Origin of the sequence: Aquitalea sp. USM4 (assembly GCF_004328945.1) — a bacterium.
Lineage (GTDB): Bacteria > Pseudomonadota > Gammaproteobacteria > Burkholderiales > Chromobacteriaceae > Aquitalea > Aquitalea pelogenes.
In genome coordinates, this window is the sequence record NZ_CP029539.1 from 3258875 (window position 1) to 3313748 (window position 54874).

The following is a 54874-nucleotide window of genomic DNA, read 5'->3' on the forward strand; positions in this document are numbered from 1 at the left end:
TTCAGCGTGATGCCGGCTTCGATCTTGTTTTCACATCCGCTGACAATATCGTCCAGAAAGCGGCTGGTCTGGCGGGCATTGCGCGCCACTTCCGACATGCCGCTCTTGTGGGCGTCCAGCTCCTCCAGTGTGATGATGGGGATGAAAACATCATGCTCTTCGAAGCGGTACAAACTGGTAGGGTCGTGCAGCAATACATTGGTGTCCAGAACGAACAGCTTGGTGGTTTTGCTTTTCTTACGGCTTACCATGATGGACCCCTTGGCGATGCAGAGCCCGGTCGGCAGACCGGGGCACTGCGTTAGAGAGTGTTTACAAAGGCAAGAACTTCAGCAGCATGACCGGGCACTTTCACTTTGCGCCATTCGCGCACGATCACGCCAGCGGCATCGATCACAAAGGTGCTGCGCTCGATGCCTCTTACCTGTTTGCCGTACATGTTTTTCATTTTGATGACGTCAAACAGGGTACAAACGGTTTCTTCCGCATCGGACAGCAATTCAAACGGCAATTCCAGCTTGGCCTTGAAGTTTTCATGCGATTTGATGCTGTCACGCGAGATGCCGACAATGCTGACGCCGGCAGCGGCAAACTGGGCGTGCAAGTCGCGGAAATCCATGGTTTCGTTGGTGCAGCCCGGGGTGTTGTCCTTGGGGTAGAAGTAGATCACCAGCGGCTTGGGCGCAGCGGAAAGAGAAAAGGTGGTGCCGGCGGTGCCGGGCAGGGTGAAGTCGGGGCAGGGTGTGCCTGACATGCAAGACTCCTGACGGTGGTGGTGGGTGGGAATACAACCGCCTTGCTTTGAGCTTAGCGGAAATTTCTGACTGTTGTCATCCTTATTCTGAACCGCTTTCCGGCTGATGACCACGTCGTATCAGCACCAGCAGCGCACCTTCCCCACCCATGGTTTCATTGGCCTGGCAGAAAGCCAGTACTTCCGGATGGTGACTCAGCCAGGTGCGCACCAGCTTTTTCAGTACCGGCTGGCCATTGGAGCCAAAGCCCTTGCCGTGGATGATGCGCAAGCAGGGCCCGCGGTGTCGCGCGCGGTGCAGGAACAGGGCCAGAGCATCCTGCGCCTGATAACGGTCCATGCCGTGCAGATCCAGCTGGCAGGCAACCGGCCAGTGGCCATTGCGCAAACGCTTGAGCGTCTGGCTGGGCATGCCGGGGCGGGAGAACTGCACCAGGCTGTCTTGCGGCTCGAACAGGCCTGTCATGTGGCGCAACATGTCCATTTCGGCCTGGTGTGACAGGGCGTGCTGACCGTGGCGATGACGCGGGTGAGGGCTGGGTTTCTTGTGCTGAGGGATATGACGCGGCTGGCATTTCAGCGGTTTGACATCGCCGAACAGCTGCTTGAAATCAGGTTCGGGTGGCGGAGCAGGGACAGACACCGGCGCGGCAGGGGTGTCACGCAGACGCCCCTGCCGGCGGAGTTCCTTCAATGTATCCTTGAAGGCCTTCAAGATATTACTTCAGGCTGTCCAGATAGCGTTCTGCATCCAGTGCTGCCTGGCAACCGGAGGCTGCGCTGGTCACGGCTTGACGGTAGATGTGGTCCTGCACGTCACCGGCGGCAAACACGCCATCCACGCTGGTCAGGGTGGCATTGCCTTCGCGGCCGCCACGGGTGATCAGGTAGCCGGTAGCATCCATTTCCAGCTGTCCCTTGAAAATGTCGGTATTGGGCTGGTGGCCGATGGCGATGAACACACCCATCAGCTTGATGTCTTCGGTGCTGCCGTCATTGAATTTCAGGCGGGCACCGGTAACGCCGCTGTCGTCGCCCAGTACTTCATCCAGGTTGGCATTCAGCTTCAGGGTGATCTTGCCTTCTGCCACGCGCGACATCAGCTTGTCGATCATGATCTTTTCGGCACGGAAGCTGTCGCGACGGTGAATCAGCGTGACATGCTTGGCGATATTGGCCAGGTACAGTGCCTCTTCCACGGCGGTATTGCCGCCACCAACCACGGCAACATCCTGATTGCGATAGAAGAAGCCATCGCAAGTGGCGCAGGCGGACACGCCCTTGCCGGCAAAAGCCTGCTCGGACGGCAGACCCAGGTATTTGGCAGACGCACCGGTGGCAATGATGAGCGCGTCGCAGGTGTATTCACCTGCGTCACCAACCAGGCGGATCGGCTTTTCATTCAGGTGAGTGGTGTGGATATGATCGAAGATCATTTCGGTGCCAAAGCGTTCGGCATGTTGCTGGAAACGCTGCATCAGTTCCGGGCCCATCACGCCGCTGGCATCGGCAGGCCAGTTGTCCACTTCGGTGGTGGTCATCAGTTGGCCACCTTGTGCCAGGCCGGTAATCAGCACCGGTTTGAGGTTGGCACGTGCTGCGTAAACGGCGGCGGTGTAGCCAGCAGGACCGGAACCAAGGATCAGGAGGGGGCTGTGACGGGTGTTGCTCATCGTGTTGTTCCTGTTTTAGGTCGTTGAACAGTCATTTTAGCAGCTTTGCCATGACAGAATGGCGCATGCGGTCTAAACTGGACTTGTTAAATCGTGTAATGAGTGCGGAGGTGGGGGCATGGACGGAATAAGTCAAGTAAGCGGACAGAATGTTTCATCGGCCACTCAGGTGTTCGCCCTGAAAAAATCACTGCAGGCCGAAGGCCAGTCGGTACTGTCGCTGGTGCAGGGTGCCAGCGATACCGGCACGCAAATCAGCCAGGCATCGAATCCGGCCCATCTGGGACAAAGCATTGATGTACGGGCCTGAGCAGGCCTGATTGGAAAAGCGGCGCATGCCGCTTTTTTTACGCCTGTAAGAAATGCACTGTCGTCACGACCAATCAGCAGGAGGTGGCATATGAATCCCGGAAAATATTATTCCCTGCTGCTGTGCGCGTTGCTCTTGCCGGTCATTGCGGTCGCTGGGTCGCCGCCGCCATTGCCCGGATGGTCCAGTTATCAGTCCGGAGACTATGCCGCTGCTTTTGCCATGTTCAAGGCGGGAGCCGAGCGAGGTGACAGGGTGGCGCAATATGATCTGGCCATGCTGTACTGGCGTGGTGAGGGCGTGCCGCGCAATCGCGAGCTGGCCTTGAAGTGGCTGCAAAAGGCCGTGGACGCGCAGCTGTCTTCAGCCCAGTTTGTGCTGGGCCAGGTATATGAAAGTGGCGATGGCTTGCCGCGTGACCTGAAACAGGCGACGCGCCTGTTTGAGGCGGCAGCCAGGCAGGGGCACCGGGATGCGCAGGTGAGCGTGGCCACGCAGTATTACCTTGGCCGAGGTGCGCCACAGGACTATGGCCGTGCAGCGCGCTGGTATCGGGCGGCGGCAGAGCAGGGCGATGTAGGGGCGCAGTATTTGCTGGCCAGCCAGTACGAGCATGGACTGGGGCTGAAGGAAGACTGGCGAGAGGCCGTGCGCTGGTATGCGCTTGCCGGACAACAGGGGGATCAGGCGGGTTTGCTGAAAGCCAGGGCACTGGCCGCAGAGCATGGTGTCAGATAGCCGAACCGAAATTAAAAAAGAGTACAAGGGAACGGTCCCTTGTACTCTTTTTTGAATCAATCGAATTGGCGGACAGTTCAGGCCTGTTCGCTGACCCGGCGGCTGCTTGCCTGAGTGGAGCTCTCCAGCAGGGACTGGTTGCTCTGATACTGAGCGACGGCAATCTGGCCGCTGTTCTTCTGGTTTTCCAGCGTCTGCTGTACCTGATTGCGAACCGGAGCGGACTGGCTGCTCGCAGTGGCATTGCCGTCGTTACTGCTGCGCTCGCCGTTGCGATTGCTGCTGGCCGTGGTTTGGCGGCTGCGGTTGCTGACGGCTGCTGCCGAGGTGCTGCTGGCGGTACTGTCCGACTCACTGCTGGCCCGGCTGGCATTCACGGTACGCGTGCTGTCAGTGCTGACGCTGGTGGCCTGGCTGGATGTCAGCTGGCTGGCCAGTGCCTGTTCGATCTGGAAGCGGTTCTGGCTTTGCCGGGAAGGTGTGCTGACGACCGCTTGCTGGCTGCTGCCGCTGGCTTGCAGCTGTTGCGTAGTGCTTTCGTTGCGGGTGGATGCCGAACTGCTGCTGTCTTCCGTGGCCTGGCTGGTGCTGGCTGCGCGACTGTTGCGGCTCTGCTGCAACAGGCTGGCCGTGGTGCTGGCACTGCTGCTTTGCAGGCGAGAGATGCTGTCCATGGCGCAACTCCTGATGAATAGGCTAACTCTGTGATTTTAGAACAAATTGTCCAGGGTTTGCTGATAAATCACCAGGCCGGGCCGGAAGTGTGTGATTACTTCAACAGTACCAATGCCAGCATGCGTTCCGCCAGTGCATCCACACTCAGTTCGCCCTCGGACTTGTACCACTGCACCGACCAGTGCAGGCTGCCCAGCAGGGTGCGGCGCAGCAGGCGGGTATCCTGCTTGACCAGCCCGGCTGCAGCAGCTTCGTCCAGTACTTCTTGCCACAGTGCCTCGTAGCGGTCGCGCAGCACGATCAGGCCGGGTTTTGCCGCGGCAGAGACACTGCGCCATTCGTACAGCATCACTTCCAGAGCAGCCTGGTTATCACCCAGCAGCGAATTCAGATGAACATGAAACAGGGCGGACAGCTTGTCGCGCGGGCTGCGGGCGCGGGCAATCGCTTCGCTCAATTGCTCGGTGGTGGCGGTGATGCCCAGCGCCATGACGGCCACCAGGATTTCTTCCTTGGTACGGAAGTGATAAAACAGGCTGCCCGATTGCAGGCCCACCGCATTGCCCAGGTCGCGCACGGTAGTGCGTTCGTAGCCCTGGTCGCGAAACAGTTTGGCAGCAGCCCGCACCAGTTCCATGCGGCGGCTGTTTTCCTCGGGCTGATTGTTCTTGTCTTGTGCGCTCATGGTTCAGCCTATGTACTACGGGTCAATTGAATGGTGGTCTTGCCCAGTTCGGGCAGAAAACGTTGTGCAGCCTGCCATGCCAGGTCCGGGCCCAGTTGTTCCAGACAGTTGGTGTGCTGGTAGGGACACTTGCGTTCGAAGCAGGGGCTGCAGTCCAGATTGAGGCTGACTACCGCTGCCTGATCCGACAGCGGGGGAGTGAAGTCCGGGCTGGAGGAGCCGTACAGCGCAACCAGCGGTTTGCCAAGGGCGGCCGCTACGTGCATCAGGCCGGAGTCGTTGCAGACGGCAAGCTGGGTCAGGCCCATCAGGTCGATGGCTTCCTCCAGCCCGGTGCTGCCGCACAGATTGGTGGCTGTGCCCTCGGCCAGGCGGGCAATGTCATCGCCGATTTCCTTGTCCTTGCCCGAGCCGAACAGCCAGACGGCAAAGCCGGCAGCGGCAAAACGCTTGGCCAGTTCGGCAAAATGGCGGGCCGGCCAGCGTTTGGCCGGGCCGTATTCTGCACCCGGGCAGAAGGCGACAATCGGGCGGCTGGTGTCCAGTTGAAGGCGACGGGCAGTTTCCAGCTGGCTTTGCGGATTGGTGACCAGTGCCGGATGGTCGATGGGGCGAGGCAAGGAGGTGTTGCGCTCCTCGGCCAGCGCGCAGAAGCGCTCCACCATCATGGGCAGTTCCTGCTCGTCCAGTTCGCGGGTGTCGTTGAGTATCCAGTAGCGTGATTCGCCAATAAAGCCGGTGCGTAGCGGTATGCCGGCAAAGAAGGGAATCAGGGCCGATTTGATCGAGTTGGGCAGCACGATGGCCTGATCGAAGCCTTCGGCCTTGAGCTTGCGGGCGGTTTCCCAGCGTTCGCGCAAGCGCAGTGCGCCGTGGCCGAAAGGGTTGAGGTGTGCTTTGGCTACTTCCGGCATGCGTGCTAGCAGGGGAAGAGTCCAGGCCGGGGCAAATACATGCAGTTCCAGGCCAGGGTGGCGCTGGTGCAGCCGCTGGTAAAGAGGCTGGGCCATGACGCTGTCGCCAACCCACGAGGGGCCGATGACCAGTATTTTTTTCTTCATGAAGGGTTCCGCTTCCAAATCAGCGCCAGCCTGGGGGCTGGGTGGCAGCAAGCTGGCGTTGATTTGGTGAGCGGGCAAGCGAAAAAGGTGCGGAAGCCCGCACCTTTCGCATGCCGTCGGCCAAGCCTGGGCTTAGTGGTGGTGTCCGACCGGGCCAACCAGCTTGTACTGGGTGCCACAGTAGGGGCACAGTGCTTCACCGGTTTTGTGTACCGGTAGGAAAACGCGTGGGTGGGAATTCCATGCCACCATGTCCGGCATCGGGCAGTGCAGGGGCAGGTCCTTCGCGGTGACTTCGATGACGCGACGGGTATTTTCTTTGAGTTCAGCCATTGTCTTTCCTTGTCAGGCCGGCAGCGCCGGCCCTTGCTGCTTGGGTGTGTTTACTTGACGTAGGTCAGCCAGTGTTCGTGTTCGGCATCCAGGCCCTTCACGATATTGAAGTACTTTTGCTGGATGGCTGCGGTGATCGGGCCGCGCGTGCCTTCGCCAATGGCACGGCGATCCAGTTCGCGGATCGGAGTGACTTCGGCGGCAGTACCGGTGAAGAAGGCTTCGTCGGCGCTGTAGACTTCGTCGCGGGTGATGCGTTTTTCAATGATTTCCAGGCCTTGCTCCTGGGCAATCTGCACCACGGTGTCGCGGGTGATGCCTTCCAGTGCGGAGGTCAGGTCCGGGGTATAGAGCTTGCCCTTGCGCACGATGAAGATGTTCTCGCCCGAGCCTTCTGCCACGAAACCGTCCACGTCCAGCAGCAGGGCTTCGTCATAGCCGTCTGCCGTGGCCTCGTTATTGGCGAGGATGGAGTTCATGTAGTTGCCGTTGGCCTTGGCCTTGCACATGGTGATGTTGACATGATGACGGGTGAAGGAGGATGTCTTCACGCGGATGCCTTTTTCCAGGCCTTCTTCACCCAGGTAGGCACCCCACGGCCATGCAGCCACGATGACTTGCACATCGTCCTTTTTCGGTGCCACGCCCAGTTTGCCCGAGCCGTAGAAGGCCATCGGGCGGAAGTAGCAGGAGGACAGCTTGTTGGCTTTCACCACGTCCAGATGGGCCTGGTTGATCTCGTCCTTGCTGAAGGGCAGGTTCATGCCCAGGATCTTGGCGGAGCGGAACAGGCGGTCGGTGTGATCCTGCAGGCGGAAAATGGCCGGGCCCTTGGGGGTTTCGTAAGCGCGCACGCCTTCAAACACGCCCATGCCGTAATGCAGGGTGTGGGTCAGTACGTGGGTGGTGGCATCGCGCCAGTCAACCAGTTTGCCGTCATACCAGATGAATCCGTCACGATCTGCCATCGACATCTTGGAGCTCTCCGTCATTGTGTTTTGTTAGCAGGCGATTATACCGCCAGTGTTGCCGTTGTGAACCGTCACCGGTGAAAAACCCGGTCAGGTCAGGCTGTCTGCGCCAAAAACCTGTAGCCACAGCGCCTGGGTTTGCTGGTAGTGCTGGCGCAGTGTGTCGTTGACTTCCACCTTGCTGCTCTCGTTCAGTCGTGCCGCATGCTGCAGTTTGCGGTAGTAGCGGTAGGCGCTGCGACCCTGTTCGGCCAGCGCGTGACTCACCAGCCCGGCCTCGGCCGCCACCGCCAGCAGGGCAATATTGCCGGTATTGCCGGTGAAGGCCGGTAGCTGGCGGGCATGGGCCAGAATCAGGTACTGCACGATGAATTCGATGTCGATGATGCCGCCGCGCGCATGTTTGACGTCGTGCTCGTGTGGCGGGTGGCTTTCCAGCATGCGCTGGCGCATGCCAAGCACTTCGCTGCGCAGGGTGTCCTGATCTCGCTGCAGGGTGAGTACATCGTGACGTATCGTTTCAAAACCCTTGCCGATGGTGCTGTCGCCGGCGACGTAACGGGCGCGGGTCAGTGCCTGGTGCTCCCATACCCAGGCTTGCTTTTCCTGATAGTTGCGGAAGGCCTGCAGCGAGCTGACCAGGAGGCCGCTGGCGCCATTGGGGCGCAGACGCAGGTCGATGTCGTACAGGATGCCGGCACTGGTGGCGCTGGTCAGCCAGGTGGACATCTTGCGTGCCAGCCGGGAGTAAAGCTCAGTGGCGTCCGGGTGTTCGTCATCGTAGAGGAAGATGATGTCCAGATCCGAGGCGTAGCCCAGCTCCTTGCCACCCAGCTTGCCGTAACCAATGATGGCAAAGCACGGTGTATCGGTATGGCGGCTGGGAATGTCGCGCCAGGCGTGGCGCAGCGTGGCATCCAGCACGGTGTCGGCCAACATGGACAGCTGGTCGGACAGGGCTTCCACGGTCCACATGCCGGCAATGTCCTGTGCCACCAGGCGGAAAGCCTGGGCGTGTTGGAAGTGGCGCAGGGTGTCCATCTTGGCTTCGATGTCGCCGTCGGATTGCTGCATTTGCTGCTCCAGCTGGGCCGCGAGCGTAGGCCAGTCGGGCGTCGCGTACAGCACGCGGGCATCCAGCAGTTCGTCCAGCAAGATGGGGTGGCGCGTCAGGTAGGTGGATACCCAGGCGCTGGCCGAGCACAAGGTGGCGAGCCGTTGCAGGGTTTGCGGGTATTCGGTGAGCAGGGCCAGGTAGGACGCGCGTCGACTGATGGCTTCCATCAGCCCGATGATGCGCGACAGGGTGGCTGCCGGATTGGGAAAGTGGGTGGATACCTCGATCAGGGGCGGCATCAGTGCATCGAATTTTTTGCGGCCCGCCAGTGGAATCTGTTGGTAGCGCTGGCTTTGTGCCAGTGCACGCAACTGCCCGGTGACGCCGGGCACATCGTCAAACCCCAGGGCGGTGAGCTGCGGGGAAGGGTCTTGTTCGCCAATGTCATTCCACAGGCAGGACAGCGGATGGTCCGGCGCGGTTTCGGTGGGCAGGATGAAAACCTGTTCGAAGTGACGCGTTACCTTGCGCCGTTCCGTGTTGAGTGCGTCCAGAAAGGCGGGCCAGTTTTGATAGCCCATGCTGTGGGCAATCTTGATCTGGTTTTCTTCGCTGGCGGGCAGGGTTTGGGTCTGCTGGTCGTCCAGGTATTGCAGACGGTGTTCCAGATTGCGCAGGAAGGCATAGGCTTCTTGCAGCTCGGCCACGGCGGCCGGTTCCAGCAGGCGCAATTCGGCCAGCCGGTCCAGCGTGGCGCGGGTGCTGCGCAGTTGCAGGGTTTTGTCGCGGCCGCCGCGAATCAGCTGGAACACCTGGGCGATGAATTCCACCTCGCGGATGCCGCCCGGCCCCAGCTTGATGTTGTCGGCCATGTCGCGCCGGGCTACTTCGCGGCGGATCTGGGCGTGCAGCTCGCGCATGGCACCGTAGGCGTTGTAATCCAGATACTTGCGATAGACAAAGGGACGCACCATGTCAGCGAGGCCGGCCACATCGCCGGTCAGTGCCTTGGCCTTGATCCAGGCGTAGCGCTCCCATTCCCGGCCCTGGGTGAGCAGGTAGTTTTCCAGCGCCGGAAAGCTCATCACCAGCGGGCCGGAATCGCCATACGGGCGCAGCCGCATGTCGACGCGGAATACCTGGCCGTCCAGAGTGACATCGTTGATCAGGCTGATGATGCGCTTGCCGACCTGACTGAAGTATTCGTGATTGCTGATCTTGCGCGGGCCACTGGTTTCGCCGCCTTCGGGGTAGATGAAGATCAGGTCGATGTCGGACGATACATTCAGCTCGCCACCACCCAGCTTGCCCATGCCGATGACGATGAGTTGCTGGACTTCCCCGCTGTCCTCGCCAGTGGGCTGGCCATATTGCGGCAAGGCGCGACAGGCTGAAGCCAGTGACTGCTGAACGGCAAATTCGGCCAGTTGGCTGATGGTGCTGACCACTTCGTCGAGGCTGGCCAGCCGGTTATGGTCCCGGGTGATCAGCCGGGCCATCACCGCCTGGCGCAGCCGTCGCAGGGCGGCGCTCATGTCTTCCGGGCTGTCCAGTGTGTCCCACGGTGCAAAGCCTGCCATTTCGGCAGTATCAAACGGATGCAGCAGGCGTGCTTGCAACAACGCCAGTTGCTCTGGCCGTGCCGTCAGCAGACGGTCCAGATAAAGTGAAAAGGCACGGCTCTGGGCAATGGCATGCTCCGGGTTTGCTGGCATAATGGCGCTGCACTCGCTGGTTGGTCCTGATAACACTTCATTGTATCGGTTTAGCTCATTTGGAAAAGCCCCTGTATCTGCTTGCCAGAATCCACGTCATCCGCTTGCTGCGCAGAGTCCTGCGCATCGCCGGCCTGTTGCTGGTGCTGGCAATCCTGATGATCGGCAGCGCATTTTCCGTGTTCAACTGGTGGTTTCTGCCCCGGCTGGAGCAGTTTCGCCCGCAGCTGGAACACCGCCTGTCCGAAGCCAGCGGGCGGCAGGTCAGCATTGCCGCCCTGTCCGGGCAGTGGCAGTGGCAGGACATGGCTCCGCAGCTGCAACTGGGCGGGCTGCGCATTGCCAACCCGGTGAGCGGCGATGCGCTGACCTTGCAACAGGTGACGGTGCTGCCTTCCTGGTTGTCGCTATTGTCCTGGCAACCACTGTTTTCCAGCATTGTGATCCAGGGGCCCAGTGTGGCGCTGGTGCGCAATGTCGATGGTCACATCCTGCTCAACGGTTTTGACTTGTCGGCCAGTCCGGCGCGGCCGGAAGCTGCCGGGAGCGAGCCCTCCGCCAACTGGCTGCTGCGCCAGCGCCGTATTGAAATCAGCCAGGCGCATATCAGCTGGGAAGACAAAATGTTCGGCCTGCCACGGCTGGACTTGCAAGGTGGCCAGCTGGTCCTGGGCAAGACTTTGCTGGGCCACCGCCTGACGCTGTCCGGCCGGCCGGTGGTGACGCTGGGCAAAGGCTTTGACATGGAATTGTCCTGGCGTGGCAATGATTTCAGCCAGTGGCGTGACTGGTCGGGTAATGCGCGGGTGCGGCTCAATGGCGCGCAGGCCGGCATGTTGTCGCGCTATATGGAAAAAGTCGGTCTGGTGAATCGTGGCGAGGGCAGTGGCACGCTGGAGGCTGATTTTTCCGACGGCCATATCAACAGCTTGCAGGCCGATGTCAGCATTCACAATGCCGCCTATACCCCGCGGGATGCCCACACCCTGGTTCTACCTGTGATCAGCGGCAAGTTGCAGCTGGAACGCTCGGCCAAGGGGGCGTATGTCATCAATGCGTCCAATCTGACCCTTGCCAGTTCCAGTGGGCTGGCTTTCGACAATTCCAGTATTCGTGGCGACTGGTTGCCGGGCGAGCAAGGGCATGGCCAGTTGACGCTGGATAATGTCAATGTGGCCCATCTGACGCCTTTTATCCGTGCGCTGGGTGGGGATGGCAATTCGCTGTTCTCCCGCTTTGCACCCAGCGGCCAGCTGAAAAACCTGTCGCTAGGCTGGACCGGGCCGCTGCAGTCGCCGCGTCAATATACGGTGGCCACCCGTTTTGATTCGCTGGCCTGGCAGGCCTTTGCCACGGTACCGGGTATCAGCGGTGTCAGTGGCTCACTGCGTTTTGGCGAGCAGGGCGGCAGCCTGCAACTGGATAGCCGTCATGCCACGCTGAATTATCCGGTGGTGTTTCCGCAGCTGCTGAATTTTGACCGGCTCAATGCCCGCGTGGACTGGAAAAACCAGGGCAAGCAAACCGATGTCGATTTTCAGGATGTCAGTTTTGCCAATGCCGACCTGACGGGGCGGTTTGGTGGCCATTATCACCACGGTGAAAGCGGCCCCGGCGTGGTGGACTTCACCGCCAGTGTGGATCAGGTGGCGGCTGAACGGGTGCCGGCCTATCTGCCGCATGCGGTGGGAGAGGATACCCTGCGCTGGCTAAAGCAGGCCTTGCTGGGTGGTACTGCGCGTGATGTGCGCATGATTCTGAAAGGCGATCTGGCCGACTTCCCCTTTTCCGGTGGCAAGGGCGGGCAGTTCAGCGTGGATGCCAAGGTGGAGCAGGGCAAGCTGCTGTATGAAAAAGGCTGGCCCACCATCGACAACATTCAGGCCGACCTGGGTTTCCATAACGAAAAAATGCTGATTGCCGCCCGTTCCGCCAGCACGCTGGGTGTGCCTTTGTCTGCCGTACAGGTTGGCATAGACAACCTGGGTGCCACCCAGCCTGTGCTGACGGTGCAAGGGCGGGCGCAAGGGCCGCTGGCCAGCATGTTGAAGTTCACTACTGCCAGTCCGGTGGACGGCTGGCTGGATGGCTTTACCGGCAATCTGCAAGCTGGTGGCAACGCTGCGCTCAATCTCAAGCTGGGTATTCCTCTCTCGGGCCATGAAACGCCCAAGGTGCGTGGCGACATCCTGCTGTCCGGCAATCAGCTGGGTTTCCGGACGCTGCCGATTCCGCCGCTGTCGCAGGCGCAAGGCACGCTGACCTTTACCGAACATGGAGTGGAATCCAGTGGCGTGGCATTCAAGGCGCTGGGTGGAGCCTTTGTATTGAAGGCAGCCAGTACAGCGGCCGGACGCATGAATTTTGATATCCGTGGCGAGGCCGACAGCAAGCAGGCGCTGGACCGCTATCTGCCGGTGCTGTCCCCTTACGTCAGTGGTCATGCGCCGTTCGGCATCCAGTTTGCCGTGCAAAAAGGGTTGGAGAACCTGACGGTGCAGTCCGGCTTGCAGGGCGTCAGCATTCTGGCCCCGGCTCCGGCAGGCAAACCGGCGGCGGACGTGCTGCCGTTGTCATTGCGGGTGACACCCGGCAAAACGGCACAACAGCCGGTACGGCTGGACCTGGATGTCGGCACCGTGGCCAGCGGCAGCCTGTTGCTGGATGAGCACGGCAATCTGAAAACCGGGGTAATTGCCTCCGGTCGCCCGGTGGGCAAGCAACCGGATGAAGGCTTGTTATTGCGTCTGGCTGCGCCGAAGGTGGATTTGCCCGCCTGGGTGGATGCCATTGCCGGGCCTTCCGGTTTGCATGGCAATGCGGCAACTGCGGGCAAGCCCTTGCAGATTGACCTGCCTTTGCAGATTGATCTGGAAACACCGCAGATGGACAGCTGGGCTGGCAGTCTGCACAAGGTGACGGCCAGCCTTGGCAACCGGCGGATTCGCCACGGCTGGTCGCTGGATGTGCGGGCGCATGAAATGAGTGGCAATATTGAATACTTGCCGGAAGGAAACGGCCTGCTGCGCGCCAATCTGGCATATGCGCTGCTCAATCCGCCGGAAAAAGGCAGTGCGGCGGAGGGCGACAACACGATGTCGGACAAGGGCGACTGGCCGGCACTGGATATCCATGTGGGCGATCTGGTGTACCAGAACCGCTCAGTGGGCAAGCTGGATGTGCGGGCGCGTCGCGAAGGGCGTGACTGGTTGCTCAATCCCTTGCGGCTGGATGCGGCCGAAGGCAGTTTGCAGGGCAGTGTCCGGGTGCGGCGCAGCGAGGATGGCAAGGAAGTGGATGCCCGTTACCGGGTAGACAGTACCGATGTAGGCAAACTGCTGGCCCGTGTGGGCTTGCAGGACACTTTCCGCAAGGGCGAGGGTACGCTTGCGGGCAATATGCGCTGGCCGGGCGGCTTGTTCGATCTCAGTGTCAAACAGCTGTCCGGGGACATGACCCTGTCTTTGAAGAACGGCCGCTTTGCCAAGGTGGACCCGGGTGCAGCCCGTCTGCTCGGGGTGTTGAGCCTGCAATCACTTACCCGCCGGGTGAAGCTGGATTTCACCGATGTGTTCAGTGACGGTTTTGCCTTTGACTCCATTACCGGCGATGCCCGTATCAGCAAGGGTGTATTCGTTTCTGATAATGTGCACCTGAAAGGGCCGGCAGCGGATGTCTTCCTCAGCGGGCAGGTGAACCTGGCCAGCGAAACCCAGGATGTCCACATCAAGGTACAGCCCCATCTGGCCGAGAGCGTGGCGCTGGCTGCGGGTGCAGCACTGCTCAACCCCGTGGTGGGTGTGGCAGCACTGGCGGCACAGAAAGTATTCCAAGATCCGGTCGGCAAGATTTTGTCGGTCGAGTACGACCTGACCGGTTCCTTTGCCAACCCCAAGGTGGAGAAACGGGCAGTGGAACCTTTGAGAAACAGCAAGCGGATCATCACGCCATGAAACAGAAATTTATAGCAGCTGCCGTGCAGATGGTGTCCGGTACCGATGTGGCAGCCAATCTGGCCCGTGCCGCAGCGCTGGTGGCCAAGGCCGCTGCCGCTGGAGCGGCTTTTGTGGTGCTGCCGGAATATTTTTGCCTGATGGGCAGAAAAGATGGCGACAAGGTAGCCATCTGCGAAGAAATGGGCAGTGGCCCCTTGCAGACTGCCCTGGCCGCGATGGCGCGTGACAACAAGGTGTGGCTGGCAGCCGGTACCATTCCGCTGCAGAGCCCCGAAGCAGGCAAGGTATTCAACACCACGCTGGTGTTCGACCCCGATGGCGTGGTGCAGGCCCGCTACGACAAGATCCATCTGTTTGGCTATACCGGTAATGGCGAGCGCTATTGCGAGTCGGACAGCATTGTTGCCGGACATGAGCCGGTAAAGGTGGATATCGGGCTGGCAGAAGTTGCCTGCGGCATTTGTTACGATTTGCGCTTTCCCGAGCTTTTCCGCAAGCTTGCGCCGTTTGACGTGATGATATTGCCCGCCGCCTTCACGGCCACCACCGGCGAAGCCCACTGGGAGGTGCTGATGCGAGCCCGTGCCATTGAAAACCAGTGCTTCGTGATTGCCTCCGGCCAGGGGGGGACCCACGAGAATGGCCGCAAGACCCATGGCCAATCCATGATTATCGATCCCTGGGGGCGCATTCTGGCGCAACAGGCCAGCGGCGAAGGTGTCGTGCTGGCCGAACTCGACCCCGCATTGCTGCAATCGGTGCGTAGCGGCTTGCCCGCGCTGGCGCACCGCGTGCTTTGACAGAAAGACCCACCATGCAAGACGCTTTCACCATTGCCGATCAACTGCTGCTCTCGCCTTTTGGCGTGGATGAGTCCGTGATCGAAAAAACCTTCTCCCGCATGCGCCAGCATGCCGTGGATTACGCCGACCTCTATTTCCAGTACACCCGCAGCGAGGGCTGGAGCCTGGAGGAGGGTATTGTCAAATCCGGCAGTTTCAGCATCGATCAGGGTGTGGGCGTGCGGGCGGTGGCAGGCGACAAGACAGCCTTTGCCTATTCCGATGATATCGGAGTGGATGCCATTACCCGCGCCGCTGATGCGGTCCGCGCCATCGGTCTGGCCGGTGGTGATGGCAGTGCAGGCCGCCAGTCGCCGCAGCGCGCGCGCGACCTTTATCCGGCCATCGACCCGTGTTACAGCCTGGAGGCCGCGGCCAAGGTGGCCTTGCTGGAAAAGGTTGAAAAACTGGCCCGCGCCATGGACCCGCGCGTGTTGCAGGTGATGGCCGGCGTCGCCTCGGAATACGATGTGGTGTACGTGGCCCGCCATGACGGCGTGCGTGCTGCTGATGTGCGTCCGCTGGTGCGGCTGTCGGTCCATGTGATCGTCGAGCACAACGGCCGGCGCGAGCAGGGTTCTGGCGGCGGCGGTGGCCGTTTCGACCTGACCCGCTTTGACGATGCACTGGTGGCGCAATATGTGCGTCAGGCGGTGGATCAGGCGCTGATCAATCTGGAGGCACGTCCGGCACCTGCCGGGCAAATGACCGTGGTGCTGGGCTCCGGCTGGCCTGGGGTGTTGCTGCATGAAGCCATTGGCCATGGCCTTGAGGGCGACTTCAACCGCAAGGGCACATCGGCATTCTCCGGCAAACTGGGCCAGCGCGTGGCTGCTCCGGGCGTGACGGTGGTGGATGACGGCACGCTGGATGGCCGTCGCGGTTCGCTGGCCATTGACGACGAAGGCAACCAGACCAACCGTACCGTGCTGATCGAGGACGGTATCCTCAAGGGCTATATGCAGGACGCCATGAATGCCCGGCTGATGCAGGTGGCGCCCACCGGTAATGGCCGGCGTGAGTCCTATGCGCATATCCCGATGCCGCGCATGACCAACACCTACATGCTGGGTGGCCAGCATGACCCGGCAGAGATCATCGCCTCGGTGAAGGACGGCCTGTATGCCGCCAATTTTGGTGGTGGTCAGGTGGACATCACCAGCGGCAAGTTCGTGTTTTCCGCTTCGGAAGCCTGGCGTATCGAAAACGGCAAGCTTACCTATCCGGTCAAGGGCGCTACGCTGATCGGTAACGGGCCGGATGTGCTGGGCCATGTTTCCATGATCGGTAACGACATGGCGCTGGATCAGGGTGTGGGCGTCTGCGGCAAGGAAGGTCAGAGCGTGCCGGTGGGCGTGGGGCAGCCCACCTTGCGCATTGATGGCGGCCTGACAGTGGGCGGAACGGCGGGCTGAGCGGAATTTTTCTGTCATGAGGCACAGTAAGGCCGTACAGGCCTGCGTTTGCCTGTTGCGGCTGCTGACTGGCTTGTGCGCCAGCGGCGTTGCCCTGGGCCAGGATTTTGTCGTCGCTGTCGAGGAGTCGGACAACCATCCCTTTGAGTATGTGCAGGGGGATGGCAAGGCCCATGGTGGCTTTCATCTGGAAGAAATCGACCAGGTGGCCACACGGCTGGGCTGGCATGTGATTTACAAGCCCATGCCCTGGCAACGCGCCTTGCGCAGCTTGCAGTTGGGGCAGGTGGATGCGCTGAGTTATCTGGCCCGCACGGCGGAGCGTGAACGCTACGCGGTGTTCCTGCCGGCAGCCATCCAGCACCGGCAATATGCGGGCCTGTTTGTCCGTCGCAACCAGCAGCAGCGCTTTCCCGACAGCCATGACCCCTGCCGTTATGCCGGGTTTCGCATGGCCGCGGCCAGCAATTATTTCTATGGGCAGACCGTGCAGGATGCCATGCAGAAGTGCTGGAAGATCGACATGGATGCCAGCTCCAAGGAAGAATTGTTTTCCAAGCTGCTGGCCGGGCGCATCGACATCGCCGTGGCTTATGGTACTTCACTGCAGTCGCTGGAAGTGGCCATACCGGGCTTGTCCTCCCAGGTGGTGGCCCTGCGTCAGCCGCACTGGCTGATCGGGGATTTCTATCTTGGTTTTTCCCGCAAGGCCATGCCGACCGGGCGGATAGACGCTTATGTGGATGCGCTGCGCCGTTACCGCCAGAGTGCTGCTTACCAGCAACTGGTGCAGAAATACAATATGAAATCCTTTCTGCCCTGAACCTGCTTCAGGCTTTCCGGGCAGTTGCCGGGCGGGCTGGCAGCCCGCTGCGTGCGGTGTTTGATTCTGAATTTTTCCGGGGGGTGCATGGTCAGGCTGGAGGATGTGCAGATTCTGCTGCAAACCGCGCAGCTGGGCAGCCTGTCTGCCGCTGCGCGCGCGCTGGATATCAGCCCGGCGGTGGCCAGTGCAGCACTCAAGCGTCTGGAGCAGGAACTGGGCTGTCGTCTGTTGGTGCGCTCCACCCGCAGCCTGCGGCTGACTGCTGACGGAGAGCGTTATCTGGCACATGCCACGGTGGCGCTGGAAGCCTTGCAGGCGGGTGCCCAGGCATTGGCTGCCGGCAGGGAGGCGCTGCAAGGGCTGCTCAGCCTGTCCATGCCATCCGATATTGGCCGGCAACGGCTGCGCCCGTGGCTGGATGAATTTCTGGCCGAGCACCCTGCCGTACGCTTGCAACTGCATATCAGTGACCGGCTGGCCGATTTGTACCGCATGCCGGTGGATCTGGCCTTGCGCTATGGCGTACCTGAAGATTCCAGTCTGGTGGCACTACCCTTGCTGCCGGATAACCGTCGCGTGCTGTGTGCTGCTCCGGACTACCTGGCCCGTCATGGCCATCCGCTCAAACCAGAAGACCTGTCCGCCCATGCCTGCCTGCGTTTCGTGCTGGGTGATGCCTTGCACGAGCGCTGGCGCTTTGGCCATCAGGGGGAGTGGGTCAGTGTGCCGGTGGATGGACGGTTCAAGAGCGACGACGGGGAAATCGTGCGTCGTTGGGCACTGGCCGGGCTTGGTATTGCCTACAAGTCCAGACTGGATGTGATGGACGATCTGCGGGCCGGCACCTTGCAGGCCTTGCTGCCGGAATACCAGACCGAGCGGGCTCCCCTCTATCTGGTATGCCCGCACCGGATGATGCTGTCGCCGCTGGTGGTGCGCCTGCGCGAATTCCTGCAGCAGCGCCTGCAACACCATGTCGCGGCGCTGCCGTAAGGCCGCTTAGCCCTGGGTGCTGATCAGGCTGCCTACCGAAGATGCATACTGGTTGGTCTGGCTGTTTTGCAGGTTTTGCAGCAGTGCACTCAGGAAAGACTGCAGATTGGCCGAGGTGCTGCTGCCGGAGGTGCTGGAGTCGCTGGCGCTGGTACTGCTGCTGCCTTGTACGCTGGAGAGCAGATTGTTGAAGTCGTTCTGCAGGGTGCTCAAGGTACCGGAATTGCTGGACGTGCCACTGGAAAGCTGCTGAATCAGGCTTTGCAGCTGGCTTTCGGCATTGCCATAGCTTGAGGTACTGCTGTCACTGCTGCTATCGCTATTGCTGCTGGACTTCAACGCGGCAAACAGGTCGTGCATGAAAGTGTGCATGGCCTGTCTGGGGTTTTGCGTGCTGCCCGTGCTGCTGACGCTGTCGTCGTCCCCATCGTCATCCGGCGGTGGCGGCGGAGGGGCTTGCAGGCTGGCAAGTGCGCTATTGCTGTTGCTATTCGTGTTGCTGCTGCTGGCACTGCTGCTGGTCGGCGCTTGCAGGGTGATGCCCAGTTGGCTTAATGCCTGCTCCACGCTTTGCATGAAGGCGTCGTTACCGCTGCCACGGTGTTTGCCATGGTGACGGGTTTCGCCGGTGCCGGAGGTACTGCCGGAGGACTGGCTGCTGGTGAGTCCGTAAATGGAAGTGCTGCTGCTGATGCCCGAGATGCTCATGATGATGGCTCCTGATCCGAGTGCGTGAGCGGTGCGCTGTCGCCAGTCATGCCCAATGGCTGCAGGCGGGCGCGATGCCGGGTAACAGGCAAGTTCCAGGCCAGTAAATAACGGTAAAGACGTAAATAAATGTTAGGAAATGTTAGCGAATGTGGGGGCGTGCGGAAAAGCGCCGGCATTCTGCTAAGGTTGCGCCTGATTGCGCTGTTTTCCTGGTGGTAGTGGCGGAAATAATTGCCGCCACCGCCTGGGCAGCGTGCTGCAGAGATGACCGGAATCCATGGCTTACAGTGACTTGCCGGCGTTTTTGTCCGGCAGGCAGGCAAATTCTGCCGCTGCAAAGGGTGGTAGCCGCCGCAGATGAGAGAGGGACCCGGGCAGGGCAAGCAAGCGGCTACCGTCATGCATGATGCGCGCTTGTTCTGTTAATAACGGTTAGCCCGGCGTAAAGCGCCATCAAGCGGTGTAAATGGCGGTAAAACTTCACCCGCGCCGTGTCGTGATGTGGATCATGTCTGCCGAAAGCCTCCGGGAGAGGGGGGCGACAGAATAATCAGGATGGAAAATGCGAATACTGCTGGTGGATGACGATATTGAGTTGGCCGACATGCTGGGTAGCTATCTGGAGCGTGAGGCGTGTGAGGTGCACAAGGTGAGCGATGGCACCAGTGCCGTGGTGCAGGCGCTGTCAGGGCAGTTTGACCTGATGGTGCTGGACGTGATGATGCCCGGCATCAGCGGCGTGGAGGTGCTGCGCCGGGTGCGCGAGCACAGCATGCTGCCCATCCTGATGCTCACCGCCCGTGGCGACGACACCGACCGGGTGCTGGGCCTGGAATTGGGCGCAGATGACTATGTCCCCAAGCCCTGCACACCGCGCGAACTGCTGGCCCGCATACGTGCCATCCTGCGCCGCATCGGCAATCAGGCACAGCCTGCGCACGAAATAGACATGCTGCGTGAAGGCCCCCTCACCATGTGGCCGGGCGAGCGCCGGGCGCAATGGGGTGACACCGTGCTGGAACTCACCAGCACCGAATACAGCTTGCTGGAGTTGCTGGTGCGCAATGCCGGCCAGCCGGTCGGCAAGGATATCCTGTCCAAGCAGGCCTTGGGACGGCCGCTGGCACGCTTCGACCGCAGTGTCGACGTGCACATGAGCAGCATTCGCCAGAAGCTGGCGCGGGTTGCGCCGGGCCGTATCTGCATCCAGACCGTGGTCCGCCGCGGTTACCAGTTCATCAAGGCCTGAGATGGGACGCTTGTTCTGGAAGTTGTTCCTCATACTATGGCTGGCGCAAATCTGCACCGTGGTCGGCGTGGGGGCGGTTTTCTGGTTCAAGCATCGCAGCGAAACGGCGGCGGCCATTGAACAGCATCACCCGATGGACGGGACGGTGCTGGACATGGCCGCCGCCTTGCTGCGTCATGAAGGCCCTGCCGGCTTGCGCCAGCAGCTGGAGGGCATGAAATCGCGTGGCCGTGATTATCTGTACATTCTGGATGATCAGGGGCATGAATTGCTGGGGCGCGCCGCGCCTGGGCCGGAACTGTTCAATCATCGTCCGGCAAGGGAAGTCAGCCTGGCCGATGGCACGCACTACCGGCTGGTGTTGTTGCCACCGGGGCCGCCGCCTGAAGGCCGTCCCGGCCAGCCACCTGGCATGCCGGGACGGCCACCGGAAGAGCCTGGTCCAGTGCCATTGGTACCGATTTTCGCAGCCTTGCTGGCCAGTTTGCTGTTTGGTGCCATTCTGGCGCGTTATCTGTCCAAGCCGATTCACCTGATGAGTGAAGCGTTCCAGTCGGTGGCCAAGGGCGAGATGGATGTCAATCTGGCAGGCAAGATGGGGGGGCGGCGTGACGAGCTGGCCGATCTGGGCCGTGATTTTGACAGTCTGGCCAAGCGGCTCAAGCAGCTGATCATCGGTCAGCGTCGCCTGTTTCATGATGTTTCGCACGAATTGCGCTCGCCGCTGGCCAGGCTGAATGCCGCCATTGATCTGGCGCGCCAGCAGCCGGATCAACTGGAAACATGGCTGGGGCGCATCGAGCGCGAATCCGGCCGCATGGATACCCTGGTGGGCGAGGTGCTGGCATTGGCCAGGCTGGATGCCGAGGGCGCGCAGCACCCGCCGGAACGGTTGCCGCTCGACTTTGTGCTGGAAGAATTGATTCCGGATGCCGAGTTCGAGGCGCAGGCCAACGATTGCAGCATCGTGCTGCTGCAAAGTGATATGGCCGAGGTGATGATGCAGCCGGAATTGCTGTCCCGTGCGCTGGAGAATGTCATCCGCAACGCCATTCACCATACGCGCAAGGGTAGTGCGGTGTCGCTGGCGGTGAGACGGACAGAAAACGAGGTCAGCATTGAGGTGAGTGACTGTGGCCCTGGTGTGCCGGAGCACGAACTGGAAACCATCTTCGAGCCTTTTTTCCGCAGCGAGCAAAACAGTCAGCCGGGAGGCTACGGCCTGGGCCTGGCCATGGCGCAACGTATCGTGCACACCCATCAGGGCAGGATTCTCGCCAGTAATCTGCCGCAGGGCGGGCTGTGTGTCAGCATCACCCTGCCGCTGGCAGTAGCGGACTGTTAGGTCCGCTACCTGTTGCGGATCAGCCTTTGGAGCGGAGTCCGCCGGAGTTGCCCAGTTCGCTCAGCAAACGGCTGGTGGTCTGGCCGCTGAGGCGGAAGGGGTCCAGCACCGGGCTGGATGAATGCCGCAGCAGCAAGGCGGCATTTTTCTTGTCCAGCGGTGCCTGAGCCATCGACCAGCAGGCAAATTCGCGCTGGTCGATTTCTTCGTAGGTCAGCAGCGTAACATCGTGATGCCGGTTGTCGCGGCAAATATGCTGGTACAGGGCGTTCACTTCGGCACGCCCGCCTTCCAGTGCCTGTACGAACACACCGTCCCCATAACACAGCACACCGGTAATGCCGCGTTCGGTATTGTGCTGGTGTGCAGCATCCAGAATCTGTCGTACCAGTTCACTGGTGATGGGGGTGGCACTGCGGCTGGCATAAATCAGGCGAACGAGCATGTCAGTTTCCTCTGTGCATCAGCGACAGGAATTCCCGGCGCAGATTGGCGTCGCGCAGGAAGGAGCCGCGCATCACGCTGTTGGTCATCTTGGAGTTGTTGTCCTTCACGCCACGCCAGTGCATGCAGAAGTGATCCGCTTCCATGACAATGGCCAGGCCATCCGGTTGCAGCTTGTCCATCAGCAGGTCGGCAATCTGCATCACTGCTTCTTCCTGGATTTGCGGGCGGGTCATCACCCAGTCAATCAGGCGGGCGTATTTGGACAGGCCGATCAGATTGGAGTGTTCGTTCGGCATCACCCCCACCCATACCCGGCCCATGATGGGGCACAGGTGATGCGAGCAGGCACTGCGCACGGTGATGGGGCCGACAATCATCAGCTCGTTGAGCTGTTCGATATTCGGGAATTCGGTATTGGGCGGGCTGGCCACATAGCGACCGCGAAACACTTCACGCACGAACATCTTGGCCACGCGACGGGCGGTGTCCTGCGTGTTGTGGTCGTTTACCGTGTCAATTACCAGGCTTTCCAGCACGCCCTGCATTTTCTCTGCCACTTCCTGTTGCAGCAGGTCCAGCTCATCGTCCTTGATGAAGTCGGCAATATTGTCGTTGGCGTGAAAGCGCACGCCGGCATTCTGCAAACGATAGCGTATGCGGGAAGAAACGCTGTCTGGGGTGTTGGCGTTGGAATCCGTTTTGCTCATGGTGGCTTTGGCCTTTATCTTAGATGGCTGGCACGGTCCCGGTACCGACTGTGGTAGTCGGATGGGCCCGGCACCAGCCGCTGTTAATCCGTGATGTATGTGGCAAACGGCGCAGGTTTGCTGCCGGTGATCTTCCTTGGTCATGCATGGTAATGCGCAGCAAGGGCAGGGAAAAGGAAAACCGGAATCAGCATAGTCAAATGGAGACGTAGACGTCACCTTTCAAGGCTTGCTGGCGGTTTTCTGTTGCCGGTACAGGCAGGGCTGGCCGGAAGCCTCCAGCACATCCTGGCAGGGCTGGCGCTTGCTCTTGATCTTCAGTGCGCGGCAGGCGTAAGGAAAGCGGACATCATGGCTGATATGGTAGTGCTGGCAATCCAGGCAATGGACGCGTTTGCTTGCTGAATCTGCTGTCAGGGGCATGGCATGGCCTGCACGTGGCATGTGTTGTACGGATTGTGCCCGCATGCCGTCTGAATGTGAATATTTGTTTTAAATGCTGCTGTCAGCTGTCATTTTTGGTATAAAGCTGGATTGTATCCTGCTTCGGCGGCGTCCCGTGCCACCAGGGCGGCAGATGTTGGCACACTAATCCATTTGATGACTATCGACCCCACACTGGTGCTGGCACCGATCTTCCTGACCACCGAATTGCTGAGCATGGCGCTGTGCATGGCGTTTGCTTCGCTGCGGCGTAGCGGCCTGCCCGGGGTCTGGCAGTGGCTGGTGGCCAATTGTGCGGTTGTCATCTATCTGCCTTTGCTTGGCTTGCGCGGCATGGTGCCAGACAGCATTTCCATTGTAGTGGCCAATGGCGTTCAGGCCTTGTCCCTGGCCATGTACTATGCCGGCTGCGCCTCTTTCCTGGGGCGGCCGCCGCGCTGGCGCCTGTTGCTTGGCGGGGCGATTCTGCAAGTGCTGGGTGTGACTTACTGGCGCTATGCCCAGGATAGCTTGCCGATGCGGGTAATGGCCATTTCCATTTATGCCGCGTTGGTGTGCCTGGCAACGGCATGGTTGATGGTGTCGCATTATCGCGGTCACCGCCGCAGTGTCCATTATCGTTTGCTCACTGGCCTGTCCTGCCTGCTGGCGGTGACGCAGGTCGTGCGTGCCATCTATTTTTACCAACTGCATCCGGTGCCTACCAGCATCATGCTGGCCAGTGGCTGGAACATCATCCTGCTGTGCCTGGGAGCCGCCATCATGCCGGCCCTGTCCATGGCGGCGGTGTTGATGCTGCATGAGTCGCTGCAAACGCAAGCCGAAGATGCGGCCAATCGTGATTTCATGACCGGTGCGCTGTCACGCAAGCATCTGTTTACCACCGGTCAGCAATTGATCCTGCAAGCAGCGGCTAGCCGCCGGCCACTGGTGTTGCTGCTGATCGACCTGGACCACTTCAAGAGCATCAATGACACCTTTGGCCATGCTGCAGGTGACGAAGTGCTGTGTGCTTTTGCCGAGATGGTGCGCGGACACTTGCGCAGCCATGATGCACTGGGACGGCTGGGGGGGGAGGAGTTTGCCGTCCTGCTGCCGGATACTCCAATTGAAGCTGCCTGGCTGGTTGCAGAGCGGCTGCGTCTGCATGCCCAGCAGCGGCCGGTGAGCAGCCGGTTTGGTGAGTGTCGCTACAGCATCAGTATCGGTGTGGCTGTCTGGCAGGGGGGCGAAAGCTTCGATCAGCTATGCCGCCGGGCCGACCAGGCGCTTTATCAAGCCAAAAACACCGGTCGCAACCGGGTGCAAATCAGCCAGAGCGCTGTTTCAAACACGGCGCTGGCCTGACTAGGCTCTCAATCGGCAGGCTTGAAGCTCAGGCAAACTGAGTTGATGCAGTAACGTTCACCGGTGGGTTCCGGTCCGTCCGGGAATACATGGCCCAGGTGGGCGTCGCAGTTGGCGCAGCGCACTTCCACCCGGATCATGCCGTGCGAGGTGTCGCGCAGGCGCTTGATGCGTTCGCCGGCAGCTTCCGCCCAGAAACTGGGCCAGCCGCAGCCTGCATCAAACTTGGTATCCGAGTGAAACAGCAGGCTGCCACAGCAAATGCAATGGTAATCGCCGCGCTCGGTGCGCAGGTAATGTTCGCCGCTGAACGGGCGTTCGGTGCCGCCCTGACGGGCAACGCGGTATTGTTCCGGGCTGAGCCGGGCGCGCCAGTCGGCGTCGCTGATGGAGCTTGGCTTGTCCATGATCATTCCTCGGGTGGTTTTTGTATTTGTCGCGGCTGGAGGGGCAATCTGTCAGTGCCGGGCTTACAGCTCGTCCAGACTGCTGTCCAGATGGGACTGGTCTGCCCATTTTTCAATTTCCCACTCGCCGTCCCGATAGCGAATCCAGTTGAGTGCGGCATTCGGAATGGGAAAGTCGCGGGCGCCGCTCAGGCCCTTGCCGCTGGCGGTACGGTGCACCATTTCCAGCACGCCGCCATGGCTTACTACCAGAATCTGCTTTCCCGCATAGTGTTCCGCCAGTTGCTGCATGTATTGCATGATGCGCTGCTGAAAGCCGTGCAGGCTTTCACCACCTTGCAGGTCGAAGTGGACATCCCGCTCCTGATGCAGCCGGTAGACGTGGGGGATGTGCTGTCGTGCTTCTTCGAAAGTATGTCCCTGAAAAGCACCGTAATGCCGTTCTTTCAGTGCGGCATGGGTTTGCAATGGCAGGCCGAGCCGACGGCTGATGGCGCTGGCGGTCTGGCGGGCGCGGGTGAGTTCGCTGACATGCAGCGCACTGAATTCCAGCTGTTGCTGCGCCAGTGCGTGGGCCAGCTGTTCGGCCTGCTGCAGGCCGCGGGAATTGAGCGGGATATCCAGATGGCCTTGCAGGCGGCGCTCGCGGTTCCAGTCGGTTTCACCGTGGCGGATCAGGCAAAAGCGGGTGGTGGGCATGTGGGTGTCCGGATGGTTGAGCGGTGGTGGAAATTACAGAATGCCGACACCGGAGATTTCGCGTGCCAGGTTGGCGGCGTAGTTGTCGGTCATGCCGCCAACAAAATCCAGTACTTTCATGTAGGCCTGATACAGGCTGTCTTCTGGCTTGATGTGTTGCTCCAGCAGCCCCATGGCCAGGTGCTGACGCGGTGTCAGCTGTTCTGCGCCACGGGTGATATAGGCATGTACCGCTGGCACCAGCACATCCAGAATGGTGGCGACACAGGGGTAGGACGCCAGTTCGGTCACCAGTTTGGTGCGGTGGCGGTACACCTTGTTGCTGGCCAGCTCCTTGGCCTGAATCAGCGCTTCCTGCACCTCGGCATCCGTCAGGTTGATCAGGTCCTTGGCCGGGAATTCCCCGGCCAGCAATGCGTTGTGGTGCAGCATGAATTTTTGCGCCACTTCGGCCACGCAGCGGCCAATGGCAATGCCGCGCAAGGTGGCGCATTTCTGCTTCACGTCGTGCAGGTTCCACACCTTTTCGTATTCGGTAAAGCGGGCGAACAGGCCTTCGAATTCCCGTACATCCAGAATGCCGATTTCGACTGCATCTTCCAGGTCAAGAATGGCATAGCAAATGTCATCGGCCGCTTCCATCAGGTAAGACAGCGGATGGCGGCTCCACTCCAGTTCTCCCTTGCGCGGTAATTGCAGCTCGGTGGCAATGCGCTCGAAGTAGGGCAGTTCGGTGCGATAGATGTTGAACTTGTCGCGCACAAGCGCCTTGGGTGCATCTGATGTCCACGGATACTTGATCAGCGCACCCAGTGCCGCGGCAGTCAGGCGCATGCCGCCTTCGTGGCTGTACATCTCCAGTGTGGCCAGCATGCGCAGGCCGTGGGCATTGCCTTCGTAGGTTTGTACGTCGCGCAGCTGGGCGGCATCCAGTGTGGTGAGGAAATGCGCGTTGCGCGCATCGCGGAACCAGTCGCGCAGCGCATCTTCGCCGGTATGACCAAACGGCGGGTTGCCGATGTCGTGCGCCAGGCAGGCCACCTGAACCACCGCGCCAATATCGAAGGGGCTGTAACCGGGCGGCATGACCCCGGCGTGCTGCATCATCACCCCCACCCGGTTACCCAGGCTGCGGCCCACGCTGGCCACTTCCACGCTGTGCGTCAGCCGGTTGTGGGTGTGGTCGTTCTGGGCCAGCGGGTGCACCTGGGTCTTGCGGCCCAGACGGCGGAAGGCGCTGGAAAACACCACCCGGTCGTGGTCGATATGAAAGTCGCTGCGCAAGCCTGCGCTGCCTTCATCGGTAGCCGGGGTACGGGTAGGTTTGATTTCCCCTTGTACCACCTTGAAGCGCTGGGTGGAGAGCAGGGCAGTCCATTGTTGTTGCTGGTGCTGGGTCATGGCAGGCCGTGGCAGGTTGGATGTAGCGATGATATGGGCTTTGCCGCCCGGGGAAAAGCAGCTTGCCGTTCAGGGCCGTGCATACAGGCGGATCAACTGGCCGTGGCGGTCTTCGGTCATGTAGAGTGCGCCGTCGGCCCCGGCGCGGATTTCAACCGGGCCGCCGGGGCCTTTGCTGTCTTTCCAGTTGCTGATCAGTTCCAGACCCTGGCTGGTGGGCAGGCCTTGGCGGTCGGTCGGGTAGGCCATCAGGCGGTGGCCATGCTGGCGATAGCCATGAAAGCCGACAATCAGCCAGCCGGCAAAACGTGGCGCGGCCTTGGGCCCCAGCCACCAGGTCAGTCCCAATGGAGCGGCATGTGCGGGTAACAGGCGGTAGGGGGGAGTGGTTTGACTGCAGTCGTAAGCGGGAAACTCCGGTGCCGCCACCTGTTTGTCGTAGCAAAAGGGCCAGCCATAGTGCTTGCCGGCTTGCAGCAGATTCAGCTCGTCGTGTGGCAGTTCATTGTCGTTGGGCAACTGCAGTTTCAGCTGGATGGCGTCGCGGCTGTTTTCTGCCTGCAGCAGGATGCCACTGCGCGGATGCACGCCCAGTGCCATGCTGTTGCGCAGGCCACGGGCGAATACGCCCAGATCGCTGACCTTGCCATTGTTATCGATGTGATAGCGCCACACCACGCCGGCCCGGTCGTGCTCACTCTCGGGGCAGCGTCCGCTTGCCTGCTCGGCTGGCGATGCGGTTTCGCAATTGTCGGATGAGCTGCCGATATTGACGTAGAGATCGCCGTTGGTAGCCAGGGCAAAGGTAGTGAGCGGATGACGCTGACGCAGTGGCAGGCTGATGACGGTTTCACGTTGTTGTGGCGTTGCCAGGTCAAAGCGGATGATGCGTCCCACTTCGCCCACGTAAATCTTGCCATCCGGTCCTTGCACCACGCCGTGCGGACGGTCCAGGCCTTTTAGCAGCACAGTCTGCTGCCAGCTGCCGTTCCTGGCTTCCAGTTGCAGCAGCCGGCCGTGCGGGGCATCCCAGCGTGTCATTTCGGTCAGCAGCAGCTTGCCATCCGGCAGGATGGCAAGTCCACGCGGCATTTTCAGGCCGCTGGCAATGATTTCGGCGCACAGGCCGGGCAGGACGTGCATGCCGGGTGGGGCAGCCTGAGGGCAGCGTTCGGCAGCTTGCGCCGACAGGGGCAGCATCAGGCAGGCAAGGATAAGCAGGTGACGGACATGCATGGGTTTTCTCCGGGACGCAAGGGCACAAGCCGGATGCTGCCAGCAACAATAGCAAGAGCCTGTCGCAAAGTCGCCCTTGCCGTGCGATCAGCCTGGGGGTGTGGGGACTTGATTCCATAAAATCTTCTTGCGATGATTGTGCATGTAAATGATAATGATTGTCATTAACAAGTGAGTGAGGTGATGTCATGTCGTGGGCAATCGTTCAGCTATGCGGAGTGGGGGTAATGGTGCTGACGCGGTTTGCATACCGGCCATTGCTGCGGCGTAGCAGTCACCTGCTGGTGGGGCAGTGCATCCTGCGCTGGCCTGTGCTGCTTGGCATGGTGATCCTGCCTTTGCTGGCCTCGCTCCCGGGCTGGCCGCACCGGTTTTCGCTGGCACTGTCACCACTGGCCGGACCGGTGGGCTGCCTGATGCTGGCGTATGCATGCTGGCTGTTCTGGCGTAGTCAGCTTGATGTGCTGTCGGGTAATGCACAGCGCAAGCCATGGCCGGGCGGGGTTTATCAGCGTATTCGCCATCCGCTGTATGCGGCTCTGTGGCTGGCGGCGCTGGCCCAGTTCCTGCTGGTGCAGGATGGCTTGGCGGGCAGTGGCGGTGTGCTTGCCCTGCTGTTCAGCTATGGGCGCAGTGTAAGGCGGGAGGAGGGCCTGTTGCTACAGTGGCTGGGTGATGCCTATCGCCAGTATATGCAGGACACCGGCCGACTGTGGCCCCGCGGGCTGGCGCGCTAGCACTGCCGGTCGTTGTCAGGGCTGACCATCGATATTGCTCAGCATGGTGGTGATTTCCGCCGGGCGATACAGGGCCGGGCCGCTTCGATACACCGTCAGTTTTCCTTGTTCGATGAGGCCGACTTCCAGCTGCCTGCTGGCTGGGTCCAGCAGCAGGTAGGCCATCTCGCGGCCGCCTTCGTGCGGCTTGTTGCCGCTGACATAGAGCAGTTGATCCCGGCTTAGCGGGCCGCTGACTTGCATATTCTGCTGGAACACGGCAAATTTGCTGCCCAGCAGTTGCCGCAACGCCTCCGCCACCACGCCGGTCTGGTACAGGCCGATGTCGGCCGGGTACTTTCCTGTCTTGTTTTCCAGCGCCTGCCATTGTTGCTTGGCATCCACCTTGTCTGACGCCTGTTTCAGGATGGCCACGGCATTGCCCAGTGCCGGGTTCTCCGTGAGCAGTGTTGCAGCGTGCTGCTTGGCTTCTGCCGTCACATTGCTTGCCTGCTGGCGCAGTGCGGCAAGCGGTGCGCTGCTGGCTTGCAGGCTATTGTGGGCTGCGCCGATGGCGGCTGAGGCCGCTTGCTGTGCCTGTTCGCTTTGTTGCTGGCTGCAGGCGGTCAGCAGGCAAAGTCCTGTCATGGCCATGACTTTTCTGTGCGGGATCATGATGGCTCCTGGTGCTGTGAACCATGGCAGAGTGTCTGGGGCGGCAAGAGTTCCTTTTTGACTGTAGTAATACTACATTTGTCCTTGTGCATCATCTGTGAGTAACATTCACTATGAAAAACATGAATGTTTGAAATCGAACATTCTGGCCTGTTCATTGTGCAGTGGCCTTATTCTGTGCACGGGGACGCTTTGCGGTTGCTGCCGGTGCTTGTGGCTTTGGCGGCAAAAGACGGCAGGGGCGGCGGCAAGGCAGGCACTTTGCCTGTTTTGCTGCTATGGTGTTGATTATCAACAGGTCTGTGTGTGCGTTGGCTGATACCTTGCCGTTCAGGCAGGAGCTGGATTTTCCCTGTTGGCCAGTCAGGGTGCTTTGTGCGGTCCTGGTTTGATCTGCATCAAGCTCTTGTTTTCGATATCGAATGTAGTATTGTTTCCATAGAGAACATTTCGGGCTTCAACTCAGGAGATAGTCATGGAATCGATTGCTCAACAAGCCGTACAGGCAGACCCTTGGCGGAGTTTTGCCGCCGGTGACTGGCAAAACCGCGTCGATGTACGCAACTTCATTCAGCTCAATTACCAACCGTATGCTGGCGATGCCACGTTCCTGGCTGGCGCTACCGAGCGTACCCAGGCCTTGTGGGCTGCGCTGGGCGAGTTGCTGAAACAGGAGCGGGAAAAGGGCGTGCTGGATGTGTCGGCTGACCGTGGCACTTCCATTACCGCTCACGATGCGGGCTATATCGATCCCAAGCTGGAACTGATTGTCGGCCTGCAAACCGATGCCCCGCTCAAGCGCGCCATCATGCCAAACGGTGGTTTGCGCATGGTGGAAGCAGGGCTGGCTGCCTATGGCTTTACCCTGGACCCGGTAATCAAGGAAGTCTGGAGCAAATACCGCAAGAGCCATAACCAGGGTGTGTTCGATACCTATACCCCGGAAATTCTGGCCGCGCGTAAATCCGGCATCATCACCGGTCTGCCGGATGCCTATGGCCGTGGCCGCATCATCGGCGACTATCGCCGTGTCGCCCTGTACGGTACCGATTTCCTGCGCAGGGAACGCCAGCAAGCCTTCCACGAACTGGACAGCGCCGTCTTCACCGAAGACGTGCTGCGTCAGCGTGAAGAACTGTCCGAACAATTCCGTGCACTGGACGAGCTGCGCGAAATGGCGGCCAAGTACGGTTATGACATCAGCCGTCCGGCGGTGAATGCGCGCGAAGCCGTGCAATGGACCTACTTTGCCTATCTGGCTGCGGTGAAGGAGCAGAACGGTGCCGCCATGTCGCTGGGCCGCATTGCCACCTTCCTCGACATCTATATCGAGCGCGATCTGGCCGCCGGTGTACTGACCGAAGCACAGGCGCAGGAGCTGATTGATGATCTGGTGATCAAGCTGCGCATCGTGCGCTTCCTGCGCACCCCGGAATACGACCAGCTGTTCTCCGGCGACCCCACCTGGGTGACCGAATCCATTGGCGGCATGGGCGAGGATGGCCGCACACTGGTCAGCAAGAACAGCTTCCGCTTCCTCAATACCCTGTACAACCTGGGGCCGGCGCCAGAGCCCAACCTTACCGTATTGTGGTCTACCGCATTGCCGCAGGGTTTCAAGGACTTCTGCGCCAAGGTGTCCATCGACACCAGCTCCATCCAGTACGAAAACGACGATCTGATGCGGCCTTACTGGGGCGACGATTACGGCATTGCCTGCTGTGTGTCGGCCATGCGTATCGGCAAGCAGATGCAGTTCTTTGGTGCCCGCGCCAACCTGGCCAAGGCCATGCTGTATGCCATCAACGGTGGTCGCGATGAAAAGAGCGGTGCCGTGGTGGCCCATGGCTTCGAGCCGATTACCGATGATGTGCTGGACTTTGACACGGTGATGGCCAGGTTCGACAAGATGATGGACTGGCTGGCCGCCACTTACGTGAAGGCGCTCAACTGCATTCATTACATGCACGACAAATACGCTTACGAGCGTATCGAGATGGCGCTGCACGACCGTGACATCCTGCGCACCATGGCCTGCGGTATTGCCGGGCTGTCGGTGGCAGCGGATTCGCTGTCGGCCATCAAGCATGCGCGCGTACATGTCATCCGCAATGAAGACGGCCTGGCGGTGGACTACCGCATTGAGGGCGACTACCCGGCCTATGGCAATAACGATGACCGGGTGGACAGCATGGCGGTGTGGCTGACTGAAACCTTCATGAACAAGATCAAGGCCCAGCCGTATTTCTACCGTAATGCCACGCCCACCCAGTCGGTGCTCACCATCACCTCCAATGTGGTGTATGGCAAGAAAACCGGTAACACCCCGTGCGGGCGTCGTGCTGGCGAGCCGTTTGCGCCGGGCGCCAATCCGATGAACGGTCGGGACGTGCATGGCTTTGTTGCGGCCGGAGCCTCGGTGGCCAAGCTACCCTATGCCGCGGCGCTGGATGGCATCAGCTGGACGGCATCGGCCACGCCGGATGCACTGGGCCATACCGTAGAGGACCGCGTTGCCAATCTGTCGCATTGTCTGGATGGTTTTGCCGCTGCCGGCGGTTTCCATGTGAATGTGAACGTGTTCCGCCGTGAAACCCTGCTGGACGCGATGGAGCACCCGGAGCTGTACCCGCAGCTCACCATCCGCGTGTCCGGCTATGCGGTGAACTTCGTCAAACTGACGCGTGAACAGCAACTGGATGTGATCAACCGTACCTTCCACGGCAGCCTGTAAGCCCGTCACGGTTTGTCCATCCACCCGCCCGCTGGCAGATGCTGACGGGCGGTTTTTTCATCAGGAGTATTCATGACCCAGCAGCATGTGGTGCATGCCCCGCTCAGTCAGGGGGAGTTGACCGGCTACGTCCACTCCACCGAAAGCGGTGCCGGAGTGGACGGGCCGGGCATGCGCTTTGTCTATTTCATGTCCGGCTGCCAGTTTCGCTGCCAGTACTGCCACAACCCGGATACCTGGAAGCTGCATGCCGGTCGCCAGCTGACGATGGAGCAGGCAGTGGCGGAAATTGCCCCTTATGCCGGCTTTCTCAAATTTGCCGGAGGCGTGACTGTATCCGGTGGCGAGCCGCTGATGCAGGCGGAATTCGTCGGTGCGCTATTCACCGCCATCAAGCAGCGCTACGGCCTGCATACCGCGCTGGATACCCAGGGCTTTTTGCATGCCAATGTGGATGATGCCTGGTTTGACCAGGTCGATCTGGTGTTGCTGGACATCAAGCACAGCGACCCGCAGCGCTATCTGGAAATTACCGGCCAGGCCTTGCAGCCGACGCTGGATTTTGCCCAGCGCCTGAAACGGCTGGGCAAGCCGATATGGCTGCGATATGTACTGGTGCCGGGGCTTACAGATGGTGCTGATGATATCGCCCGCCTGGCAGATTACACAGCCAGTCTTGGCAGCATCGTGCAACGTGTGGAAGTGCTGCCCTTTCATCAGATGGGGGCTGACAAGTGGACGCAGCTCGGGCTGCATTATCCGCTGGCGGCGACGCCAACACCTACGGCTGCGGCAGTGGACGCAGCGCGGACGGTTTTCGCGGCACGTGGGCTGACGGTTTGTTGAATACGGGGTAGGGCAGTGTTTCGGTTAAAGGTTCTGGCTATCTTTCCGAAACTTCTGATAGGTATTGTTTTGGCGCTGAGGATAATACGTCGGGTGAGTCGTCATTGAACAACCCTGAAAAGATTGTCCGAAGAGATGAAAACAGAACTGTCCAAACCTGGCAAGCCAGCCAGCAATCTATCGGCACGGGTGATCAGCGAGCAGATCAGCACCCTGATTGACCGCCTTTCCAAAAAAGGCCAGTGCATCGTGATCTGGGAGAAAGAACGCTTGTTGTTCTGCTCCATGGATAGCCGCAATGCCCAGCGATATCTCGCCAAACCCACTTGCCTGGGGGTTTACGATGCAGATGTCACTTACTGGGATGTGCAAAAAGACCTGAAGGAAATCCTCCAGCGCGGTTGATACCTGCAAATGGCAGCCAGCCCTGTCATCTGCCTGACGGGTAACTGCTTGCGTGATAGTGATTTACCCGTTTGGTCATATCCGGTACAGTCCGCTTTTTCCATCGTCAAGGCAGGCCTCTGACAGGAGGCCTGCCGGCCGTCCTGCATGTGGTGCTGCCGCTTGCCGGATTCATGCACTACACCATTTTCGACACGCCAATCCTGCGCGACCTGATGCGCGCCTTGTCCATTTTTCTGTTGCGTCTGCGCGGCTGGCGCATTGCAGGACAATTTCCCGATCTGCCCAAATATGTACTGATTGCCGCACCGCATACCAGCAACTGGGATTTCCCGCTGACGCTGGGCGTTTGCTTTGCCCTGCGCGCCAAGCTGTACTGGATGGGAAAGCACACGCTGTTCTGGGGGCCGATGGGGCCGATCATGCGCTGGTTGGGTGGCATTCCGGTGCGGCGCAGTCGCAGCAACTCGCTGGTGCAGCAGATGGTGGAGGTTTACCAGCGCTCCGACAAGCTGGTAGTGGCCATTCCGCCGGAAGGAACCCGCCAGCGGGTAAAGGAATGGAAAACCGGCTTTTATCACATTGCCTGTGGCGCACAGGTGCCGGTGGTGCTGGCCTATATGGACTATGCCCGCAAGGAGTGCGGTTTTGGTCCGGTGTTTTATCCCTGCGGTGATATCGAGGCGGACATGCCCAGGATACGCGCGTTTTATCAGGACAAGACCGGCAAGTATCCGGATCAGCAATAAGCGCCGCTCAAAAGTCCTGTTGCGGCGTTGTGCCTTGCCCCAGGGATATTGCGCTGTGCTTAGTCGCGCCAAGTACCGCGACATACAAAAAAGAGCCCGCTGGCAGATTGCCGCGGGCTTTTTGCATCTGGGGTATTCAGGGCGCGGGGACTGCCGATGTGGCGGCCTGTACCGGGATGAATTGCAGCAGCGGTGCGGCCAGCAGGGATTGGCCAAAATCGATGGCGCTGCGACGGACTTTCTCATCGGACACTTCGGCAAGCAGCTCCAGTCTGGCCATGATCTTGGACATTTCCCGTTCGAACGACAGATTGCGCTGTTGCGGGTTGATTTCATTGGCCAGCAGCATCGGGCTGCCATCGGCATTTTGACGGTGTCCAAGCAGCCAGGCTGCCACCTCCACGTTGTAGGCAGCGTTCTCCAGCTGCTGGGCATTCAGGCCATGGACCAGGTACAGCTCGGTGCGGCCACCGTAGACATCCACCAGCATGCTGCCCAGACCAAACACCAGGGTGCCGGCGCGGTCGCCAGCGAATTGCGGGTCAAATGCGGTGGTGAGTGCGGCAGTGGAACGTACTTTGCCTAGTTGCGGCAAGGGCTGATTCAGCCGGATAGCCTGCATGATCTGGCGCACGGCCGTCTCGCGGCTGTCATGGCCACCTTTGCGCCACTGGGCGGGGTTGCGCCGGTAGAGTTTGTCCAGCAAGGTTTGCAGGCTGGCCAGATTGTCGCGCATGGCCAGGTTGGCCATGCGGTTGCTGGCTGTCTGGCCCAGTTCTGCCGAGTTGAAATCTTCACCCTTTACCGGCTTTTTGATTGGCTCGCTACTGCATGCGGTCAGTAGCAAGCCGGCCAGCAAGGGCAGGGTAAAACGCAGCATCTGCATGGTGGGGCATGCCTTGCATTAAGCGGGGATGAGGCCTTGTTTTACCCTGTTGCCTGATGTCAGGCAAGAATTGTCGGCTTCAGGATTTGGTGGCAAACAGTGCCTGCCAGCCATCCACACCCAGTTGGGTGACGGTGTCGATGTTCTTCTCGAAGATGGCTTCCGCTTCCGGGAAGGCTTCCACCGCACGATCGATACTGGCTTCGCGAATCAGGTGCAGGGTAGGCCAGGGCGAGCGGTTGGTATAGTTGCTGATGTCGTTGATGCCGGTGCCTTCAAACTGGAACTTGGGATGAAAGCTGGCTACCTGCAACACGCCGTCCAGATCGAGCTCGGCCACAATGGCGTCGGCGATGTCCTGAAACTCGTTGAAATCCAGAAAGCGCTGCAGCACATAAGGATGAATCAGCAGGGTGGTGTCGGTTTCTTCCGGGCTGGTTTCGGCCAGCAACTGCAGTTCACGCGCCAGTTCTTCTGCCAGTTGAGCCGGTTCGGTGGCATCGCTGACAACGATACGAACCTGGTTCTTGACGTAAACCGACTTGGCAAAAGGACAGAGATTCAGGCCGATGACGGCTTTTTCCAGCCATAGGCGGGTGCTGGCAATGGCTTCTTCGTGGCTTGGCGTTTGCATGGTGCTGATTCCGCAGGGCAAGGGGTATGGGGGGCGGCAGGCTGCCGCAAAAGCAAAAAAACCCGGACGAGTCCGGGTTTTTATCAGCGGGTAATCTTTAAAAAAGATTACAGCGGCTGGATGTTGGAGGCTTGTTTGCCTTTCGGGCCATCGACGATGTCGAAGCTTACGCGCTGGTTTTCGGCCAGGGTGCGGAAGCCTTTGGCATTGATCTGGGAGAAGTGAGCGAATACGTCATCGCCACCTTCATCCGGAGTGATGAAGCCAAAACCTTTGGAGTCGTTGAACCACTTAACGGTACCGGTTGCCATTTTGTTTATCCTCAAAACGAGCAAGTTGATAAAACGCATGAAGTTCAAGGGAAATGGCGACTGAGGTACGGACTAAATGCCACTACGACAACTACACATCCACAACTTGAGCATCCTGCAGGCAGGCATACTGCCCATTGTTGTGCGGGTTGGCAAGCATTTTCTGCACATCCTGACCCTGTCCACCAAGCCGGTCATGCCAAAGACATTGTTTTGGAAATGGTTTTCGTCGGCATGGTACTGTCTCAGGCGCCGAAAAACCCTTGCGCTTCTGCCCGGTCCAGTGCCTGCAACAGCCATTCGCCGGCCAGCGGGCAGCCATCGCTGACCTTGCTGGCTGCCATGGACACCACTTGTTGCTTGCTGACCCCGTTTTCACGCCAGCTCTGGCCTTGACGGTTCAGGTTGAGCAGGATGGGCATCAGCCGGTCCATTGCCCGGGCAAAGCGGGCTTCGGCGCTCTGGCGCGCTTCGAACTCCTGCCACAGCTCCACCAGCCCGGCAGCCTGCGGTTCTGGCAGCAAGCCGCAGATACGGCGCATGGCTGCCAGTTCTTCGGCTTCGCGCTCGGCATTGTCGGTGGCGGCGTAGACAATCACATCACCGGTATCGATTTCGCCCAGGTCGTGGATCAGCAACATGCGGATGACCTTGTCCAGGTCCAGCTTCACCGGTGCATGTTCCGCCATGGTGAGCGCGAGCAAGGCAACCTGCCAGCTGTGTTCGGCAGAGTTTTCATAGCGATCCAGCCCCACCGGCTTGGTCTTGCGCAAGACTGATTTGAGCTTGTCGATTTCCAGAATGAAGTCGATCTGTTTTTGCAAGATGCTGAACGGGGTAGTCACGGCAAGGGGTTTCGTGTTGGTTTGGGAAAGGGCTCATGATACGCCGCCACGTTTGTCCGGGGGCAAGGATTTGCAGGCACTTCCTGCAAATGAATGATTTATAGTGCAATGACATCAGGCCATACAGCGAGCACGTCATGAGTGATGAAGCGCAATTGGAATTTGTGCGGGAGGACGCGGAAGGCTTTCAGGATTTCCGCGATGTGTTGTCCGACTATGCCCCCCAGATTGAAAGCCTGGCCACCCAGTTGGGGCAGAACCCGCAGTCGGCCACGCTGATTGGCGATTTGTTCCGCCTGATGCACACCATCAAGGGGGATGCCGGTTTGTGCCGGGTGATGTTTGTCGTGCCCTATGCTCACGCGCTGGAGGGGCTGCTGGCGCGTTTGCGCAGCGGCGAGCTGGTGTATCAGGAAGTGATGGGCGATGTGTTATTGCTGGTGCTGGACCGGCTGGAGCTGGTGATGGGGCAGATCGCCAGTGCGCGACAGGTGGACCGGGTGCAGATGCAAACCCTGCTGGAAGCCTTGCGTTCGCTGGAAACCTTGCCGGCGCCTTCCGTCACGGCCAGCTGCGCGCGCCTGGTGGCGGCGATGGTGGGCGCACAGGGCAAGAGCGAGGCCCCTGCGGCTACTGCATCCGGTGCCAGCAAGGTATTGACGCGGCAGCAGGACATGCTGCTGTTTCGTACCCTGGCCTTGCAGCTGGAGCAGCGCATGCCGGAATTCGTCGGCCGGACCGAACGCAATCTCAGGCTGGCGCTGGAGGTGAATCGACAGGCGGGCAACTGGGTGGATGCCGAGCAGCTGGAGGCGGCCATCTACATGCACGATGTAGGCATGATGTTCCTGCCCGAAGCGTTATGGCTGAAAACCGGCAGCATCAGCGACAACGAACGGCGGCTGATGGTGCTGCACCCGGCCTGGGTGGCTGGTCTGTTGGGCCGCATGCCGGGCTGGGAGGAGGCTGCCTTGATGGTGATGCAGCACCATGAAACACCGGATGGAGAAGGCTATCCCTATGGCCTGGTCGCGGGCGAAATCTGCCAGGGGGCACGCATTCTGGCCTTGGTGGATGCATTCGAAGCGGTGATGCTCAAGCACGCCCACCGCGGTCAGCGCCGTTCCATGCTGCGTGCTGCCGCCGAACTGAACGCAGCGGACGATCAGTTCGAGCGGGCCTGGCTTGATCCTTTCAATCAGGTACTGCGCCGCATGCTGGAGCAGGCTGCGCAATAAGCGGTTCAACGCGTCTTCATGTCGTGACTGGCCAGCCAGTCCAGCATGCGCTGCCAGCCGTCCTGCGCGGCGGCAGCATTGTAGGACGGCCGGTAATCGGCATTGAAGGCATGTCCGGCATCGGGGTAAACCACGATTTCCGAATGGCTGTGTCCCTGGCCCAGTGCCTGGCGCATGCTGTTGACGCTGTCCTGTGGAATGCTGCCATCCTTGCCGCCGTACAGTCCAAGCACCGGTACTTTCAAGCTCGCGGCGATATCCACCGGCTGACTGGGCGTCAGCGGGCCGTGCTCGCCTGTCAGCTTGCCATACCAGGCAATCCCGGCTTTCAGATCCGGGTTATGGCTGGCGTACAGCCAGGTAATGCGTCCGCCCCAGCAAAAACCGGTGATGGCTGCATGTTTGGCATCGCCCCCATGCAGGTTTGCCCAGGCGAGCGTGGCGTCCAGATCCTGCAGCACCTGCGCATCTGCCACCTTGCTGACAATGGTATTGATGATGGTGGGGATGTCGCTGGCTTCGGCCGGATTGCCCTGGCGGAAGTAAAGCTCTGGCGCAATGGCGAGATAACCCAGTTTGGCCAGGCGGCGGCAGATATCGCGAATATGCTCGTGCACGCCAAATATTTCCTGAACCACCAGCATCACCGGCAGCTTGCCTGACTGTACACGTGGCTTGGCAAAATAGGCCGGCAGTATGCCGTCATCCAGTGCAATGCCGGCCAGCCCGGTATCCAGATCGTGGCTGTCCGTGATGATGCTGGCGGCGGATATCGGCTGTACGGCCAGGGCAAAACCGGTTGCCAGTGCCTCTTTGAGAAAATTGCGACGCGGTGGGTCAAAGCGATGCATGGAGTGCTGCCTCCGGAGTGGGGTGCCGAGGTGGCACCCGGGGCTTGAGGTTTGTGACGGGCTTGGCGACAATGCCGCTCTCCAGTTGCTTTGGCGTGCGCATTGTCGGCGTGTCGGCGGCTATTTGACTAAACTGTAGTCCAGATTCGTGTTTCCAGTCATCACCATGTCCCAGCCTCCTTCCAGAATCAAGCTGCCCGGCCGTTTTTTGCGTGTGGGTGAGCAAGTCCCGGTAGATGTTTATGCCAAGAACGGCTTTTTGCTGCTGAAGAAGGGTCATTACGTCCTGACCCCCGAGCAGCGCGAACGCCTGATGGACGTGGCGCATGGCGATGTGGAAGAGGTGGCGGTGCGCCTGGAGCGGGAGCGGCTGGACCGCGCCGCCCAGCGTGAACGCGAAGCCGCGGCCAGCAGTCCGAAAAACCCGCTGGTGGAGGCAGGGTTCATGGCCGGACGGCTGGAAGCGGTGCTGTTGCACGGCTTAGCCGTGCCGGGGCTCGCTGGCAGGCTGGAGGACATGGCTGAAGAGCTGATACAACTGACCCAGCGTTTTCGCGATGGCATGCTGGCGTCACTGTTTCTGCTGCCGGTCAAGTCGCACAGCTTCCGGGTGGCGACCTTGCTGGCGCTGCTGGGGCGACGGCAGGGCATGGAGCCGGCAAGGCTGAAAAGCCTGGTAGGTGCCGGCCTGTCGATGAATGTGGCAATCAGCCAGTTGCTGAACCAGCTGGCCAGCCAGCGTCAGCCCATGAGCTTGCCGCAGCAGGAGGAAATGGTGGCCCACCCGGTATTGGGCTCTGCCATTTTGCGCGAGGCTGGCGTGACGGATGAGCATTGGCACCTGCTGGTGCAAACCCATCACGAGCAGGACGACGGGCAGGGTTATCCGGCCGGTTTGCATGCGGATGAAATCCACCCGGATGCCCGCTTGCTGGGGCTGGTGGACTTGCTGTGCGAGCAGTTTTACAGCGATGCCGCGCTGTTGCCGTCCCAGGTGATGGCCAGCCTGTTTCGCGGCGAGCTGGGGCAGTTTCCGCCGGCACTGGTGTCCTTGCTGATCAAGGAAATGGGGATTTATCCGCCGGGCAGTTTTGTCCGGCTGGCCAGCCATGAGATCGGTGTGGTGACCCATAGCGGGGAAAAGGCAAACCAGCCGCGCGTGGCAGCATTGCGCAAGGTGGATGGCCCGCCTTACGCCGATGTCCTGCTACGGGACAGTCGCCAACCCGCCTACCGGGTGGTGGAGCCGGTGGCCGCGGCCACCGCAGCAGTGAAACCGGCTTATCTCACCCGCTTGTGGACCTCACGTTTGGGGTAGTCAATGGCTGGCAGCCGACGCTGCCGGCAAGGCGGAGTCTTTTTGCAGCGGCTTGATCTGGATGTCGGACAGATTGTTTACCTTCCATACCCGACGCATGTGGCCGAAGTCACGTTTTTGCTGATTGCTCAGCCGGAGTTCCGGCCGCATCGACAGGTCCAGAAACACTTCCCCCAGATAGGTGCTGCTTCCTGCCGTGACGTCAAAGCCGGCATGGATGGGCAGGGTGACCGAGCGCCACTGGCTGCCCCAGCCTAATTCTTCTATCCAGTTTCCCCAGGCGTCGGATGCCTGGTAGTGGCCGGGTGGCAGGGCAAGCAACAACAGCTTGCCATCCACCGGGCTCATGCCTTCCTCACCAAAAACCGTATCGGTATTCATGCTCGCCCGGCCATTGGCCACCATGTCGCCCTTGCTGTCCAGAATATGCAGGCCGACATTGGCCGAGTCTTGGTCGAAAGCCTTGGCTGTAAGGGAAACAATGATGTAGCCATAGCCGGGAGGCGGCGTAATGCTGCCTTGCAGGCGGTCTGCCATGGTGGTGCAGGCGCTTAGCATGATGGCTGCCAGCAGCATGCTGCCGCGCTGGAGAATGCTCATGAGTGTCCACTCCGGATCGGTTGGCTCGGTAAGTGTAAAGTTGGCGGTTTGCATCTTGCCGCCAGACAGGAATCCGGTATCCTAGCCGATCAATTTATTGTTGATAACAAAAACACACACAAAGGATGATCATGGATCAGTTTGAAAACGTCAGCGTCGCCAAGCGCGCCAATGTTTACTTTGATGGCAAGTGTGTCAGCCACAGTATCACGCTGGCAGATGGCACCAGCAAGTCGGTCGGGGTGATTCTGCCGTCCAAGCTGCTGTTCAATACCGCTGCGCCGGAAATCATGGAACTGCTGGAAGGCAAGTGCCGCATCACGCTGGCAGGTAGCAACGAGGCCATCAGCTACGAAGGCGGTCAAAGCTTCAATGTGCCGGCTGACAGCTCTTTCCAGATTGAAGTGCTGGAAACCCTGCACTACGTTTGTCACTACGGCTGATCTGGCCGACCGCATCATCCCGAACCCGGCGCTGCCGGGTTTTTGCATTCTGGCCTGTCGGTGCGGACTGTGTGAGCAGGTGATCTGGCGCGCGAATTGTACGAGATGCACTACAGGCCTTCTTTCCTGCGTTACACTGCGCTTTGCGTTTGTCATTATTTGCCGGCCGTCCATGCAGGCAAAACAGGCTTTCCCGGCATGGCTTCCGCGGGTATCCTTGCCGCCTTCCTGCCTTGGGTTAGGGGGATTAGCAGCTATGATGACTATTAAGCAGGGCAACGGCACGGCAGGTATGTGTGCTGCCTGCCCGGGCGTAAACAGTATGGTGACTGGATTAATTGAATGCTTAAGCGGGTGAGTGTGTGGTGGTCGCGCCATGTTTTGTCTGCCAGACCGGCGGTGATTTACACCGTCGCGGTGTCGCTGTGCCTGTTGTCGGGCTGGCTGCTGGCATTGCTGGCAACCATCGTGCAGGAGAAATCCGAGCTGCAGTGGCAGGCCGAATCCGCGGCACGCCAGCTGGAATTGCAGCTGACGCAAGGTGAGATGGCGCTGACACGCATGGATGGCATTCCTGCAGAAGCCGGCTGCATGGCAGCGTCGGCAGGGCTGGCCGCCATTGTGCAATCCGTGCCGCATGCCCGCCATGCCATGCGTGAATGGGCGGATGGTCGCCGTTGCAGCGCGAATCCATCCCGTACCGAGGCAGTACCCGCCCAGCCACTGTCGCTGCAACAGGTGCCGGGTGGCGGCTACGGCCTGGTGCTGACACATCATGCCAATGGTCACAGTGTGCTGGAATTGAATGCCGTGCCGCTGCTGGAGCAACTGCAAACCCGGACCCGCGGGGTGCAGGTGGGGCTGGTGTGGGGCACGCAATACCTGAGCCTCGCAGATGGCGTGGCCGAGGTGGGCGCAGTGCCGGATAGCGGCTTGCTGCATCGGCAAAGCCTGTCCGGTGGCGCGCTGGATGTGGTGGTGCAGGAAGGCTGGGGGACGGTGTTGCAGCGCTCCTTGCTGCACCGGCTGGATACCATGCTGCTGGCCCTGGCTGCCGGGGTGGTGCTCGGTTGGGCGCTGATGCGGCGCAAGCTGGCACGCAACACCAGTTCCTGGGAGATTGCCCAGGGCATACGCAATCGCGAATTCTTTACCCACTACCAGCCGATTGTCACCGCCGAATCGGGCGAGTGTGTCGGGGTGGAGGTGCTGGCGCGCTGGCGTCATCCGGTGCAAGGGGCGGTGCGGTCCGATCTGTTCATCCCGGCGGCGGAAGATGCCGGCATGATCGTGCCGCTGACGCGCTACCTGCTACGCCGGGTCAGCAAGGAGCTCAAGCCGGTGGCGCTGCCACCGGGTTTCATGGTGGGGGTGAATATCGCCGCCGAGCACCTTGGCATGCCGGACCTGGTTGAAGACTGCAAACTGCTGCTGGCGGTATTGCGCGAGAAGAAGGCTGTGCTGGTGCTGGAGGTTTCCGAGCGCTTTCCCTTGCCCGAGCACCAGGTCACACACCGCGTGGTGCAGGACTTGCGCCAGTTGGGGGTGAAGCTGGCGCTGGATGATTTTGGCCTGGGGCATGCCGACCGCAATTACCTGCGGCGCTGGAGTTTTGATTACCTGAAAGTAGAAAAGGGCTATGTCTCGGCCTTGGGCAAGGACAGTTTCAAGGCCAATATCCTGGATGGCTTGCTGCTCACCTCGCGCCAGCTGGGTGTGCAGGTGATCGTGAAGGGCGTGGAAACCCAGGGGCAGCAGAACTACCTGTCGGTAAAGGGTTTCCAGTTGTTGCAGGGATTTTATTTCGGCAAGCCGATGACGCTGAACCATTTCCGCCAATGGCTGTATTCCGGCATTACCCAGGACCGTTCAGCGGCTGCTGCGCGTGAGGCCGCTGCCGCAGCCAACGGCACGCACTGAACCCTGCGCTGCGCGCTTAGCTGGCCGGGTTCTGCGTGCTGATCAGCAGCAATGATTCCCCACTGTGCATGATGATTTCCGGGCCGGGCGAGAATTCCACCTCGCCCGGGCTGCGTTCCAGTGCAATCACCATGGCCTTGCCATCGAAGCCCTCTTTCAGGAAGCGCTCCAGCGGCAGGCCTTCCCAGCGTTCGTCCAGCACATGCACCTGCGCGCGGAACTGATTCGGGTAGCGGTGGTGCAGATGTTCAAAGAAGTGCAGGGTTTCCGGGTGGGCCACGATATTGGCCATGTTCATGCCACCAAGGTGGGATGGAATCACTACATTGTCGGCCCCCACGGCCAGCAGCTTCTTGCGCGAACTTTCATTCTCTGCCTTGGCCACGGCCAGAATCTTGTTGTTCAGGCTTTTGGCCGTCACCACCACGAAGGCGTTTTCTGCATCGGCACTCAGACAGGAAATCAGCGCGTGCGCGCGGGTGATGCCTGCGGCGCACAGGTTTTCGTCTTCTGCCGCATCGCCAACAATAAATGGCACGTCCAGCTCCTGCAGCATGCCGGTATTGGCTTCGTCCCGCTCTATCACCACGATCTGGTGCTGGGTGCTGAGCAGTTCTTCCAGCGCATAACGGCCGGTATGGCTGAGGCCGCAAATAATGGTGTGGCCCTGCATGCGGGCAATCAGTTTTTCCATTTTCTTTCGTCTCAGATAAAGCGGCAGGTCGCCCTGAAACAGCATCAGGGTGAGCGAGGAAATGCCATAACCCACCACACCGGTGCCGAACACGATCAGCGCGATGGTGAAGTAACGGCCTTCCAGTGAGAGGTTGTGCGTTTCGCCATAGCCGATGGTGGCCAGGGTAATCACCGTCATGAACAGGCTGTCGGAAAAGCTCCAGTCCTCGATCAGCATGTAGCCGGAAGTGCCAAACAGCAGGGCGGCAAAGACCAGGCTGCTCAGGAACAGCATTTTACGCGGGAAGCTGTGACGCATGATGGTGGGGTGCAGCCGGAAAATGCGCATTATAGCTGTTTGGCATGGTTGCGGCTGTGCGATGTGATGCGGAACCGGGCATGTTTACCGCCTGGCCCAGATGTGAGCAAAGTTGTCGGACTGGTGATTTTGCAAAGCTTCTTCACACTGTTTTACACGCCGTTACCTGCGGCTGGATAAGCTGAGTGTGTATCAACGCACTGGAGGTCCAGTCATGAAATCCCGAATCCTTGTTCCGGCGCTGCTGGCGCTGTCTATCAGCTCACTGGCTCATGCCGATGCCTCTGCCATTCTGGGTGGTGCCGTGGGTGGTGCGGTCGGTGCCGCCGTTGGCCAGTCCATCGGTGGCCGTAATGGGGCCATTATCGGTAGTGCCGTGGGTGGTAGCGTAGGCACGGCCCTGGCCTACCAGCGTGATGAAGAGCGCCGTTTCCGTGCGCCGCCGCCGGCACCGGTGGTGTATCAGCCGGTGGCCTATGTGGCACCGGTGCGCTACGGCCCGCCGCCCGCCGCTTACTGGCATGATGACTGGCGCGCACGCGAGCGCCATTGGCATGAGCGTGAATGGCGTGATCACGGCTGGCATGATCGTGGTTGGCGTGGTGATGAGCACTGGCGTGACTGATGGTGAGCGCTGGACCAAGTCCCAAGTTGCTCTGCCTTCTTGCAATACTGGTTTTCGGAAAAAGCCCCGAGTTTTCGGGGCTTTTTCCATTGTTGCCAGCACGGACCAGGGCGAAAGTGCAGTCATTGATACGGAACTTTTGCCCGGCGTGCAGAAACTGCTTGCTCGCCATGCCCGGCTGTTTCTATAATTGATTAGCAATCAAATCATTTACATGCAAATCATTATGGACAATGTGGACTTACTGCGCCTTGGCATTACCAGCGCCATCATGCAGGCCGGGCGCAAATGGCGGCATATTTCGCAGGACGTGGTATTCGGCCATGGCCTGACCGCGCCTTGTGCCACCGCACTTATCTTTATTGGCCGGCTGGGCGAAGGAATCAACCAGATTGCCCTGGCAGAGGAGATCGGCATCGAAGGGCCGTCACTGGTACGGGTGATAGACCAGCTGGCTGCCGATGGCCTGGTAAGGCGCGAAAAGGACAAGGTGGACCGCCGCTCCAACACCCTGTGGTTTACCGAGGCGGGCAGGGCATTGACTGACAAGATAGAAGTGGAGCTGGTGCGCTTGCGTGCGCTGGTATTCAAGGACATTTCACCGGATGACCTGCAAGCCACCCTGCGAGTGTTTGCCGCGGTGGATGCGGCCTACCAGCGCCCGGAGCTGGTGGCTGAACTGGCGGCACTGGCCGGTCAGGAAAGAGCATGAAGCTGCCCAGTTGGCGTGACTGGCTGTTTTCGGCCAAGGCGTTCCTGGCGGCCATGCTGGCCTTGTATATTGCCATGGCGCTGGAGCTTCCGCGCCCGTACTGGGCCATGGCCACCGTGTACGTGGTGTCCCACCCGCTGACCGGTGCCACCCGCTCCAAGGCGGTTTACCGCATTGGCGGCACCTTGCTGGGGGCGTCTGCCGCCGTCATCCTGCTGCCCCTGTTTGTCAATGCACCCACCTTGCTCAGCCTGGTCGTGGCCTTGTGGACCGGCAGCCTGCTCAGCATTTCCCTGCTGGATCGCACCCCGCGCAGCTATCTGTTCATGCTGTCGGCCTACACCCTGCCGATGATTGCACTGCCGACGCTGAACAACCCTGAAAGCATTTTTGATGTGGCGCTGGCGCGCAGCGAGGAAATCCTGCTGGGTATTGTCTGTGCCAGTGTTGTCTCTGCCTTGCTGTGGCCGGGCAAGGTGGCTCCCATCATTTCGGCAAGGATCGACAGCTGGATGCAGGACGCCCGCAGCTGGGCCGGGGAGTTGCTGGCCTTGCCGGATGGCGCCACGAGCGGACAGGACAAACCGATGGCCATGCATGCCAGCCGTCACAAGCTGGCAGCGGATATTCTGGCGCTGGACCAGTTCATCTCCCACTTGTCCTACGACACCACCAGCTTTGCCATGGTAAAGAACGCGCGCGAGCTGCGTGGCCGCATGAGCATGTTGCTGCCCATTCTGTCCTCGCTGACCGAAACCCGGCAGGCGCTGGTGCAGCAGGGGGAAAGTGTGCCGGAAGGCCTGCGCGTATTGATGCGGCGGGTGGCCGAGTGGATGGCCGAACCCCGGCTGGAGGCGTGCCGCAAGGCGGTGCCGGGTTTGCAGCGCGACCTCGCCAGCCTCAAGCAGGAGATGGCCAGTGGCGATGACTGGCAGTCGCTGTTGCTGGCCCATGCGCTGGCGCGTTTGCAGTCGCTGATCAACCTGTGGCTGGACTGCCGCCTGCTGCAGCAGTTGCTGGCTGAAGAACACCCCACTTTCAGCTGGAAACCGGCCTACCGTCACTGGCCGGTGGGTGGCACCGCCCGCCATTTCGACTACGGCATGGTGGCGTTTTCCTCACTGCAAGCCTCGGCAGCCATCTTCATTGCTTCGCAGCTGTGGATACAGCTGGGTTGGACCGATGGTTCCGGTGCGGTCATCATGGCGGCCATTGCCTCCTGCTTCTTTGCCGCGCTGGATGAGCCCGCGCCGATGATGCGCACCTTCCTGATCTGGGCGCTGGTCAGCATCGTGCTGACCACGGTGCTGTTGTTCATGGTGATTCCGGCGGCCTATACCTTTGAAATGCTGGTAGCCATGCTGGCCATCCCGTTCTTGCTGGTGGGCACGCTGTTCACCCGGCCGCAATTCACCATGATTGCCATGATGCTGACGGTGAACACCGCTACCTTCCTCAGCCTGCAAGGTGCTTACGATACCGACTTCACCGCCTTCTTCAACGGCAACGTCGCCACCGTGGTGGGGGTGTCCTTCGCCCTGCTGTTCAGCCTGCTGGTCCGCCCCTTCGGCATCGAACTGGCCATCCGCCGCTTGCGCCGCGCCAGCTGGCACGACCTGGCCCGCATGGCATCGGGTCGCGGTCTGGGTGACTACCCGCAACTGACTGCCCGCATGCTGGACCGGCTGGGCCAGCTGATTCCCCGCCTGGCTGCCAACGGGCATGACCAGCTGCCATTGGTGTTCAGCGAACTGCGTACCGGCTTCAGCGTGTTGCACCTGCAACGGGATGAAAACAAGCTGCCGGATAGCGCCGGGGCCGGTGTGCAGAAGGTGCTGGACGATGTGGCCGTGCATTACCGTCAGGCGCTGGCCTTGCGCCATGCCCCCAGGACGGATGACCGCCTGCTGCAACACATTGATGCCGCGCTGCGGCAGGTGCTGGGCAGCGGCCAGCGCAGCAGTCACGCCGTGCTGACCGTGCTTAACGCGCTGGTGGAACTGCGCATCACGCTGTTTCCCGCTGCCGGCAGTTTTGCCCCGGCAGCCCCCTTGCCCCTGGAACATGGAGAGCTTGCACCGTGATTGGTGAAATCGAAATCTACGGGGTGTATTTCCCCAGCCTGCTGATCCTGATGGTGCTGGCCTTTGGCGTCACCGCTGTGCTGCGCGCCGTGCTGGGACAGCTGGGTTTCTACAAACTGGTATGGCACCGTTCGCTGCTGAACGTGGCCTTGTATGTAATTGTGCTCGGCGGATTCGTCGTGCTGACTCGCGGATGGTAATGATGAAAAAGCTGGCAGGAAAAGCGGGCCCGGTGGCCCTGACGCTGATTGCGGTAGTGGCTGCAGTGCTGGTGGGGCGCTACTTGTGGGATTACTACACCAATGCACCATGGACACGGGATGGCCATGTACGGGCCGATGTGGTGCAGATTGCGCCGGATGTCTCCGGGCTGATTACCGAGGTGCGGGTACATGACAACCAGCTGGTCAAACGGGGGCAGGTGCTGTTTGTCATCGACCATGCCCGCTACACGCTGGCGCTGAAACAGGCCGAAGCGGCACTGGTGCTGCAAAAGGCGGCACTGGCGCAGGCAAAGCGTGAAGCTGCGCGCAATCACAGCCTGAGCGACCTGGTGGCGCGTGAAAACGTCGAACAGAGTGATGCCCGTGTGCAGCAGGACGAAGCCAATGTCGCCGCCGCCAGCGCCGCGCTGGATGTCGCCCGTCTGAACCTGCAACGCACCGAGGTGAGCAGCCCGGTGGATGGTTACCTGAACGACCGCACCCCGCGCGTGGGTGACTATGTCAGCACCGGCAAGCCCGTGCTGTCCATGGTGGATGCGCATTCCTTCCATGTGGATGGTTACTTTGAAGAAACCAAGCTGGACCGTGTGCAAGTGAACCAGCCGGTGGAAATCCAGATCATGGGTCAGTCGCACAAGCTGCGCGGTCATGTGCAAAGCATTGCCGCCGGTATTGAAGACCGCGACCGCAGCAACGGCGCCAGCCTGCTGCCCAACGTCAATCCCACTTTCAACTGGGTGCGGCTGGCGCAGCGCATTCCGGTACGGGTGACGCTGGATGAAATTCCGGCCGACTTCCGCATGATTGCCGGTCGTACCGCCACCGTGGCCGTGGTGTCCAGCAAGGGAGGCCAGCAGTGAAACGCTTTTATCCCGTCAGCCTGCTGGCACTCTCGGTGCTGGCTGGCTGCACCACGGTAGGCCCGGATTACCGCCTGCCCGAGCAGGCCGCCATGCAGCGCCCGGCGGCACAAGGCCGTTTTGCCAATGCCGATGGCCAGCTGGCGAGCGCACAGCCGGTGTACGGCCGCTGGTGGCAGCTGTATCACGACCCGGTGCTGAACCAGTTGGTGGAACAGGCCCGGGCCGCCAATACCGATTTGCGCGTGGCCAGTGCCAATCTGCAAAAGGCGCTGGCGGTAGCCAGTGAAGTCAATGCCGAAGCCGGCCCGCATGCGGCGGTGTCGGCGTCCGCCGAGCGTGCCCGCATATCCGGCCAGAGCATGCTGCTGGAAGAGCCGCTGCCGGTGACCAATCTGGGGGACGAAGGCATTCGTGTGGCTTACCAGCTGGATTTGTTTGGCAAGCTCAAGCGTGGCGAACAGGCGGCAGAAGCCAATAGCGAGGCCGTGGCGGCGGCGCGCGACCTGGCTGCTATCACCGTCACCGCCGAAACCGTACGCAGCTATGTGCAGATCTGTTCGGCCAACCATGGTTATCAGGTGGTACAGCAACAGCAGGGCCTGCAGCAAAAGCAGCTGGAACTGACACGCCGTCTGGCCAGTGCTGGGCGGATGACCGCCACCGATGTGCTGCGGGCACAGGCGCAACGCGACAGCGTGAATGCCGCGCTGCCAGCCTACCAGGCCCAGCGGGATGCCGCGCGCTACCGGCTGGCCATGCTGCTGGGCAAGGCACCGGCTGAAGCCTTGCCCGCTGCCGCACTGGCCTGCGCGCAAGAGCCGCAGCTGAGCCAGCCCATTCCGGTGGGGGATGGCAGGGCGCTGCTGGCGCGCCGCCCGGACGTGAAGCAGGCCGAGCGCCGCCTGGCACAATCCAGCGCCATGATCGGGGTGGCCACGGCCGATCTCTATCCCAGCATCACCCTTGGTGCATCAGCAGGCTTTACCGGTTTTGTCGAAGACCTGGGTAAGCGCTCCACCCAGCGCTTCGGTTTTGGCCCGCTGATCAGCTGGAGCATTCCGGACAGCGGCAGCATGGCGCGGGTACGGGCAGCCAAGGCGGACAATGCGGCGGCGCTGGCGCATTTTGACGGCGTGGTGCTCAATGCCCTGCGCGAAGTGGAAACCAGCCTCAGCCTGTATGCCAAGGACTTGCAACGCCTGACACTGTTGCGCAGCGCGCGGGACAATGCCCGCGAAGCTGCGGCGCAAAACCGCCGCTTGTACCAGGCGGGCCGCGCGCCTTATCTCACCAGTCTGGATGCCGACCGCACCATGGTCAGCGGCGAACAGGCTGTGGCCATGGCCGAAAGCCAGCTGGCACAGGATCAGGTCAACCTGTTCCTGGCGCTGGGTGGTGGCTGGGAAGATGCTGCCAGCGTAGCAAAGCCGGATCAGCATTAAGCACGGGCCAGAACACCATGCCGGTAGCGGCCGCCACATTTGTCTGGCAGCCACTACCGGCATTTTTTTGTCCTCCCCGTTTGCCAGGTACGCATATTGCTTGAAAATGTGCGCTGTAATTTAAATGCGCTTGTGCCTGGTGTGCACTAAGGCATAGCATTGACATCATTTTTATCTGTTTGGAATTTCAATGGCGGTAACTCAGAGCATTCCCATCCTGTTACCCGTCTTTGTGGTCACCGAATTGCTGTGCGCCTGCAATACCGTACAACTGTGGTCATTGAAAAAAGCCGGCGTCGCCGGTACCCGCAGCTGGCTGCTGGCCAATGCCGCCATGCTGGGTTATCTGCCTGCGCTGGGCCTGCGCATGGTGCTGCCGCTGATTTTCAGTGTGGTGCTGAGTAATGGCCTGGGCCTGGTGGCAGCCAGCATGTTCTACATCGGTTGCGCGCGCTTTCTGGGCCGGCCCAGCCATGCCCGGCCACTGGCCTTGCTGGTGCTGGCCGGTGTCGCCGGTTTGCTGGGTTTTACCCTGCTGCTGGACAGCATGCGGGTGCGGGTGGTGATTGCCTCCGGTGGTATCAGCATCGTGTTTGCCGCCACGGCCTGGCTGTTGTTCCGCCACCGCATTGCCAGCCATCGCGCCACGGTGTACTGGCTGGGCGCGGCTTGTAGTGCCGTGACGTCATTGCTGCATCTGGGGCGTGCCGTTTACTACGGCGGCGGCTTCGGCAATATCAGCGACCTGTTTGCCACCACCGTACCCAATGTGTTTTCCATGAGCCTGACCGCGGCACTGGTGCCCGGCTTGTCGATGCTGGCAGTAGCCATGGTGCAGGAGTACCTGTTGCGTGATGCCACCTGGCGGGCAGAACACGATGGCATGACCGGACTCAATACCCGTCAGTGTTTTGAAAGCCGCAGCATGCAGCTGTTGCAACAGGCAGAGGCCGATGGCCTGCCCTTGTGCCTGCTGCTGATGGACCTGGATCATTTCAAGCAGATCAACGACCGGCATGGCCATCAGGCAGGGGATCAGGTGTTGCTGACATTCAGCCAGTTGTTGCGTCAGGGCATGCGGCCGGGGGATGTGACCGGCCGCATGGGGGGTGAAGAATTTGCACTGTTGCTGCCACAAACGCCGCCAGCGCAAGCGCTGGCCATGGCGGAAAACCTGCGCTTGCGTGCTGCTGAAATACCGGCGGTTTCACTGGGCGGCAGCATTCCTTACAGCGTCAGCATGGGGCTGGCGGTATGGCAGCCAGGCATGTCGTTTACCGAGCTGTACCGCCACGCCGACCAGGCCTTGTATGCGGCCAAAAAGGCAGGGCGCAATCAGGTGATGCAGGCGGCGCAGCCTGCCTGACACTCAGCCTTGCAGTGCCTCATGCAGCCTTTGCTGGGGCAGCTGTCTGGTGATGGCCATGCTGGTGAAGCAGGCGGTCAGCGACATGGATTCGCTGACCTCGGCAAACAGGAACTCGTCGCCGCCAAAACTGTAGCGAATGCTCATGCGGTTCTCCCGGTGTCACGCGCCAGCGGGTCTGCCACCGTGTCTGTCGTGCTGCCCGGCCAGTGCGCCAGCCAGTGCTCCAGAAAGCGGGTGTGATAGCGCGCGGCGCATACGTCGGCATCGGCCAGCAAGGCCTGGTGCAGGCTTTTTGTGTGGGCAACGCCACTGATGTGCAGTTCATCCAGCGCCCGGCGCATGCGACTGAGTGCGTGTTTCCTGTCTTCATCCCACACGGTCAGTTTGGCCAGCATGGAGTCGTAATAGGGGGGGATGACACAGCCCGGGTACAGCATGCTGTCCACCCGCACACCCGGCCCGCCGGGTAGTTGCAGCTGTTCGATGCTGCCAGGTGTGGGCAGGAAGTTGCGCTGCGGGTCTTCGGCATTGATGCGGCATTCGATGGCGGCACCACGCAGCCGGATGTCCTGCTGTTGCCAGCGCAAGGGCTGGCCGTCGGCAATCAGCAGCATTTCGCGCACCAGATCAAGCCCGGTGACCATTTCAGTGACCGGGTGTTCCACCTGTATGCGGGTATTCATTTCAATGAAATGGAACTCGTCCTGATCGAACAGGAATTCCACCGTGCCCGCCCCGCGGTATGCCACGGATTGCGCCAGCCGGACTGCTGCCTGGCACAGCCTGTTGCGCTGTGCGTCATCCAGCGCGGGGGAGGGGGCTTCTTCCATGATTTTCTGGCGGCGGCGCTGCAAGGAGCATTCCCGCTCGTAGCAATGAATCACCCGCTGGCCATCCCCCAGGATTTGCACTTCCAGATGCCGTGCCTGCGGCATGAAGCGCTCCAGATAAAGATGCCCGTCGCCAAAGGCCGCCAGCGCTTCCCGTTGCGCAGCGGCAAATGCCGCATGCAGCGCTTCGGCATGTTCCACCACGCGGATGCCGCGGCCACCACCACCGGCCACGGCCTTGATCATCAGCGGATAGCCGATTTCCTTGGCCATGCCCATGGCTTGCACCACGTCCGCCAGTGCGCCCGCACTGCCCGGTACGGTGGCAACGCCAACCGCCTGTGCCATGGCGCGGGCCCGGGCCTTGTCACCCATCAGCGCGATGGTGTCTGCCGTAGGGCCGACAAAAATCAGCCCGGCGGCCTCTACCTGACGGGCAAAGTCGGCATTTTCGGCGAGGAAGCCATAGCCCGGATGAACGGCATCCACTTCCTGATTGCGGGCCGTAGCCAGAATGGCCGGAATGTCCAGATAGCTTTTTGCGGCGGGTGGCGGGCCGATTTCCACTGTCCGGTCTGCCATCTGGCAGGCCAGACTGTTGCGGTCCGCACTGCTGTGTACCAGTACGGTCTGCGCGCCCATTTCACGGGCAGCCCGGATGATGCGCACCGCAATTTCCCCGCGGTTGGCCACCAGCAGGCGACGGATACGTTGCAAGGCAATGGGCTGCGTCATGTCACCACCCTCGCCACCGGCTGGCCGATATCGACCGCATCGCCGTCTTCCAGCAAAAAGGCGAGCAAGCGCCCACCTTGCTCGGCAGTCATTTCGTTGAATTGCTTCATCACCTCGATGCAGGCGATGACGGTATCCGCGGCAACCAGATTGCCTTCTTCCACATAGGGCGCTGCATCCGGGGCCGGGCGACGATAGAAGGTGCCGGGCAGGGGGGCGAGTATCAGGTGTTCAGTCATGTGCTTGTCCTTGAACGGGGTGTTGTGGTCTGCCTCAGCCAACGGCTTGCTCATGCGGTGCGCGCAGGGTGATGCCAGCCTGTAGCAGACGGTCACGGGTGGTGCGGATCAGTTCCAGCGCGCCGGGGGTGTCGCTGTGAATGCAGATGGAATCGAAGTCGACCGGAATGCGCTGGCCATCCACGGTATCAACCAGGCCCTCCGTGCAGGCCAGCATCACCTTGTCGGCCACGGCTGCCGGGGAGAGCCGTCCCATCCGGCGGGTAAATACAATCCGCCCGCTGGCGTCATAATCCCGGTCGGCAAAGAATTCGCCTACTGCCTTCACGCCCAGTGCCTGCGCGGCCTGATGCGTGGCAGAACCGGCCATGCAATACACCGCCAGTTGCGGCGACAGTCCCTGGACTGCCTGCAGGAATGCCAGGGAGAGCGCTTCATCGGCAGCCAGCGTCATGTACAGGGCACCATGCGGTTTGACATGCTGCATGACCATGCCCTCCAGTTGCAGGAAGGCTTGCAAGGCACCAATCTGGTACACCGCGTCCTGTACCAGTTCCTGTGCGCTGACCTGAATGCTGCGCCGCCCGAAGCCCACCAGGTCGCGATAGCCGGGGTGGGCACCCACGGCAACGCCATGTGCCTTGGCCAGGCTGACGCTGCTGGCCATGGTGGCCGGGTCGCCGGCATGAAAACCGGTGGCAATGTTGGCCGAGCTGATCAGCGGCATGATGTGCCGGTCGTCCCCGTCGCCAATCTGCCACGGGCCAAAACTTTCCCCCATGTCGGCGTTCAGGTCGATTACCTGTTTGTACATGTGTGTTCCTGTCTGAGAGTGAGTCAGACCGACACCCTAGGCAGCGTGAACAGGCGGGGGAAGTTTTAAATTTTGATGGTGTCCCATCAATTATTTTGATACCGCCAGGCGGCCAGACAGAGCAGGGCGTTCGACCGCATATGCCTTGCCTTGTGCGTTGATTTAGCTGTACCGCAAGGCAGCTTGCCGCAACTGCTTCACTGCTCGCAAAGGCCTGCTTCATCGTCGGCTCATGCATCTGATACCGAATTTCGACCTTTCCCTCAGCAAACTCCTCCCCATCTGATTGGCCTGCCACCACAAGCGCTTTGATGATTGCCAATGTCATCAACCCGCCCGGACGCCTTCATGCCCAACCCCTACCAGCTGCGCTTCCCCTCCCACCTGGGCCTGGACCTCTCCGTACACCACTTCACCCTCGACGAAGCACTCGACACCCCCTACCTGCTCAACGTCACCGTCACCAGCCCCGACCCCGCCCTGCCGCTCGCCAGCCTCATCCATCAGCCGGTCAGCTTCACCATCAGCCCGCCACCCCTCAACCCGCAGCCTTCCTTTCCCGGCCTGCCCAGCCCTCCTGCCGACCCCGCCTTGCAGCGCGTGTGGCATGGCGTGGTGTGCGAGGCCTGGCGTGAGGACAGCAATGTGCAGCAAACCCGCTACCGCTTTGCCATCGGGCCGCGCCTGAGCCTGCTGGCCCAGGGCAGCACCTGCCGTCTGTTTCAGAACAACACGGTGCAGCAGGTCATCACGGCGCTGTTGCAGCAGCATGGCT

At 60.6% G+C, this 54874-nt stretch carries 57 protein-coding genes and 1 pseudogene (2 of these 58 cut by a window edge); 28 read left to right on the forward strand and 30 right to left on the reverse strand.

What is annotated here, in order from left to right; translation table 11 throughout:
- The 4 genes from DKK66_RS15060 to trxB form a co-directional block, all read right to left on the reverse strand.
- Positions 1-251 carry the start of a PhoH family protein gene (locus tag DKK66_RS15060; RefSeq protein ID WP_045845100.1) on the reverse strand. 1153 nt of this gene lie to the left of the window's left edge, so only the first 251 of its 1404 coding nucleotides appear in the window; its start codon is at positions 249-251; its stop codon lies off the left edge, out of view.
- A 50-nt stretch (positions 252-301) separates the two neighbouring features.
- Positions 302-754, reverse strand: a complete 453-nt coding sequence (locus tag DKK66_RS15065) for a peroxiredoxin (protein WP_062789246.1) — start codon at positions 752-754, stop codon at positions 302-304.
- Between the two features lie 82 nt (positions 755-836).
- A complete protein-coding gene (locus DKK66_RS15070; protein ID WP_242673503.1) occupies positions 837-1448 on the reverse strand; it encodes a Smr/MutS family protein in 612 nt (203 codons plus the stop codon).
- 25 nt (positions 1449-1473) lie between these two features.
- Positions 1474-2427 (reverse strand): thioredoxin-disulfide reductase, encoded by a 954-nt coding sequence (gene trxB / locus DKK66_RS15075; protein ID WP_062789245.1) that lies wholly within the window; start codon positions 2425-2427, stop codon positions 1474-1476.
- A gap of 118 nt (positions 2428-2545) precedes the next feature.
- Between trxB and DKK66_RS15080 the strand changes: the two genes are divergently transcribed.
- Together DKK66_RS15080 and DKK66_RS15085 are read left to right on the forward strand one after the other, a co-directional pair.
- Positions 2546-2737 carry a putative motility protein gene (locus DKK66_RS15080; protein WP_131359417.1) on the forward strand — a complete coding sequence of 64 codons (192 nt, stop codon included), beginning with the start codon at positions 2546-2548 and terminating at the stop codon, positions 2735-2737.
- Between the two features lie 90 nt (positions 2738-2827).
- The gene (locus tag DKK66_RS15085) at positions 2828-3475 is read left to right on the forward strand and encodes a tetratricopeptide repeat protein (protein ID WP_131359419.1); all 648 of its coding nucleotides are present in this window, start codon (positions 2828-2830) and stop codon (positions 3473-3475) included.
- A gap of 77 nt (positions 3476-3552) precedes the next feature.
- Here DKK66_RS15085 and DKK66_RS15090 read toward each other — a convergent pair whose 3' ends face one another.
- The 6 genes from DKK66_RS15090 to glnE all read right to left on the reverse strand — a co-directional run bounded on the left by DKK66_RS15090 (position 3553) and on the right by glnE (position 9972).
- Positions 3553-4149 carry a hypothetical protein gene (locus tag DKK66_RS15090; RefSeq protein ID WP_131359421.1) on the reverse strand — a complete coding sequence of 199 codons (597 nt, stop codon included), beginning with the start codon at positions 4147-4149 and terminating at the stop codon, positions 3553-3555.
- A 95-nt stretch (positions 4150-4244) separates the two neighbouring features.
- Positions 4245-4835 carry a TetR/AcrR family transcriptional regulator gene (locus DKK66_RS15095; protein ID WP_045845094.1) on the reverse strand — a complete coding sequence of 197 codons (591 nt, stop codon included), beginning with the start codon at positions 4833-4835 and terminating at the stop codon, positions 4245-4247.
- 8 nt (positions 4836-4843) lie between these two features.
- Entirely contained in the window at positions 4844-5896 is a 1053-nt protein-coding gene (waaF, locus tag DKK66_RS15100) for a lipopolysaccharide heptosyltransferase II (RefSeq protein ID WP_045845318.1), read from the reverse strand.
- 132 nt (positions 5897-6028) lie between these two features.
- Positions 6029-6229, reverse strand: coding sequence for a zinc-finger domain-containing protein (locus tag DKK66_RS15105; protein ID WP_045845093.1), 201 nt, complete (start codon positions 6227-6229; stop codon positions 6029-6031).
- A 50-nt stretch (positions 6230-6279) separates the two neighbouring features.
- Complete coding sequence (locus DKK66_RS15110; RefSeq protein ID WP_082086304.1) at positions 6280-7203, reverse strand: branched-chain amino acid transaminase; 924 nt, start codon at positions 7201-7203, stop codon at positions 6280-6282.
- An 87-nt stretch (positions 7204-7290) separates the two neighbouring features.
- Positions 7291-9972: a bifunctional [glutamate--ammonia ligase]-adenylyl-L-tyrosine phosphorylase/[glutamate--ammonia-ligase] adenylyltransferase gene (glnE, locus tag DKK66_RS15115; RefSeq protein WP_131359423.1), complete on the reverse strand. Its 2682-nt coding sequence runs from the start codon at positions 9970-9972 to the stop codon at positions 7291-7293.
- A 59-nt stretch (positions 9973-10031) separates the two neighbouring features.
- Between glnE and DKK66_RS15120 the strand changes: the two genes are divergently transcribed.
- The 5 genes and pseudogenes from DKK66_RS15120 (at position 10032) to DKK66_RS15140 (ending at position 18004) form a co-directional block, all read left to right on the forward strand.
- Positions 10032-13925, forward strand: a complete 3894-nt coding sequence (locus DKK66_RS15120; protein ID WP_131359425.1) for a YhdP family protein — start codon at positions 10032-10034, stop codon at positions 13923-13925.
- The gene (locus DKK66_RS15125) at positions 13922-14728 is read left to right on the forward strand and encodes a carbon-nitrogen hydrolase family protein (protein ID WP_131359427.1); all 807 of its coding nucleotides are present in this window, start codon (positions 13922-13924) and stop codon (positions 14726-14728) included. Before DKK66_RS15120 ends, DKK66_RS15125 begins: the two co-directional genes overlap by 4 nt.
- A gap of 98 nt (positions 14729-14826) precedes the next feature.
- Positions 14827-16185: pseudogene (gene tldD / locus DKK66_RS15130) on the forward strand (metalloprotease TldD); the annotation flags it as partial.
- A gap of 16 nt (positions 16186-16201) precedes the next feature.
- Positions 16202-17008 (forward strand): ABC transporter substrate-binding protein, encoded by an 807-nt coding sequence (locus DKK66_RS15135; protein ID WP_131359431.1) that lies wholly within the window; start codon positions 16202-16204, stop codon positions 17006-17008.
- Between the two features lie 87 nt (positions 17009-17095).
- Positions 17096-18004, forward strand: coding sequence for a LysR family transcriptional regulator (locus DKK66_RS15140; RefSeq protein WP_062789238.1), 909 nt, complete (start codon positions 17096-17098; stop codon positions 18002-18004).
- A gap of 6 nt (positions 18005-18010) precedes the next feature.
- Here the strand turns inward: DKK66_RS15140 and DKK66_RS15145 are convergent, their stop codons facing one another.
- Entirely contained in the window at positions 18011-18712 is a 702-nt protein-coding gene (locus tag DKK66_RS15145) for a cellulose 1,4-beta-cellobiosidase (protein WP_131359433.1), read from the reverse strand.
- A gap of 565 nt (positions 18713-19277) precedes the next feature.
- Between DKK66_RS15145 and DKK66_RS15150 the strand changes: the two genes are divergently transcribed.
- Both DKK66_RS15150 and DKK66_RS20360 read left to right on the forward strand, forming a co-directional pair.
- Positions 19278-19964 carry a response regulator transcription factor gene (locus DKK66_RS15150; protein WP_045845086.1) on the forward strand — a complete coding sequence of 229 codons (687 nt, stop codon included), beginning with the start codon at positions 19278-19280 and terminating at the stop codon, positions 19962-19964.
- 1 nt (position 19965) lies between these two features.
- On the forward strand, positions 19966-21309 hold the full coding sequence (locus DKK66_RS20360; RefSeq protein WP_131359435.1) for an ATP-binding protein: 1344 nt from the start codon (positions 19966-19968) through the stop codon (positions 21307-21309).
- Positions 21310-21328: 19 nt separating this feature from the next.
- Here the strand turns inward: DKK66_RS20360 and DKK66_RS15160 are convergent, their stop codons facing one another.
- The 3 genes from DKK66_RS15160 to DKK66_RS15170 form a co-directional block, all read right to left on the reverse strand.
- Positions 21329-21754 (reverse strand): BLUF domain-containing protein, encoded by a 426-nt coding sequence (locus DKK66_RS15160; protein WP_131359437.1) that lies wholly within the window; start codon positions 21752-21754, stop codon positions 21329-21331.
- A 1-nt stretch (position 21755) separates the two neighbouring features.
- Positions 21756-22463 carry a GTP cyclohydrolase I gene (gene folE, locus DKK66_RS15165; RefSeq protein ID WP_045845083.1) on the reverse strand — a complete coding sequence of 236 codons (708 nt, stop codon included), beginning with the start codon at positions 22461-22463 and terminating at the stop codon, positions 21756-21758.
- Between the two features lie 222 nt (positions 22464-22685).
- Entirely contained in the window at positions 22686-22886 is a 201-nt protein-coding gene (locus tag DKK66_RS15170) for a hypothetical protein (protein ID WP_131359439.1), read from the reverse strand.
- Positions 22887-23063: 177 nt separating this feature from the next.
- Between DKK66_RS15170 and DKK66_RS15175 the strand changes: the two genes are divergently transcribed.
- Positions 23064-24254 (forward strand): GGDEF domain-containing protein, encoded by a 1191-nt coding sequence (locus DKK66_RS15175; RefSeq protein ID WP_131359441.1) that lies wholly within the window; start codon positions 23064-23066, stop codon positions 24252-24254.
- An 8-nt stretch (positions 24255-24262) separates the two neighbouring features.
- On the opposite strand, the gene msrB is transcribed toward DKK66_RS15175, so the two are convergent.
- From msrB to DKK66_RS15195, 4 genes are all read right to left on the reverse strand, one after another.
- Entirely contained in the window at positions 24263-24661 is a 399-nt protein-coding gene (gene msrB, locus DKK66_RS15180; protein WP_370302583.1) for a peptide-methionine (R)-S-oxide reductase MsrB, read from the reverse strand.
- Between the two features lie 63 nt (positions 24662-24724).
- The gene (locus tag DKK66_RS15185) at positions 24725-25360 is read right to left on the reverse strand and encodes a histidine phosphatase family protein (protein WP_131359445.1); all 636 of its coding nucleotides are present in this window, start codon (positions 25358-25360) and stop codon (positions 24725-24727) included.
- Between the two features lie 33 nt (positions 25361-25393).
- A complete protein-coding gene (locus DKK66_RS15190) occupies positions 25394-26761 on the reverse strand; it encodes a deoxyguanosinetriphosphate triphosphohydrolase (protein ID WP_131359447.1) in 1368 nt (455 codons plus the stop codon).
- Between the two features lie 69 nt (positions 26762-26830).
- Positions 26831-27997: a sorbosone dehydrogenase family protein gene (locus tag DKK66_RS15195; protein ID WP_131359449.1), complete on the reverse strand. Its 1167-nt coding sequence runs from the start codon at positions 27995-27997 to the stop codon at positions 26831-26833.
- 188 nt (positions 27998-28185) lie between these two features.
- On the opposite strand from DKK66_RS15195, the gene DKK66_RS15200 reads away from it, so the two are divergent.
- Complete coding sequence (locus DKK66_RS15200; protein ID WP_131359451.1) at positions 28186-28734, forward strand: hypothetical protein; 549 nt, start codon at positions 28186-28188, stop codon at positions 28732-28734.
- A gap of 15 nt (positions 28735-28749) precedes the next feature.
- Here DKK66_RS15200 and DKK66_RS15205 read toward each other — a convergent pair whose 3' ends face one another.
- Positions 28750-29388 (reverse strand): hypothetical protein, encoded by a 639-nt coding sequence (locus DKK66_RS15205; RefSeq protein ID WP_131359453.1) that lies wholly within the window; start codon positions 29386-29388, stop codon positions 28750-28752.
- A 126-nt stretch (positions 29389-29514) separates the two neighbouring features.
- Here DKK66_RS15205 and DKK66_RS20205 point away from each other — a divergent pair, with 126 nt between their 5' ends.
- From DKK66_RS20205 to DKK66_RS15225, 5 genes are all read left to right on the forward strand, one after another.
- Positions 29515-29676 carry a hypothetical protein gene (locus tag DKK66_RS20205; RefSeq protein WP_165494188.1) on the forward strand — a complete coding sequence of 54 codons (162 nt, stop codon included), beginning with the start codon at positions 29515-29517 and terminating at the stop codon, positions 29674-29676.
- Between the two features lie 187 nt (positions 29677-29863).
- On the forward strand, positions 29864-32122 hold the full coding sequence (pflB, locus tag DKK66_RS15210) for a formate C-acetyltransferase (RefSeq protein WP_131359455.1): 2259 nt from the start codon (positions 29864-29866) through the stop codon (positions 32120-32122).
- Positions 32123-32194: 72 nt separating this feature from the next.
- Positions 32195-32968 carry a pyruvate formate-lyase-activating protein gene (gene pflA, locus DKK66_RS15215; RefSeq protein WP_131359457.1) on the forward strand — a complete coding sequence of 258 codons (774 nt, stop codon included), beginning with the start codon at positions 32195-32197 and terminating at the stop codon, positions 32966-32968.
- A 135-nt stretch (positions 32969-33103) separates the two neighbouring features.
- Positions 33104-33373 carry a hypothetical protein gene (locus DKK66_RS15220; RefSeq protein ID WP_045845077.1) on the forward strand — a complete coding sequence of 90 codons (270 nt, stop codon included), beginning with the start codon at positions 33104-33106 and terminating at the stop codon, positions 33371-33373.
- A 173-nt stretch (positions 33374-33546) separates the two neighbouring features.
- Positions 33547-34122 carry a lysophospholipid acyltransferase family protein gene (locus DKK66_RS15225; protein ID WP_131359459.1) on the forward strand — a complete coding sequence of 192 codons (576 nt, stop codon included), beginning with the start codon at positions 33547-33549 and terminating at the stop codon, positions 34120-34122.
- 136 nt (positions 34123-34258) lie between these two features.
- Here the strand turns inward: DKK66_RS15225 and DKK66_RS15230 are convergent, their stop codons facing one another.
- The 4 genes from DKK66_RS15230 to DKK66_RS15245 all read right to left on the reverse strand — a co-directional run bounded on the left by DKK66_RS15230 (position 34259) and on the right by DKK66_RS15245 (position 36798).
- Complete coding sequence (locus DKK66_RS15230) at positions 34259-35008, reverse strand: hypothetical protein (RefSeq protein ID WP_045845076.1); 750 nt, start codon at positions 35006-35008, stop codon at positions 34259-34261.
- Positions 35009-35087: 79 nt separating this feature from the next.
- Complete coding sequence (locus tag DKK66_RS15235; RefSeq protein ID WP_045845075.1) at positions 35088-35642, reverse strand: DUF1415 domain-containing protein; 555 nt, start codon at positions 35640-35642, stop codon at positions 35088-35090.
- A gap of 107 nt (positions 35643-35749) precedes the next feature.
- Positions 35750-35953: a cold-shock protein gene (locus tag DKK66_RS15240; RefSeq protein WP_045845074.1), complete on the reverse strand. Its 204-nt coding sequence runs from the start codon at positions 35951-35953 to the stop codon at positions 35750-35752.
- A gap of 245 nt (positions 35954-36198) precedes the next feature.
- Positions 36199-36798 carry an HD family hydrolase gene (locus tag DKK66_RS15245; protein ID WP_131359461.1) on the reverse strand — a complete coding sequence of 200 codons (600 nt, stop codon included), beginning with the start codon at positions 36796-36798 and terminating at the stop codon, positions 36199-36201.
- Positions 36799-36935: 137 nt separating this feature from the next.
- On the opposite strand from DKK66_RS15245, the gene DKK66_RS15250 reads away from it, so the two are divergent.
- Positions 36936-38036, forward strand: a complete 1101-nt coding sequence (locus DKK66_RS15250; protein ID WP_131359463.1) for an HD-GYP domain-containing protein — start codon at positions 36936-36938, stop codon at positions 38034-38036.
- Positions 38037-38041: 5 nt separating this feature from the next.
- Here the strand turns inward: DKK66_RS15250 and DKK66_RS15255 are convergent, their stop codons facing one another.
- On the reverse strand, positions 38042-38887 hold the full coding sequence (locus DKK66_RS15255) for a dienelactone hydrolase family protein (RefSeq protein ID WP_131359465.1): 846 nt from the start codon (positions 38885-38887) through the stop codon (positions 38042-38044).
- 166 nt (positions 38888-39053) lie between these two features.
- Here DKK66_RS15255 and DKK66_RS15260 point away from each other — a divergent pair, with 166 nt between their 5' ends.
- A complete protein-coding gene (locus DKK66_RS15260) occupies positions 39054-40205 on the forward strand; it encodes an HD-GYP domain-containing protein (protein ID WP_045845070.1) in 1152 nt (383 codons plus the stop codon).
- Here the strand turns inward: DKK66_RS15260 and DKK66_RS15265 are convergent, their stop codons facing one another.
- Positions 40206-40805 carry a hypothetical protein gene (locus DKK66_RS15265; protein WP_242673504.1) on the reverse strand — a complete coding sequence of 200 codons (600 nt, stop codon included), beginning with the start codon at positions 40803-40805 and terminating at the stop codon, positions 40206-40208. It lies immediately after the preceding gene.
- A gap of 131 nt (positions 40806-40936) precedes the next feature.
- Here DKK66_RS15265 and DKK66_RS15270 point away from each other — a divergent pair, with 131 nt between their 5' ends.
- Both DKK66_RS15270 and DKK66_RS20540 read left to right on the forward strand, forming a co-directional pair.
- A complete protein-coding gene (locus tag DKK66_RS15270; protein WP_045845068.1) occupies positions 40937-41248 on the forward strand; it encodes a pyrimidine/purine nucleoside phosphorylase in 312 nt (103 codons plus the stop codon).
- A 342-nt stretch (positions 41249-41590) separates the two neighbouring features.
- Positions 41591-43168: an EAL domain-containing protein gene (locus DKK66_RS20540; RefSeq protein WP_242673505.1), complete on the forward strand. Its 1578-nt coding sequence runs from the start codon at positions 41591-41593 to the stop codon at positions 43166-43168.
- A 16-nt stretch (positions 43169-43184) separates the two neighbouring features.
- On the opposite strand, the gene DKK66_RS15280 is transcribed toward DKK66_RS20540, so the two are convergent.
- Positions 43185-44192, reverse strand: a complete 1008-nt coding sequence (locus tag DKK66_RS15280) for a TrkA family potassium uptake protein (RefSeq protein ID WP_239689398.1) — start codon at positions 44190-44192, stop codon at positions 43185-43187.
- 184 nt (positions 44193-44376) lie between these two features.
- Here DKK66_RS15280 and DKK66_RS15285 point away from each other — a divergent pair, with 184 nt between their 5' ends.
- The 7 genes from DKK66_RS15285 (at position 44377) to DKK66_RS15315 (ending at position 51478) form a co-directional block, all read left to right on the forward strand.
- Positions 44377-44787, forward strand: a complete 411-nt coding sequence (locus tag DKK66_RS15285; protein ID WP_045845067.1) for a glycine zipper domain-containing protein — start codon at positions 44377-44379, stop codon at positions 44785-44787.
- Between the two features lie 214 nt (positions 44788-45001).
- A complete protein-coding gene (locus DKK66_RS15290; RefSeq protein WP_231588784.1) occupies positions 45002-45499 on the forward strand; it encodes a MarR family winged helix-turn-helix transcriptional regulator in 498 nt (165 codons plus the stop codon).
- Positions 45496-47583: an FUSC family protein gene (locus tag DKK66_RS15295; protein ID WP_131359467.1), complete on the forward strand. Its 2088-nt coding sequence runs from the start codon at positions 45496-45498 to the stop codon at positions 47581-47583. The genes DKK66_RS15290 and DKK66_RS15295 overlap by 4 nt, the downstream gene beginning before the upstream one ends.
- Entirely contained in the window at positions 47580-47783 is a 204-nt protein-coding gene (locus DKK66_RS15300; protein ID WP_045845065.1) for a DUF1656 domain-containing protein, read from the forward strand. Before DKK66_RS15295 ends, DKK66_RS15300 begins: the two co-directional genes overlap by 4 nt.
- Positions 47783-48667: an HlyD family secretion protein gene (locus DKK66_RS15305; RefSeq protein ID WP_231588783.1), complete on the forward strand. Its 885-nt coding sequence runs from the start codon at positions 47783-47785 to the stop codon at positions 48665-48667. The genes DKK66_RS15300 and DKK66_RS15305 overlap by 1 nt, the downstream gene beginning before the upstream one ends.
- Positions 48664-50112, forward strand: a complete 1449-nt coding sequence (locus DKK66_RS15310; protein ID WP_131359469.1) for an efflux transporter outer membrane subunit — start codon at positions 48664-48666, stop codon at positions 50110-50112. The genes DKK66_RS15305 and DKK66_RS15310 overlap by 4 nt, the downstream gene beginning before the upstream one ends.
- Before the next feature lie 190 nt (positions 50113-50302).
- Positions 50303-51478, forward strand: a complete 1176-nt coding sequence (locus tag DKK66_RS15315) for a diguanylate cyclase (protein WP_131359471.1) — start codon at positions 50303-50305, stop codon at positions 51476-51478.
- 3 nt (positions 51479-51481) lie between these two features.
- Here DKK66_RS15315 and DKK66_RS15320 read toward each other — a convergent pair whose 3' ends face one another.
- The 4 genes from DKK66_RS15320 to DKK66_RS15335 are packed head-to-tail and all read right to left on the reverse strand — an operon-like array spanning position 51482 to position 54099.
- Positions 51482-51625 carry a hypothetical protein gene (locus DKK66_RS15320; protein ID WP_207389791.1) on the reverse strand — a complete coding sequence of 48 codons (144 nt, stop codon included), beginning with the start codon at positions 51623-51625 and terminating at the stop codon, positions 51482-51484.
- Positions 51622-53046 (reverse strand): acetyl-CoA carboxylase biotin carboxylase subunit, encoded by a 1425-nt coding sequence (locus DKK66_RS15325; RefSeq protein WP_131359474.1) that lies wholly within the window; start codon positions 53044-53046, stop codon positions 51622-51624. The genes DKK66_RS15320 and DKK66_RS15325 overlap by 4 nt, the downstream gene beginning before the upstream one ends.
- The gene (locus DKK66_RS15330; protein ID WP_131359476.1) at positions 53043-53285 is read right to left on the reverse strand and encodes an acetyl-CoA carboxylase; all 243 of its coding nucleotides are present in this window, start codon (positions 53283-53285) and stop codon (positions 53043-53045) included. The genes DKK66_RS15325 and DKK66_RS15330 overlap by 4 nt, the downstream gene beginning before the upstream one ends.
- Positions 53286-53319: 34 nt before the next feature.
- Entirely contained in the window at positions 53320-54099 is a 780-nt protein-coding gene (locus DKK66_RS15335) for a 5-oxoprolinase subunit PxpA (protein WP_131359478.1), read from the reverse strand.
- Between the two features lie 321 nt (positions 54100-54420).
- Between DKK66_RS15335 and DKK66_RS15340 the strand changes: the two genes are divergently transcribed.
- Positions 54421-54874 carry the start of a type VI secretion system Vgr family protein gene (locus tag DKK66_RS15340; RefSeq protein ID WP_131359480.1) on the forward strand. Its footprint extends 2198 nt past the window's final position, so 454 of the gene's 2652 nt are visible here — the first part of the coding sequence; it begins with the start codon at positions 54421-54423; the stop codon falls past the right edge of the window.

Excerpts from the sequence above, each read along its gene's own strand:
- DKK66_RS15065 (WP_062789246.1), bottom strand. The coding sequence starts at position 754 with ATGTCAGGCACACCCTGCCCCGACTTCACCCTGCCCGGCACCGCCGGC.
- trxB (WP_062789245.1), bottom strand. The coding sequence starts at position 2,427 with ATGAGCAACACCCGTCACAGCCCCCTCCTGATCCTTGGTTCCGGTCCT.
- DKK66_RS15080 (WP_131359417.1), top strand. The coding sequence starts at position 2,546 with ATGGACGGAATAAGTCAAGTAAGCGGACAGAATGTTTCATCGGCCACT.
- DKK66_RS15085 (WP_131359419.1), top strand. The coding sequence starts at position 2,828 with ATGAATCCCGGAAAATATTATTCCCTGCTGCTGTGCGCGTTGCTCTTG.
- DKK66_RS15090 (WP_131359421.1), bottom strand. The coding sequence starts at position 4,149 with ATGGACAGCATCTCTCGCCTGCAAAGCAGCAGTGCCAGCACCACGGCC.
- DKK66_RS15095 (WP_045845094.1), bottom strand. The coding sequence starts at position 4,835 with ATGAGCGCACAAGACAAGAACAATCAGCCCGAGGAAAACAGCCGCCGC.
- waaF (WP_045845318.1), bottom strand. The coding sequence starts at position 5,896 with ATGAAGAAAAAAATACTGGTCATCGGCCCCTCGTGGGTTGGCGACAGC.
- DKK66_RS15105 (WP_045845093.1), bottom strand. The coding sequence starts at position 6,229 with ATGGCTGAACTCAAAGAAAATACCCGTCGCGTCATCGAAGTCACCGCG.
- DKK66_RS15110 (WP_082086304.1), bottom strand. The coding sequence starts at position 7,203 with ATGTCGATGGCAGATCGTGACGGATTCATCTGGTATGACGGCAAACTG.
- glnE (WP_131359423.1), bottom strand. The coding sequence starts at position 9,972 with ATGCCAGCAAACCCGGAGCATGCCATTGCCCAGAGCCGTGCCTTTTCA.
- DKK66_RS15125 (WP_131359427.1), top strand. The coding sequence starts at position 13,922 with ATGAAACAGAAATTTATAGCAGCTGCCGTGCAGATGGTGTCCGGTACC.
- DKK66_RS15135 (WP_131359431.1), top strand. The coding sequence starts at position 16,202 with ATGAGGCACAGTAAGGCCGTACAGGCCTGCGTTTGCCTGTTGCGGCTG.
- DKK66_RS15140 (WP_062789238.1), top strand. The coding sequence starts at position 17,096 with ATGGTCAGGCTGGAGGATGTGCAGATTCTGCTGCAAACCGCGCAGCTG.
- DKK66_RS15145 (WP_131359433.1), bottom strand. The coding sequence starts at position 18,712 with ATGAGCATCTCGGGCATCAGCAGCAGCACTTCCATTTACGGACTCACC.
- DKK66_RS15150 (WP_045845086.1), top strand. The coding sequence starts at position 19,278 with ATGCGAATACTGCTGGTGGATGACGATATTGAGTTGGCCGACATGCTG.
- DKK66_RS20360 (WP_131359435.1), top strand. The coding sequence starts at position 19,966 with ATGGGACGCTTGTTCTGGAAGTTGTTCCTCATACTATGGCTGGCGCAA.
- DKK66_RS15160 (WP_131359437.1), bottom strand. The coding sequence starts at position 21,754 with ATGCTCGTTCGCCTGATTTATGCCAGCCGCAGTGCCACCCCCATCACC.
- folE (WP_045845083.1), bottom strand. The coding sequence starts at position 22,463 with ATGAGCAAAACGGATTCCAACGCCAACACCCCAGACAGCGTTTCTTCC.
- DKK66_RS15170 (WP_131359439.1), bottom strand. The coding sequence starts at position 22,886 with ATGCCCCTGACAGCAGATTCAGCAAGCAAACGCGTCCATTGCCTGGAT.
- DKK66_RS15175 (WP_131359441.1), top strand. The coding sequence starts at position 23,064 with ATGACTATCGACCCCACACTGGTGCTGGCACCGATCTTCCTGACCACC.
- msrB (WP_370302583.1), bottom strand. The coding sequence starts at position 24,661 with ATGGACAAGCCAAGCTCCATCAGCGACGCCGACTGGCGCGCCCGGCTC.
- DKK66_RS15185 (WP_131359445.1), bottom strand. The coding sequence starts at position 25,360 with ATGCCCACCACCCGCTTTTGCCTGATCCGCCACGGTGAAACCGACTGG.
- DKK66_RS15190 (WP_131359447.1), bottom strand. The coding sequence starts at position 26,761 with ATGACCCAGCACCAGCAACAACAATGGACTGCCCTGCTCTCCACCCAG.
- DKK66_RS15195 (WP_131359449.1), bottom strand. The coding sequence starts at position 27,997 with ATGCATGTCCGTCACCTGCTTATCCTTGCCTGCCTGATGCTGCCCCTG.
- DKK66_RS15200 (WP_131359451.1), top strand. The coding sequence starts at position 28,186 with ATGTCGTGGGCAATCGTTCAGCTATGCGGAGTGGGGGTAATGGTGCTG.
- DKK66_RS15205 (WP_131359453.1), bottom strand. The coding sequence starts at position 29,388 with ATGATCCCGCACAGAAAAGTCATGGCCATGACAGGACTTTGCCTGCTG.
- DKK66_RS20205 (WP_165494188.1), top strand. The coding sequence starts at position 29,515 with ATGTTTGAAATCGAACATTCTGGCCTGTTCATTGTGCAGTGGCCTTAT.
- pflB (WP_131359455.1), top strand. The coding sequence starts at position 29,864 with ATGGAATCGATTGCTCAACAAGCCGTACAGGCAGACCCTTGGCGGAGT.
- pflA (WP_131359457.1), top strand. The coding sequence starts at position 32,195 with ATGACCCAGCAGCATGTGGTGCATGCCCCGCTCAGTCAGGGGGAGTTG.
- DKK66_RS15220 (WP_045845077.1), top strand. The coding sequence starts at position 33,104 with ATGAAAACAGAACTGTCCAAACCTGGCAAGCCAGCCAGCAATCTATCG.
- DKK66_RS15225 (WP_131359459.1), top strand. The coding sequence starts at position 33,547 with ATGCACTACACCATTTTCGACACGCCAATCCTGCGCGACCTGATGCGC.
- DKK66_RS15230 (WP_045845076.1), bottom strand. The coding sequence starts at position 35,008 with ATGCAGATGCTGCGTTTTACCCTGCCCTTGCTGGCCGGCTTGCTACTG.
- DKK66_RS15235 (WP_045845075.1), bottom strand. The coding sequence starts at position 35,642 with ATGCAAACGCCAAGCCACGAAGAAGCCATTGCCAGCACCCGCCTATGG.
- DKK66_RS15240 (WP_045845074.1), bottom strand. The coding sequence starts at position 35,953 with ATGGCAACCGGTACCGTTAAGTGGTTCAACGACTCCAAAGGTTTTGGC.
- DKK66_RS15250 (WP_131359463.1), top strand. The coding sequence starts at position 36,936 with ATGAGTGATGAAGCGCAATTGGAATTTGTGCGGGAGGACGCGGAAGGC.
- DKK66_RS15255 (WP_131359465.1), bottom strand. The coding sequence starts at position 38,887 with ATGCATCGCTTTGACCCACCGCGTCGCAATTTTCTCAAAGAGGCACTG.
- DKK66_RS15260 (WP_045845070.1), top strand. The coding sequence starts at position 39,054 with ATGTCCCAGCCTCCTTCCAGAATCAAGCTGCCCGGCCGTTTTTTGCGT.
- DKK66_RS15265 (WP_242673504.1), bottom strand. The coding sequence starts at position 40,805 with ATGAGCATTCTCCAGCGCGGCAGCATGCTGCTGGCAGCCATCATGCTA.
- DKK66_RS15270 (WP_045845068.1), top strand. The coding sequence starts at position 40,937 with ATGGATCAGTTTGAAAACGTCAGCGTCGCCAAGCGCGCCAATGTTTAC.
- DKK66_RS20540 (WP_242673505.1), top strand. The coding sequence starts at position 41,591 with ATGCTTAAGCGGGTGAGTGTGTGGTGGTCGCGCCATGTTTTGTCTGCC.
- DKK66_RS15280 (WP_239689398.1), bottom strand. The coding sequence starts at position 44,192 with ATGCGCATTTTCCGGCTGCACCCCACCATCATGCGTCACAGCTTCCCG.
- DKK66_RS15285 (WP_045845067.1), top strand. The coding sequence starts at position 44,377 with ATGAAATCCCGAATCCTTGTTCCGGCGCTGCTGGCGCTGTCTATCAGC.
- DKK66_RS15290 (WP_231588784.1), top strand. The coding sequence starts at position 45,002 with ATGCAAATCATTATGGACAATGTGGACTTACTGCGCCTTGGCATTACC.
- DKK66_RS15295 (WP_131359467.1), top strand. The coding sequence starts at position 45,496 with ATGAAGCTGCCCAGTTGGCGTGACTGGCTGTTTTCGGCCAAGGCGTTC.
- DKK66_RS15305 (WP_231588783.1), top strand. The coding sequence starts at position 47,783 with ATGATGAAAAAGCTGGCAGGAAAAGCGGGCCCGGTGGCCCTGACGCTG.
- DKK66_RS15315 (WP_131359471.1), top strand. The coding sequence starts at position 50,303 with ATGGCGGTAACTCAGAGCATTCCCATCCTGTTACCCGTCTTTGTGGTC.
- DKK66_RS15320 (WP_207389791.1), bottom strand. The coding sequence starts at position 51,625 with ATGAGCATTCGCTACAGTTTTGGCGGCGACGAGTTCCTGTTTGCCGAG.
- DKK66_RS15325 (WP_131359474.1), bottom strand. The coding sequence starts at position 53,046 with ATGACGCAGCCCATTGCCTTGCAACGTATCCGTCGCCTGCTGGTGGCC.
- DKK66_RS15330 (WP_131359476.1), bottom strand. The coding sequence starts at position 53,285 with ATGACTGAACACCTGATACTCGCCCCCCTGCCCGGCACCTTCTATCGT.
- DKK66_RS15335 (WP_131359478.1), bottom strand. The coding sequence starts at position 54,099 with ATGTACAAACAGGTAATCGACCTGAACGCCGACATGGGGGAAAGTTTT.